The following is a 57055-nucleotide window of genomic DNA, read 5'->3' as shown; positions in this document are numbered from 1 at the left end:
ACCGGGGCCGGGTGCGGGGTTGGAGGCACGGGGAGTTCTTCGACGGCCCCTACGTCGCCGCCTACGGCAACGGTGGGGGAAAACCGTCCGTTGCGGAGTTGCAGGCCGCGATGGGCATCACGTGGACCGACGTCCGCGAGGAACTGACCGAGGCCATCCCGCCCGCCTACAGCCAGTGGATCGGCCGAGCGTTCCTGACGCAGGCTCGGCTGGGGGTGGCGGCATGAACAACCACCTTCTCCACGCCGCTCTTGCCGCCGCCGAGCGCGGCTGGCCCGTCTTCCCGCTCCGTCCCGGCGACAAGCGGCCGGCCGGACACGCTGAAGCGAACTGCCCCGGCACCGGCAGGTGCGCCGGCGGGCACCTGGTGCCCGAGCAGCGGGCGACCACGGATCCGGACCTGATCCGGGCCGCCTGGAGCATGCGGCCGTACAACGTCGGGATCGCGACCGGCCCGGCCGGGTTGCTCGTGGTGGACCTCGACACAGTCAAGGCGAAGGACGTGAAGGGGACGCCTGACGGCGCCACTTCCTTGGAGGCGCTCTGCGAGCGCGCCGGGCAGGCCGTCCCGGCGACCTACCGGGTGCGGACTGCGGGCGGTGGGGAGCACCTGTACTTCGCCGCTCAGGACGGTGTCCGGCTGAGGTCGACGGCGAGCAGGCTCGCCCCCAAGGTCGACACCCGGGGGTGGGGCGGATACGTCGTCGCCCCCGGCTCCACCCTCCCGAGCGGCTCGTACGACGTTCTCGACGACGCTCCGGTCGCCGAGCTGCCCGCTTGGCTCTTGGAAGCCCTGACACCCCCGGAGAAACCCGTACGGCCCGTCCGGTTGGCCATGCCGACCAGGGCGAGCCGATACGCGGACGTCGTGCTGGAGCGCGAGACGGCAGCCGTCGCGTCTGCCAAGGAGGGCGGGCGGGAGGCGGAGTTGTTCCGGGCCGCCCGCGCCGTGGGGCGCCTCGTGGCGTGGGGCGACCTCGACCGGCACGTGGTCGAGGAGGCTTTTCAGGCGGCGGGGGAGTCTGCAGGGCTGCGGCCGGCCGAGTGCCGCTCGACCCTGCGCAGCGCTTTGGACTGGTCCATCCGTACCGCCCGGCCCCGGGAGACGGCATGAGCCACCGCCCGGATCCCCGCCTGAAAAGCATCACCCGCACCCCGGACGGTCTCGGCGTCGCCGAACAGCCGCGCCCCTCGCGAGCCGTGGGCGCCTCGAAGGTCGTCGGCCCTTGGGCCGTCCCTTCAATCCCTGACCCGCACCCGACAGGCGGGCCCCGGATCGTCGGGATGCTCCACGTCAGCGCGCCTGGACGTGGCGTGACTCCCACAGCGACCTCCCGGTGTGACTGCGGACGTAACCGCAGCGCCGTCGGACAGCGGCAGGTGCTCGCCCTGATCGACGAACACACCGCCCACCGGGACCTGTGCCCGCTGCTCAACCCCATCGAAGGGAGGGATGCCGCATGAGCGCGCAGCCCATCGACGGAGCCGCCCTGCTCGACGAGGTCGAGCAGTTCCACCGCCGCTTCAACGTCTTCCCCACCGAGGCCGCCTACGTCGCCGTGGTTCTGTGGGACGCCCACGCCCACCTGATCGACTGCTTCGAGACCACGCCCCGGATCGCATTCCTCTCCCCCGAGCCCGGATCTGGCAAGTCGCGAGCTCTGGAGATCGTGGAACTGCTCACGCCCCGGCCGGTCAGCACCGTGTCGGCGTCCGCGAACGCCCTCTACCGTCTGGTCGACTCCGCCGAGGGCCTGCCCACCGTCCTGTTCGACGAGGTGGACACCATCTTCGGCCCGAAGGCCGGCGCGGACGAGGCTCTGCGCGGCTTCCTGAACGCCGGGTACCGACGCATCGGCGGCGCCCTGCGGTGCGTCGGGGACGGCTCCAACCAGAACGCGCAGGTCTTCGGCTCGTACTGCGCCGTGGCCATGGCCGGGCTCGGCTCGCTGCCCGACACCGTCCTGACCCGCTCGGTCATCGTCCGGATGCGCAAGCGCGCCCCGAACGAGAAGGTCGAGCCCTACCGCCAGCGCATCCACGAGAAGCAGGGCCATGCTCTGCGGGACCGCCTCGCCAAGTGGGCCGACACCGTCCGCGACCGCGTCGCGAACGCCTGGCCCGACATGCCAGAGGGGGTCACGGACCGGCCGGCCGACGTGTGGGAGCCGCTGCTCGCCGTCGCCGACGCGGCTGGCGGTGACTGGCGCACTCGGGCCCGCGCCGCGTGTGTCGAGCTGGTCCACGCCGCCCACGACAACGACGAAGCCTCTCTCGGTGTCCGGCTGCTGACCGACCTGCGCGACAAGGTGTTCTGCGGTTCCGACCGGATGCCCACCGCCGTCATCCTCGAAATCCTGCTCCGCATGGACGACGCCCCCTGGGGCGACCTGGACGACAAGCCGCTCAACTCACGCACCCTCGCGAAGCTGCTCGGCCAGTACGTCACCCCGGGGAACAAGCCCATCAAGCCGCGGGGCATTCGTACTCCGTCCGGCTTCCCGAAGGGCTACTACGCCGAAGACCTCACGGACGCGTGGAGCCGCTACTGTCCTCCGCCCCTGGAGGAATCCGCCACGTCCGCCACATCCGCCACACCGCAGGTCAGCAGGGGTGAATCCGTGGCGGATACCGCCACAGCCATCCGCCACATGTCTGCGGAAACCGCCACACCCCTCTTCCCGGTCGCGGGCTGACCACCCTCGCCGTCAGGTGCCGCCACACCGCGCGTGTGGCGGCACCTATCCGCCACAGAACCGCTATCCGCCACACATCCGAGGCTCTGACCTGCGATGTGGCGGCGTGGCGGACGTGGCGGATCCCTCAGAAGGAAGCCGACGCACGTGCCCGCTCTCTTGGAGGCCGCAGTGAGTTCAGCCCTGCCCACCACCCACACTGCGCTCACGGTTCCCGAGGTCATGGAGGCGCTGAGCCTCAGCCGTTTCAAGGTCTACGACCTCATCCGCTCGCGCCAGCTCAGGAGCATCAAGATCGGCCGGTGCCGCCGAGTACCCGCCGAATCACTTCGCACCTTTATCGAGACCCAGTTGGAGGAAGCTGCCTGATGGCACGCAAGAGGAACCCGAACGGCGCCGGCAGCATCTGGCAGCGTAAGGACGGACGTTACGAAGCCCGGGTCTACGTCCCTCAGCCTGACGGCACGCGCAAGAGGAAGACGGTCTACGGAGCCACGTGGGAGGAGTGCGACGCCAAGCGTCAGGAACTCGTCCTGCGCGACCGCCAGGGCATTCCGACGCCCACCCGCTCCGCCAAGCTCTCCGAGTGGCTCCCCTACTGGCTGGAGGAGTTCGTCAAGGACGATCGCAAGAAGACGACGTACGCCAAGTACGAGACTCACGTCCGCCTCTACTTGATCCCGCACATCGGCTCCAAGCGCCTGGAGAACCTGGGTGCGGCAGATGTTCGCCGCATGCTCACGGCCGTGACGGCGCAGGCCTCGCCGGCCACGGCCAAGGAGTCACACCGCGTCTTGCGCAGTGCGCTCAGTGCCGCTTGCCGAGAGGAACTGATCAGCAGGAACGTGGTCAAGCTCGTACCGGCCCCTCGGGTGCAGCCGCGGGAGCTGAAGCCGTGGGACTTGGAGCAGACGACGACGTTCCTGGAGGCAGCGAGGGCGGATCCGCTGTACGCAGCGTTCGTCCTGGCCGTGGCCCTCGGACTGCGCCGAGGAGAGGTTCTGGGATTGCGCTGGTCGGACATCGACCTGGAGCGTCGCACGCTCACCGTGCGGAATCAGATCCAGCGGGTGCAGAACGAGCTGTACGCCGACTCCACGAAGAACCGCCGCACCCGTGTCGTTCCTCTCCCGCTCATGTGCGTGCCGCCGCTGCGCTGGCAGCGTCTGCGGCAAGACGCGCAGCGCATGGCGGCCGGACACGAGTGGCACGCCAGTGACTACGTGTTCACGACTCGCACCGGGCGCACCATCGAGCCGATGAACCTCAGCCGTTCGTTCCAGCGCATCTCGGAGAACGCGGGGCTCCCCCGTATCCGGCTGCATGACGCCCGGCACGGGTGCGCGACGCTCCTGTTCGCCGCAGGCGTGCCGGCGCGGGTCGTGATGGAGATCCTGGGGCACTCTCAGATCGCTGTCACCATGAACATCTACACCCACGTCTCCGACGAGCACCGGAGGGAGGCGATGGGTCACATGGACCGACTGTTGCAACGCCGACGCCGGACGAAGTGAGTTACATCCCGAGCGACTTGAGGTGGCACCACTTGGTGCCACCTCTGCACTTGCCCTCCTTTACGCCGCGACGTCGATCCAAGGATGGCATGCCGCAGAAACCCGAGTCAGATCCTCTTTTGCGTCCATCCACTCGAGCGAGCCGGCGTCATAAACGTCAGGCAACCTACCGAGCCTTTCAATGAGTGCCTCTATTTCCTTCTCTGGAAGCACCGTGGTACCCAACATCCTATACCCGGTGTCGAAACACGTCCGCAAAGCGGCCTCCAGGGAATCTACACACTCCTTAAACTCTTGGATTTTCTTTAACCTTTCACCACCGTCACCAGCAGCGAGGCGCAGCACCTCTTGAGCTCGCACCACGTCCTTCACGTCCGACCAGATTCGTGTGCAAACCTTCCTCCCACGACTAGCCGTCCTATTGGCCGCAATTACAGAGGCGAGGACTAGAGTGGCAGATAGGGCAACCCGGGGCGCGAGTTCGTATCCTTTATTCGGAATTCCTGAAATCATGAGAGCCGCAGCGACTCCGAGCGAAACCATCGCAACTGATTGAAAAAACATTTCAGCTTTTATGTGGAACTTCATTGAGGTCCACGTCTGGGGCGACCTGTTGGCTAGGCGAAACGAGAGGCGCAGCATGGCGAAAGACATGATGACGCCGCCAGCCAGCAAGCGATTGGTCGTCGCTATAACCACCGTGACCGCAACCGTTGCCAGCAGCACAAGGATCAGCACCAGCGCCGGAACCGGGCAAACGGAAACCATACCGGTCACAGCAGATTCGATGCCCCGTTGAGCACTCTTGAAAGATGCCAGGGTGCCAAAGAGTAGAAACACTGAAGAGGCGACTATGAACGTCGTTTCTTCGGATCGAATGACAGTCGAAAAATCCCCCTTGCTGCCACTAATTCCAATGAGTGCGGTGGCAGATCCAAGGGTTGTCGAGAGAGCTACTATTGGTGGTACAACATGAGCTATCCAATGCCAGAACGCCCTTCGCGTTGGAGGCGGTTCCGGTTTTCCGTCATCGGGCGGGCTAACTCGCTCGTCCTCCTCCGAGTTCGAAGCCACTGCGACTCCCGATTTCTGTGGGCAACTTCGCACCTACTTTCAAGCGTGGCATCTCCAACATCCATGCGCCACTCCGCACAACGGTGTCCCCCCTCGCCTTAGGGTGTGGCGCCGAACGACTTGAAGGAACGAGCATGCCGGGGTCGCGTGGGTACGAGGCCGGGGCAGCTGTCAGGCCTTGCAGACACGTCGGACTGCGAAGCAGGATCCGGCGGCGACCACAGCTCTCACGAGTCGATGCGGCAGATCGCCTTACGAGTTAGCCGAACAGCGCACCCCAGCAGGCGGCATGGGGCCGCAGGTCGCACCGGCGCGCCGAGCAGCGACGCAGGTTGGCCGCTGCCGTCAGCCACTACCGTCAAAGGCCCCCGCAGCGGTGAGCTGCGGGGGCCTTTGCACTGGTGGGCGCGGACGGTTTCGAACCGCCGACATCTGCTTTGTAAGAGCAGCGCTCTACCCCTGAGCTACGCACCCGTGGAATGAGGCAACAGCGTACATGGCCCATGGGTGGGTCCCGCAAACCGATGCTCCCGGGGGGTAGCCCCACCCCGGGACGGTGGGCCGCCGGATCGTGGGTCGGTGAGGGGGCGCCGTAGCTTGGGGGGACTGTCAGCGGTTCACCTGGGGGATTGATCGTCATGGGCACTCGTCGTCGGATCCGCACGCTCCTCGCCTTCGGCGGGGTCGCCGTCGTCGCACTTGGGGTCGGGGGGTGCGGGGGTGCGGATGTCGAGGGGGCGCCCGTGGAGAAGAAGGCGTTCGCCTTCTCCGGGGGTGTGCTCACGATCGATGCCGACAATTCCGAGCTGGAGATCGTGCCCGCCGACATCAAGGACGTGCGGATCGCCCGGCAGGTCGACGGGTGGGTGTTCATGGGGGACGGGCCCGATGCCGTCTGGAAGCTGGAGGACGGGCGGCTCACGCTGCGGGTGGAGTGCGACGCCGTGGCGAGCGACTGCGACTCCGTCCACCGGATCCAGGTGCCCCGAGGGGTCGCCGTCACCGTGGAGGACGACAACGGGAAGGTGACGGCCGACGGCTTCGACACCGCCCTGAAGATACGGTCCGACAACGGCGACGTCGTCGTGCGCAACGCCTCCGGCGCCCTCGATCTCACCAGCGGGAACGGCGAGGTCGTCGTGGAGGGCGGCACCACGTCCGGGCAGGTCGTCGCGCGTTCCGACAACGGGGCCGTACGGCTCTCGCTGAGCGCCGTGCCGCGCCGGGTGGAGGCCGTCAGCGACAACGGCGAGATCGACATCGCCCTGCCCAAGGCCTCGTACGACGTCGACGGGCGCAGCGACAACGGCGAGGTCAGGATCGACGTGCCGACCCGGAAGGGCAGCGCCCATGTCGTGACCGCGCGCAGCGACAACGGGGAAGTCGTCGTCCGCAACGCGAACTAAAGGGCCGGTGTGTTCGTCTCTACCTGGTGGGAGAATGAACCGACCGGGCAGCGCGGCGATCACAGCACGGGAGAGGGACGTGGCGGCGACTCACGCAAGGGGCACGTCCATGCTGCGGCTCGCGCTCGCGCTTCCGCTCCTCGGCCTCGCCCTCGTCCCAGCCGCCTTCGCCGGCGGCGGTACGCGACGCTGGTTCGGCGGCCGGGGGGAGAGTCAGCGGGCCGAAGCGCAGGCCGCGAAGGACGATGCCGCCGCCGCCTTCTACGAACTCGACACCGCCCAGCGGGACCTGCGCCTCTCCATCGAGACGATCACGGCCGTCGACGACTCGCCCGGTGCCCGCCGCGCCGTCGACGGCTTCGCGGCCCTGGGGCAGCGGATCGACGAGGTCAGCCACGCCTACATCACCGCCGTCGACGCGCACGATCTCGACCGGGACGAGCTGGACGGGGCCACGGCCAACCGGGCCCGGACCGAGTTGACGCGCGCCAAGGACGAGCTCGTACGGGTCAAGGGGGAGCTGGACCGGTTCGCACAGGGGCTCGGGCCGCTGCTCGACAAGGCCGAGACACAGCTCGCCCGGCTCGCCCCCGCCGTCGAGCGTGCGCGCCAGGCGCTCCGGAGCGCGAGCACCGCTCTCGACACGGTGCGCCAGTCCGGTCTGAGAGCAGATGATCTCGCCGCCCGTCTCGCCGCCCTCGGGCCCGAGCTGACCAGGCTCAACGAAGGGGCCGGCCGTCATGGCGTCGCCGAGACCCTGCAGCGCGCCGACCAGGTCGTGCGGGACGCCGAGGCCGTCCGCGTCGAGGCCGAGCGGCTGCCCGAGCGTGCCGCCGAGATCGACAAGCGCCTGGTCTCCCTCCGCACCCGCGCCGAGGCGCTCACCACCCGGGCCGGGGCGGTCGAACCCGTCCTGTCCGAACTCCGGCGCCGTTTCTCCGCCGCCTGCTGGCAGGACCTCCAGCACGTTCCGGAACAGGCCGCCCACAGCGTCCACCAGGCCGAGGAAAGGCTCCACGAGGCCGCCAAGGCCCGCGCCGAGCAGCGCTGGCCCGACGCCACCAGCCTCCTCACCACCGCACGCTCCCTGCTCAACGCCACCGACGAGGCCGTCTCCGCCGCCGGGGACCGGCTCCGGCGTCTCGACGCCGTCGCCAAGGATCCGCGGCAGGAGACCGACCGCGCGCGGTTCGCGATCCGCGACGCCCAGCGTCTCGCCATGGCGGGCCGCACCACCCCCGACCCGCGTCATGCCCGCCCCCTCGACGACGCGGTGGGGCGGCTCGACCGGGCGATCGCCGCGCTCGACAGCGGGCGCCACCCCGACTACTGGCACTTCCTCGTCGAGCTGGAGGCGATCCGCGCCACCGCCGCCCACGTCGTCGAGGAGATCCGGGAGGAGCGGGGCGGGGGCAAGGCCCGCGCCGGCCGCTAGCCGCCCGCCGCACGCCCGCCGTCGTACGTCGGCGCCGCACGGGCTCGACTCGCGCCGCCCACCGGCCTTGTGCCGCCCGTTAGCCTGGTGGGCATGCCTCGTTACGAATACCGCTGCCGGATCTGCGGCGACACGTTCGAACTCAACCGCCCCATGGCCGAGTCCTCCGCCCCGGCCGCCTGCCCCGAGGGCCACGACGACACCGTCAAGCTGCTCTCGGCCGTCGCGGTCGGCGGTACGGCGGCCCCCACCGCCGCGAGCCGCGGTGGGGGCGCAGGCGGCGGTGGAGGTGGCTGCTGCGGCGGCGGCTGCTGCGGCTGACGCCGCTCAGCCTCAGGCTCAGACCCGGGCAGGTCAGGCCGGGCCGGGCAGCGGCGCCGAGCCGCCGAGCGCGGCCTCCGGCGTCGACACCGGCGTCGGGACCGCGCCCAGAACCGGGACCGTGACGCCGGGCCCGGCCTGGGCCGGTACCGACGCGCGGTGATCCCGTACCGAGCCCAGGAAGCGGCGCAGGATCTCCTCACCCGCCGCCACACCCCGCTCGGCGAGTACGTCCAGGTGCGGAGCCGTCCACTGGGTGTCGGCCAGCTCGCCGTGACCGGGCCGCCAGGCGCGGTCGGCGGCGAGGAGGAGGTCCGCATCGAGGAGCGAGTCCCCCGCCGCCAGAGTCAGGCCGGCGCCGCAGCGGCGGGCCACCTCCCGCATCGCCGCGCTCTTCGTGAGCGGCTTCGGCACGGCGTACACCTTGCGGCCCTGGAGCGAGACCGTCCAGCCGCGGTCCTCCGCCCACTCGCCGAACCGCTTGAGCCACTCCTCCGGCAGCCGCTCGCGCTCGACCACCAGGTACGCGAAGAGATCCTCTGCCACCCGGTGCTTGCGCACCCAGGACAGGTCGGTGGTCGCGGTGAAGTAGGCGCGGATCTCCGCGAGCGGCGCGCACTCGTCGGCGAGCCGGCGGACCACGCTCTCGTGCCAGTCCTGGTCGCTGACGCCGTCGACGAGCAGATGCCCGCCGTTGGCGCAGATCGCGTACTTCGGTTCCCGGCCGGGGAGTTGGATGCGCTGGTACTGCTTGCGCGTACGGGTCGTGGTCGGGACGAAGACGGCCTCGGCGGTCAGCTCCTCCAGGAGCGCGGCCGCGTCCTCGGTCAGGTAGGAGAGCGGCTTGCTCTCGTGCACCTCGACGCTGAGCAGCCGCGGCGCCTGCGCGTCGGGCATGCCGAGCGCGAGCGCGGCGGACGAGTAGATGAGCGTACGGTCGAGGTCGCTCGCGACCATCACGGTGGTGGTGCTCACTGGGAGATCACCGCCTTCCCGTCGGCGCCCGTGGCGCCCCGTGTGTACTGAGGGTGGATCAGTCCGACGCAGGTGTACGGGAGTTCGTCGACCTCCTCGACGGGCACCCCGCGCTGTTCGGCCAGGAGGCGTACGTGGGCGAGGTCGGCGCCCGCGCCCCGCTGCGCGAGGATCTTCCAGGGTACGCGTCGCAGCAGGACCCTGGTGGTCTCGCCGACGCCCGGCTTGACCAGGTTGACGTCGTGGATGCCGTACTCCTCGCTGATCCGCTCGACTGCCGCCCAGCCCTCCCAGGTGGGGGTGCGGTCGGCGGCGAGGAGCTCCTTGACCTCGGTGTCGACGGCCGCGCCCACCTCGTCGAAGCGGGCGGCGACGGCGTCGAGGAAGTCGTTGGACACGTCGGAGCCGGCCAGCTCGCGGTAGAACTTGCCACCGTGGAAGTCGTCGGGGCCGACGAGGTCGGCCCGCAGGACCGTACGCGATATCAGCCCGGACACGGTGGAGTTGAGGCACGCGGACGGGATGAGGAAGTCCTCGCGGGTGCCGTAGGTGCGCACGCACGAGCCGGGGTCGGCGAGGACGGCGATCTCCGCGACGAAGCCGGTGATGCCCTCCTTCGCCTCGAACTCCTCGATCGCGTCGGTGAGTTCGCGGGTGATGGCGCCCTTGCCGGTCCAGCCGTCGACGAAGACGACGTCGGCCGGGTCGTGGTGGGCGGCGAGCCAGCGCAGCGCGTTGGCGTCGATGCCGCGGCCACGCACGATGGAGACGGCGTAGTGGGGCAGGTCGAGTCCGTGGCGGGCCTGCGCCCAGCGGCGCATCAGGACGCCGACGGGCGTGCCGGCGCGGGCGAGGGAGACAAGGACGGGGCGGCGTCCGGCCCGCTCGGCGAGGACGGTCTCGGTGACGGTGCCGACGGCGCGGGCGATGCGGGCGGAGGAGGTGGCCAGGGCCGCGTGGAAGAGCTCCTGGTACTGGGCGCTGGGCTGGTACTCGACCGGCAGGGACTCCGCGTAGTGGGCGCCGCCGCTCTGGATGGCCTCCTCGCGCTCCTCGGTCGGGGCCTCCAGCTCGACGTCCGAGAGGTCCTGGAGCAACCAGCCGACCTCGTCGGGAGCGTACGAGGAGAAGGCGGGGCCGCGGAGGGGCTCGGGCAGCATGGAGCTCCTTTCGGGAGCTTCGGTGGCGGGAGCGGGGAGGTGGTTACGGGGGACGGCGCTCGGGACGGAGTCCACGGCGGGGCTCGGGACTCCCAGGGCGGGGCTCGGGACGGAGTCCACGGCGGGGCTCGGGACATAGCTCGGGACGACGGCCAGGACCACGTGCGGGACGTGTGCCGCGAGCTGGGCGAGCAAGCCGTCGGGGGCATGGAGCTCGGGGGTGTCGGCGGCCGAGTCGACGACGGCGACGACCGCGTCGAAGCCGGCTCCGGCGACGTTGTAGGCGTACCGCTCGCCCGGCCCGTCGGCGGGCGTGTCGTGCGCCGGGAAGACGAGCCGGGTGCGTATGGCGTAGCCGGGGTCGTCGACGGCGAGGACGGGCGAGCGGGTGGTGGTGGAGTACGAGACGTCCAGACCGGCCAGCTCCAGCTCGGTGCCGAGCCGCAGGGGCGCGTACATCAGCTCCTCGAAGCCGAGGACGAGGACGCGGGGTCCCGCGGGGCGCAGCGCCTCGGCGAGCCGCGCCGCCATGTCCGGCAAGGCTGCCTCCAGGCGGGCCCGGTGCTCGGGCGTGAAGCCGTGGCGCCCGCCGTCCGGAACGCCCTCGGGCCAGTCCAGAGGGACGCGTACGGGCTTGTCGCGAGGCGCCCGGGGCGCGGGCACGCCGAGGCCGCCGGAGGCCGTGGCCGGGCCGGTCACGGCGGGACCGCGGGGGACCGCCGCCGGATCGGCTGCGGCCGGACCGCCGGGGGCCGACGGCCGCGTCAGCGCGGGACCCGCCAGGGCCGCCACGCCCGCACCCGCGGCCGGATCATCGGGGGCCGGCAGGCCCGTCAGCGCGGGACCCGCCAGGGCCGCCACGCCGGGGCTCGTCAGGTCGGCCGCCGCGGGGCCCGCCGAGGCGGTTGTCGCTTCCGATTCGTAGCGGGCCACCAGTTCCCGGCCCTTCTGCAGGACGTCGGCCGGCAGGGCGACCGTGCCGGCCGCCATCGTCAGGAGGTCGACCCGGGCGCCGATCTCCGCCGCGAAGGCGGTGAGCCGGGCGCGGTCCTCGGGGGTGCGCATATCGACCAGGGCGACGATCACGTACCGGCTCCGCGGGTAGCGTTCGTGCAGGTCGCGGATGGTGTTGAGGACGGTGTTCCCGGTGGAGAACTCGTCGTCGACCAGGACCAGCGGCCCCTCGCCGGCCAGCAGTCTCGGGTCCTCCGGGAGGAGCAGGTGCGAGGTGGCGTGCGAGTGGGACTCCTCGAAGCCCCCGGCGGGGGCGACGCCCGCCACGGGCCGGCGCGTGGAGTGCAGATAGGGCGCGAGGCCCACTCCGTCCGCGACGCTGTGGCCGAGGCCGGTCGCCGTCTCCGCGTACCCGAGGACGACGGCACGGGCGGCCTCCTCGTCGCCGAGCAGCTCCCGTACCCGTACGCCCAGGTCGTACCCCGCGCCGCGGACCACCGACGGGCGCTGCGGCACGTGCTTGCCCAGCACGTTGGAGACCAGCAGATGCGCCCGCCTCGGATTGCGGCGCAGTGCGAGGCCCAGCAGGCCCGGAAGCCGCTCGTCGCCGTTCAGTTCGACGCCGAGCCGCTCAGCGACCCACGTTCCCGACCACACCACGTTCCGATTCACCTTCCGTCAGCCGGCCAGTCCGGCGGTGAGCAGATCCACGAAGCCGACGTCCTCCTTGGCGACGCCGAAGACCTCTGCGCGCAGCAGGGTCCGCTCGGCCCACGCGCGGTGCGGCTTCACTTCGTTCATCTTGTTCGTGTACGCGGAGCGCAGCACTCCGCCGCCGCCCCGTTCCGGCCGCAGGATGTCCTGGGCGTCGCTGTACTCCTCGTGGCTGACCACGGAGAGGGCGTGCACCGGCACCACATGGGTGGGGTGGATGCAGGTCTTGCCGAGCAGGCCGTTGGCCCGGTCGAGTTCGATCTCGCGCAGCAGCCCGTCGAGGTCGCGCTCGATGAGTGCGGTACGCAGGTCCTCCGCGCGGCCCTCCAGGAAGGGGCTGCGGCGCAGCTGTGGCTTGAACATGCGCTCGCCGAGCCGGAAGTACTCCCAGACCGGCCCGGTGATGGTGAAGCCGGTGCCGTCGGAGCGGCCGAGGACGTTGACGACGTCCGCGATGGCATGGGCGACGAGCTGGACGTCGTAGGCCGTCATGTCGGGTGAGCGTCGCAGGCCGTAGGCGGAGCAGAAGTCGGTGACGCCGAGTCGCAGGGCGAGGACCCGGTCGCGGTACTTGTCCACGGTCGCGGCGATGCCGGCGAGGGTCTCGGCGCGGGTCTCCAGGTGCAGCAGCTCGGGCGACTCGAGAACGGGCATGGCGAAGAGCCGTCGTCCGCAGGCCCTCTCGGCGGCGGTAAGCGCCTCCAGGAAGGCGTGGCCGCGCCGCTCGGTGAACTTCGGCAGGACGAAGCCGGAGAGGAGGTGGACGGTGTCGCCGAGGCGCGCGACCAGATCGGTGATCTGACGGGGCTCCCGGACCCGGATGAAGAGGAGGGGCACATCCAGGGGCGTCTCCGCGCCGACCTCCACGCGCGGGCCGGCGCCCGGGCGGACCTCCACGCCGGCGCCCGCGCCCGCCGCCAGGGCGGCGAACTGGCGGACGAGGTTGGCCTCGGCGGCCTCCACGTCGGCGTCGGCGATGGAGTCCTCCAGGCAGAGCACCATGGAGACGACCCCGCGTGCGGCCTGTTTGCGCACGTCGTCGGCGAGCCGCGGCCGGGTGGCCGGGCTGTAGAGCGTGGCCCCCAGGGCCACGGCGAGCGTGCTCGCCGGCGAGTCGGACGTGAACTCGGCCGGCTCCTGGTGGAACAACCCGGCCCGCGAAGCGGACGGGATGTGCCCGAAATGACGCATGTGACTCCCCCGACTGCCTCTGCGGGCCCTGATGACATGTGGCCGGTAATAGTACGTAGGTGCGGGTGTCCTTAGTTCCCTTGGCGCATGAAATCCAGGTAACTCATCCGTATCTGTCGCATGCCTCGCGCATCGCCCTTCCGGGCGCCTTCCGCGCCGCCACGCGGATCGGTACGGCCCCCGCGTTGTCCAGGGGTCCACGGGGAAGGCAGGATGACGGGCATGACGCACGCGATGCTGAAGGGCTCCAACGTCCCTCTCGACACCGCGGCCGTACGGGCCGTGCTCCGCTGGACCCCGGGCCCCGGGGTCCCCGACGTGGACGCCTCGGCGCTGCTGCTCGGCGTCGACGGGCGCGTGCGCTCCGACGAGGACTTCGTCTTCTACAACCAGCCGCGCCACCCTTCCGGGCTGGTGCGACGGCTGCCGAAGAAGCGGGTGGCGGAGGGTCTCACGGACACGGTCGAGGCCGATCTGGGCGGGCTCGACCCGTCGGTCGACCAGGTGGTGATCGCGGCCTCCTCGGACGGCGACACCTTCCGCTCCGTCTCCGACCTGCGGATCCTGCTGTACGACGCGACGGCGCCGGACCGGGAACCGCTGGCGCTTTTCGACGTCACCGCGGAGACCGGTGAGGAGACGGCGATCATCTGCGGCGAGCTGTACCGGCGCGGGGACGCCTGGAAGTTCCGCGCGGTGGGCCAGGGCTATCCGACCGGGCTCGTCGGCCTCGCCACCGACTTCGGCATCTCGGTGGACGAAGGCACGGACGAGGGCACGGACCAGAACGGGGGCGAGGGCGCCGGCCAGGACGTGGGCGCGCGCCCGGACGCGCGCCGGGCCCCCGAGCTGGATCCGGACGCGACGGTCGTCCACCCCACGCCCGTGGGCGTACCGCCGCAGCCGACCGCTCCCCCGGCGCCCGTACCGGCCTACGGTTACCCGCAGCCGGCCGTATCCGCGCAGCCCGCGTACGGCTACCCGCAGCCGGCCGCGGCCGCCGCGCCCGCACCCGACCCGAACTTCCGGATGCCGCCGATGGGCCCGCAGTTCGTCCGCCCCTGACGACGCCCTTGGCGGGGCCCCCGACCGCGCCCGTAACGGCGCCTCCGTGGCCACGCCTCAGGCCTTCGTCTTGTAGCCGCGCCCCCATTGCAGGCCCCACCCGTACAGCCGGTCCAGTTCGGCCTGGAAGCCGTACACGAACTTCACCTCGCGGCGGACGACGAGCTCGTCCTTGACGTTCTCGACGGTGAGCACCGCGCAGGAGCGGGCCTGCGGGGCGCGCTCGTCGAGCTCGATCTCGATCCTGGGCCCGTTGCTCGGGTAGAGCGTCACCTTGGCGTGGGTGCGGTCGAAGGCCGGCGTCTGGTCGTAGATGTAGACGAAGAAGAGCAGGCGCTTGATCGCTTCCCGGTGGTCGAGATTGACGAAGATCGTCTCTCCGGACGACCCGCCGAACCGGTCGTCACCGCTCAGATTCACGTACGGCGGTGAGTTCAGGGACCCGAAGAAGCCGCCGAGCGGCTGGATCACGCCCTTGCTGCCGTCCGCCAGCTCGTACATGCAGCCGAGGTCGAGGTCGACGTTGACCACGCCCTGGGTGTGCGCCTGGACGACCTCGGGCTTGAAGAGCTTCGAGGGATGGCGCAGCAGGCTCCCGCTCTGCCGGGAGCGGCCCTCGATGTCCGAGGTCCGCATCCGCCAGGAGAGGTTGACCCTCAGGTTGCCGGTGGCCGCGCCCTGTTTGGTGAGCGAGACCGACGGGCGCCGCCGGGTCAGTTCGATCGAATTGCTCGCGGCGCTGCCCGAGTCGAACTGCGCCGTCCTGCCAGGAAAGAGGCCGTCCCAGAAGGCCATGCGTCCCCACCCCCCACTCGACACCACGACATACGCGACCGACATACGCGGCGGGGCGGCCGGGTGCACCGGCCGCCCCGCAGTGAAGCGTTCCTCATTGCCGGGACTGTCACACCCCGGACGACACGTCGTTCTTGGCCGAGGTGTCAGCTTTCCCCTCGGCCGCCGCGAGTGCCTTGTTGCGGCGGAGGGAGGACCAGAAGGAGAGCGCGATCAGGACCACACCGATGGAGCCGGTGATGAGCTCGCTGATCTCGTGCTGGATGGTGATGAGCAGGATGACGGCGAGCGCGCCGATCGCGTAGTGCGCGCCGTGCTCCAGGTAGACGTAGTCGTCCAGGGTGCCTTCACGGACCAGGTAGACCGTGAGCGAACGGACGTACATGGCACCGATGCCGAGGCCGAGCGCCATCCAGAAGATGTGGTTGGTGATGGCGAAGGCGCCGATGACACCGTCGAAGGAGAACGAGGCGTCGAGGACTTCCAGGTACAGGAAGAGGAAGAACGCGGCCTTGCCGGCGAGGCCGACCGCGGAGACCGGCTTGCCCTGGGCCTTGGCCTTCTCCTCCTCCTCGTGCTCGCGCTCCTCCTCTTCCTCCAGCTTGCCCTCGAAGAAGCCGGAGAGACCGCCGACGATCAGGTACGTGATCAGGCCGGCGACACCGGAGAGCAGAACGGTCGCGGACTTGTCCAGGTGGCCGGTGCTGGTGTGTGCGTGGGTCGCGAAGGTCATCGCCGTGACGAGCAGGGCGATGAGCGCGACACAGACCGACAGCATGTCGACCTTGCCGAGCTTGGCCAGCGGGCGCTCGAGCCAGCCGAGCCACTTGATGTCACGGTCCTCGAAGATGAAGTCGAGGAAGATCATCAGCAGGAACATCCCACCGAAGGCGGCGATCGCCGGGTGGGCGTCCGTGACCAGGGCCTCGTACCGCTCGGGATTGTCCAGGGCCAGCTGGACGGCCTCGATGGGACCGACCTTGGCACTGATGGCGACGATCGCGACGGGGAAGACCAGCCGCATGCCGAAGACCGCGATCAGGATGCCGATCGTGAGGAAGATCTTCTGCCAGAAGGCGTTCATCTTCTTCAGGATTCCGGCGTTGACAACCGCGTTGTCGAAGGACAGCGAGATCTCGAGGATCGACAGGATCAGTACGACCCCGAACGCCTCCCACCCCCACTGCCAAGCGGCGAAGGCCAGGCCGAGCGCCGTGATGGCGAACGACCAGCCGAAGGTTTTCAGAACCACTGTCTACCCCATCGTGAAACTACTTGGCTTTACGAAACGTTGACCCCGAAGTCTAGAGCGATGCCCCGCAGCCCCGACGCGTACCCCTGACCGACCGCGCGGAACTTCCATTCGCCGTTGTACCGGTAGAGCTCGCCGAAGATCATCGCGGTCTCGGTCGAGGCGTCCTCGGAGAGGTCGTAGCGGGCCAGCTCCTGACCGTCCGCCTGGTTCACCACGCGGATGAACGCATTGCTGACCTGGCCGAAAGTCTGCCCGCGGTTGTCGGCCTCGTGGATCGAGACCGGAAAGACGATCTTGTCGCAGTGGGCGGGGACCTGGGTGAGGTCCACGATGAGCGACTCGTCGTCGCCGTCACCCTCGCCGGTGAGGTTGTCGCCGGTGTGTTCGACGGAGCCCTCGGGGCTGGTGAGGTTGTTGTAGAAGACGAAGAACTCGTCCCCGAGTACCCGCCCCGACTGGCACAGCAGGGCGCTGGCGTCGAGGTCGAAGGGCGCTCCCGTGGTGGAGCGCGCGTCCCAGCCGAGGCCGACCAGCACCTTGGTGAGATTGGGTGCGGCCTTGGAGAGGGAGACATTGCCTCCCTTGGCGAGCGTGACGCCCATGATGTGGTTCCTCCCCGGTGAGTACCGCTGATGCTGCCCTGCAGATACCACTGACCCTGCTGATGCTGCCGGTCCTGCTGGTGCTGCCGGCCCTGCCGATGCGGCTGGTGCTGCTGATGAGGCACGTCCGGCGCCGCACGGAGAGTGCGGCGCCGGACGGATCGGTGTCGTGCGGTGCGGTGGACGACTCAGACGTTGACGCCGAAGTCCGCCGCGATGCCGCGCAGGCCCGAGGCGTACCCCTGGCCGACAGCGCGGAACTTCCACTCGTCTCCGTTGCGGTACAGCTCGCCGAAGACCATGGCGGTCTCGGTCGAGGCGTCCTCGGAGAGGTCGTAACGGGCGATCTCGGCCCCGCCGGCCTGGTTCACGACGCGGATGAACGCGTTGCGGACCTGGCCGAAGGACTGCTGGCGGTTCTCGGCGTCGTAGATCGACACCGGGAAGACGATCTTGGCGACATCGGCGGGCACCGTGGCCAGGCTGACCTTGACCTGCTCGTCGTCACCCTCGCCCTCGCCGGTCAGGTTGTCACCGGTGTGCTCGACCGAGCCGTCGGCGCTCTTCAGGTTGTTGAAGAACACGAAGTCCTGGTCGTTGCGGACCTTGCCCTCCGCGCTGACCAGAATGGCGCTGGCGTCGAGGTCGAAGTCCGTCCCGGTGGTGGTGCGGACGTCCCAGCCCAGACCGACGGTGACGGCGGTCAGGCCAGGGGCCTCCTTGGTCAGCGAGACGTTGCCGCCCTTGCTGAGGCTGACTCCCACGAGTCCCTCCATGTGGTTTCCAGGGGCAGCGCCCCCGTCGTGCGTTGGCATCGGATCAACGACTGGATCCTAGTGACGGGTTCCCGGCCAGGACAGACGATTCGCCCCGATGTCTGGAGGGCGTGTCCGGAACGTGCCTGGAGGGGGTGTCCAGAAGGGGGCGCCTCCAGAGGGTCTAGAGGGTGTCGAGCGCCTTGAGGTAGTCGTTCAGGTCGCGGGCGTCCGGCAGGGCGTTGACGACGCTCCAGCGGACGACGCCCTCCTTGTCGATGATGAAGGTGCCACGGACGGCGCAGCCCTTCTCCTCGTCGAAGACGCCGTAGGCGCGCGAGGCCTCGCCGTGCTTCCAGAAGTCGGAGAGCAGCGGGTACTCCAGGCCCTCCTGCTCGGCGAAGACGCGCAGGGTGTGGATGGAGTCGTTGGAGACGGCCAGCAGCTGGGTGTCGTCGTTGACGAACTTCGGGAGGTTGTCGCGCAGCTCGCACAGCTCACCGGTGCAGACGCCGGTGAACGCGAAGGGGTAGAAGAGCAGCACGACGTTCTTCTCCCCCTGGTAGTCGGAGAGCCTCACGGTGCGGCCGTGGTTGTCCTTGAGCTCGAACTCCGGGGCCTTGGTGCCGACCTCGATCGCCATGCGTACGCGTCCCTTCCGCTGGACCCTGTGAACCGTGTGGACCTGATGGACCTCGTTGACCTTCACTCGCCGGCCCTCGTTGGACCGAACAGGTGAAGGGCCAGCTTAGGACGCGGCCCACCGGGTCCACGCACAGAGCCCCCGCCGACCGAGGTCGACGGGGGCTCCTGCTGCTTGGGAGATCAGCGCTTGGGTGCGACGAGCCGGGTACCCGACCAGTCCTTTGCCACGCTGATGCTCTTGGTCTGGGAGAAGCCGGCGGTCTGCGCGGCATCGCTGATGTCGCTCGGCTCGACGTAGCCGTCACGGCCCGTCTTGGGCGTCAGCAGCCAAAGGTTTCCGCCGTTGTCCAGCAGGCCGATGGCATCGACCAGGGAGTCCGTCAGATCTCCGTCCTCGTCGCGGAACCAGACCACCACGGCGTCGGCGACGTCGTCGTATTCCTCGTCCACGAGATCCGACCCGATGATGGACTCGATGCCTTCGCGGAGATCGAAGTCGACGTCGTCGTCGTAACCGATCTCCTGGACCACCTGTCCGGGCTCGAACCCCAGCCTCGCTGCCGGGTTGGTCCGCTCCTCCGCGTGGTCCGCGGTCGCGCTCACGGCTTGCCTCCTGATCATGTATCGGAAAATGCTTCGGCCACGCGCGTACGCGCGGCGCTGGCCGTAGTCCACACGTGCTGGGCGGATCGCGCAAGTACTGGGCCGTCGAGACCGCCGAAACGGTGACGTTTGGGGCCGTCTCGCCGCAACTTCCGAACCACATCCGCTCCGCTCCGTGAGGAGAGGCACACGCTTCGTACCGCTTTGTGGTCTTCCGCGGTTTCAGTCTGCCGAACGTGCGGCCGGAACGCATGCGCGGGTTGGGCGTAAGGTTGCGATTTGACCCAACCAGGCACCCAGTGGGGATTACCCCTCGGTAGAGATGACGTTTGACACCGATGGGGTACACGATGGACGTCCCGGCCTCCTGTGGGCTCCATCGAAGCTCCACCGAACAGCGAAGGAACAGCGTGGCTTCCGGATCCGATCGCAATCCGATCATCATTGGCGGCCTTCCCAGCCAGGTCCCGGACTTCGATCCGGAGGAGACCCAGGAATGGCTCGACTCGCTCGACGCCGCCGTCGACGAGCGAGGCCGTGAGCGGGCCCGCTACCTCATGCTCCGCCTGATCGAGCGGGCCCGCGAGAAGCGTGTGGCCGTACCCGAGATGCGCAGCACGGACTACGTCAACACCATCGCGACCAAGGACGAGCCGTTCTTCCCCGGCAACGAGGAGATCGAGCGCAAGGTCCTCAACGCGACCCGCTGGAACGCCGCCGTGATGGTCTCGCGCGCGCAGCGCCCGGGTATCGGGGTCGGCGGTCACATCGCCACGTTCGCCTCCTCCGCCTCGCTGTACGACGTCGGCTTCAACCACTTCTTCCGCGGCAAGGACGAGGGCGACGGCGGCGACCAGATCTTCTTCCAGGGCCACGCCTCCCCCGGCATCTACGCCCGCGCCTATCTGCTGGACCGGCTGAACGAGACGCAGCTCGACGCCTTCCGCCAGGAGAAGTCGAAGTTCCCGAACGGGCTGTCCTCGTACCCCCATCCGCGGCTGATGCCGGACTTCTGGGAGTTCCCGACCGTCTCGATGGGCCTCGGCCCGCTCGGCGCGATCTACCAGGCCCGGATGAACCGCTACATGGAGGCGCGCGGCATCGCCGACACCTCCAAGTCGCACGTCTGGGCGTTCCTGGGCGACGGCGAGATGGACGAGCCGGAGTCGCTCGGCCAGCTGTCCATCGCCGCCCGTGAGGGCCTGGACAACCTGACCTTCGTCGTCAACTGCAACCTGCAGCGGCTCGACGGTCCGGTACGCGGCAACGGCAAGATCATCCAGGAGCTGGAGTCGCAGTTCCGGGGCGCCGGCTGGAACGTCATCAAGCTGGTCTGGGACCGCTCCTGGGACCCGCTGCTCGCGCAGGACCGCGACGGCATCCTGGTCAACAAGCTGAACACGACGCCGGACGGGCAGTTCCAGACGTACGCGACGGAGACCGGCGCCTACATCCGCGAGCACTTCTTCGGGGACGACCACCGGCTGCGCGCGATGGTCGAGAACATGACCGACGAGCAGATCCTCCACCTGGGCCGCGGCGGTCACGACCACAAGAAGGTCTACGCGGCCTTCGCGGCGGCCAAGGCCCACAAGGGCCAGCCGACCGTGGTGCTCGCGCAGACCGTCAAGGGCTGGACCCTCGGCCCGAACTTCGAGGGCCGCAACGCGACCCACCAGATGAAGAAGCTGACGGTCGACGACCTCAAGCGCTTCCGCGACCGGCTGCACATCCCGATCACGGACAAGCAGCTGGACGAGGGCTATCCGCCGTACTACCACCCGGGTCGCGACTCGGAGGAGATCCAGTACATGCACGACCGCCGCAAGGCGCTCGGCGGGTACGTGCCGACCCGCGTCGTGCGGGCGAAGCCGCTGGCCCTCCCGGAGGAGAAGACCTACGCGGCGGCCAAGAAGGGTTCTGGCCAGCAGTCGATCGCCACGACGATGGCGTTCGTCCGCATCCTCAAGGACCTCATGCGGGACAAGGAGATCGGCAAGCGCTTCGTGCTGATCGCCCCCGACGAGTACCGCACCTTCGGCATGGACGCGTTCTTCCCGAGCGCCAAGATCTACAACCCGCTGGGCCAGCAGTACGAAGCCGTGGACCGCGAGCTGCTGCTCGCGTACAAGGAGTCCCCGACCGGTCAGATGCTGCACGACGGCATCTCGGAGGCTGGCTGCACCGCCTCGCTGATCGCCGCGGGTTCCGCGTACGCCACGCACGGCGAGCCGCTCATCCCGGTCTACGTCTTCTACTCGATGTTCGGTTTCCAGCGGACCGGTGACCAGTTCTGGCAGATGGCCGACCAGCTCTCGCGCGGCTTCGTGCTCGGCGCCACCGCCGGCCGTACGACGCTGACCGGTGAAGGCCTCCAGCACGCGGACGGCCACTCGCAGCTGCTCGCCGCGACGAACCCCGCCTGTGTCTCCTACGACCCGGCGTTCGGCTTCGAGATCGCGCACATCGTCCAGGACGGCCTGAGGAGGATGTACGGCCCCGACGCCGAGGACGTCTTCTACTACCTGACCGTCTACAACGAGCCGATCCAGCACCCGGCGGAGCCCGCGGACGTGGACGTCGAGGGCATCCTCAAGGGCATCTACCGCTTCAAGTCCGGCGAGGCGGGCGCGATCCCGGCGCAGATCATGGCGTCGGGCGTGGCGGTGCCGTGGGCGGTCGAAGCGCAGCGGATCCTCGCCGAGGAGTGGAACGTACGCGCCGACGTCTGGTCGGCGACCTCCTGGAACGAGCTGCGCCGCGAGGCCGTCGAGGTCGACCGGCACAACCTGCTCCACCCGGACGAGGAGCAGCGCGTACCGTACGTGACGCGGAAGCTCTCCGGCGGGGAGGGGCCGTTCGTGGCGGTGTCCGACTGGATGCGTTCGGTCCCGGACCAGATCTCCCGCTGGGTGCCGGGCGCCTACACCTCGCTGGGCGCGGACGGCTTCGGCTTCGCGGACACGCGCGGTGCGGCCCGCCGCTACTTCCACATCGACGCGCAGTCGATCGTCCTGGCGGTCCTGACGGAGCTGGCTCGTGAAGGCAAGGTCGACCGGTCGGCCCTCAAGCAGGCCGTGGACCGCTACCAGCTGCTCGACGTGACGGCGGCGGACCCCGGCGCCGCGGGCGGCGACGCGTAGAGGCCCGTCCGGCGATCGGGCATTCGGACCTCCGGCATTCGTGCTGGTGAGGGGCGGTGGGACCGGCGGTTCCACCGCCCTTCGGCGTTGCCTACGATGCCTGTCATGAAGGAACGCACCGCGCAGCTGCGCTGGGAAGCGAGCACCCGGACACCGCTGCTGGGGCTCGCCGTCGTGTTCGGCATCGCCTACGCCGTGCCGATCGTCGCGCCCGACGCGGACGCCTGGGTGCACCGGCTGTGCACCCACGTCGAGTGGCTCGTGTGGGGCGCGTTCGCCCTCGACTACGCCGTCCGGCTGGTGCTCGCGCCCGCCAAATGGCTGTTCGTGCGCAGCCATCCGCTGGACCTGCTGGCGGTGCTGCTGCCGCTGGTCCAGCCGCTGCGGCTGCTCCGGGTGGTGTCCACTCTCCTCCTCGTGGGCCGGCGGGCCCGGATGGCCCCACAGATCACACTCACCACCTATGTGGCGGGCGCGGTGGTCGGGCTGATGATGTTCGGCTCGCTGGCCGTGCTGCACGTGGAGCGGAACGCGCCGGACGGGAACATCAGGACGCTCGGGGACGCCGTGTGGTGGTCGTTCACCACGATGACGACCGTGGGGTACGGCGACCACGCCCCGACCACGGGGCTCGGCCGCGTCCTCGCGGTGGGACTGATGCTCTCGGGGATCGCGCTGCTCGGTGTGGTCACCGCCAACATCGCCGCCTGGTTCATCTCCCGCTTCGACCGGGACGACGCGGTGGAACGCCGGCAGACGGAGCTCCTCGAGGCGCTGACGCGCGAGGTGAAGGAGCTCCGCGCGGAGGTGGCCCGGCTCTCGCCGCCCTCCGCGGCCGCGCCGGAGCAGGGCGGCTCCGCTATCGCTCCCAGATCTTGAAGGCTCTGACCTGGTACGGCGTCTGGGGCGTCCAGGTCCCCCGGCCCGGGTAGGTCTCGAACTCCCCGGTCTCCGCGCACTCGGCCGACTGGTAGGCGGTCACCGGCCGCCCGGTCCGGTTGGCCAGGGCCTGAGCCGTGGTGCCGGCGGGAAGCGCGACGCAGCTGTCGACGTCCGTGTCGGCGAGTTCGTACCGCTGCGCCTTGCCCTTGAAGTCGGACTTCGGCCAGAGGCAGAGCTGCCCGGGCGCGCAGGCCCCGAGCGTGGGCGCCGGAGCCCCCGCGCCCGCGGTCGCGGTGCCGGCGGTCGCGGGCCGTGCGTGCAGCAGTGTCGCCGGAAGGGCGGTGAGCAGGGTGGCCGCCAGGGCGGCCGGGAGAACGGTCTTCGTACGCATGTCGGTGAACCCCCGTGTTCGTCACTCTCTGTAATCAGAACTCTGAGGGAGTGGTGACCTCGTTGGGAAGAGGCTCCGAGTCGGTTCACCCGGATAGGTGACAGCCCCGCCGGACGGGTCCGGCGGGGCTGTCGGCAACGCTGTGTTGACGGGTCAGACGCGGCTGACGCGTCGACCTCAGATGTGGGCTCCGCCCGCACCGGCCTCCGCGTTCTCGCCGCGCTTGGTGAACACGGCGACCCCGGCCGCGACGGCGGCCACGACACCGGCGACGGTGAAGGCGAGCCCCATGCCGTCCAGGAAGGTGTCGTGGATGACCCCGCCGATCCGGTCGAGCATGTCCGGGGTCATACCGGGCGCCTGGGCCAGCTCCTGCGGGACCATGCCGAACTCGGCGGCCTGCTCCAGACCGGGAGCGGGCTCACCCGGAACTCCGGCGGCCGTCCAGTTCTCCGCGAAGTCGCTGGAGACCTTGGAGGACATGACCGCACCGAGCACGGCCGTGCCGAGCGCGCCGCCGACCTGCATCGCGGCCTGCTGCAGACCGCCCGCCACGCCGGAGAGCTCCAGCGGGGCGTTGCCGACGATGACCTCGGTGGCGCCGACCATGACCGGGGCGAGCCCCAGGCCGAGGAGGGCGAACCAGAGGGACATGGCGAAGGTGCCGGTCCCCTCGGAGAGGCTGATCATGCCGAACATCGCGGCCGCGGTGCACACCATGCCGCCGACCAGCGGGATGCGCGGGCCGAACTTGGTGATGAGCGCGCCGGCCAGCGGCGAGGAGACGATCATCATCGCGGTCAGCGGCAGCAGGTGCAGTCCGGCGTCGATCGGGCCGAGACCCTGGACGCCCTGGAGGTAGAAGGTCACGAAGAACAGGCCGCCCATGAAGGCGAAGGCCATGAGGACCATCAGGACCACACCGGCCGAGAGCGGCACGGAGCGGAACATGGCCATCGGGATGAGCGGCTCCTTGACCTTGGTCTCCCAGTAGGCGAAGACGCCGAAGAGCAGCATCGCGCCGAGCAGGCAGCCCCAGGTGTTGCCGCTCGCCCAGCCCCAGTCGGCACCCGCCTGGATGATCCCCCAGATGAGCGATCCCATCGCGCCGGAGAGCAGCAGGATGCCGAGCACGTCGAAGGAGCGCGGGGCGTTCTCGGCGCGGTGGTCCTTGAGGATCACCAGACCGAAGACGAGCGCGATCACACCGACCGGCACGTTGATGAAGAAGACGGACTGCCAGCTGACGTGCTCGACGAGGAAGCCGCCGAGGATCGGGCCGCCGGCCGTGGAGGCGCCGATGACCATGCCCCAGATACCGATGGCCATGTTCAGCTTCTCGGCGGGGAAGGTGGCGCGCAGCAGGCCGAGCGCCGCGGGCATCAACAGGGCGCCGAAGAGGCCCTGCAGCACGCGGAAGCCGATCACGAAGGCGATCGAGTCGGACAGGCCGATGGCGCCGGAGGCCGCGGCGAAGCCCGCGATGCCTATCAGGAAGGTCTGGCGGTGGCCGAAGCGGTCACCGAGCTTGCCGGCCGTGATCAGGGCGACCGCGAGGGCCAGGAGATAACCGTTGGTGATCCACTGCAGCTGATCGAGGGTCGCGCCGAGGTCGTGCTGGATCGCCGGGTTGGCGATGGCGACGATCGTGCCGTCGAGCGCGACCATCATCACGCCGACAGCCACGGCGAACAGAGTCAACCAGGGGTGGCCGCGCAGTCCCTTCGCCGGGGCCGGGCTGGGATTCTGGGCACCCCCGTCACCCTGCGGGGCCTTTTCCATGGTGGTCTGACTAGTCATGCGAAAGAGGCTAGTGTCAGCGACTGACAATTGACAAAGCGTTTCACACGCCGGTAACTGTCACGTAGCTCACAGGTACCCTGAAGGCCACGAAGCGTGAGAAAGAGGCGAAAAGAGGGCCATGAGGTGACGGTTTCCGGACTGCGGGAACGGAAGAAGCAGCGCACCCGGGACGCGCTGCTGCGGGTGGCCCTCGAACTCTTCACGACACAGGGGTACGAGCGGACGACCGTCGACGAGATCGCCGACGCGGTCGAGGTCTCCCAGCGCACCTTCTTCCGGTACTTCTCCTCCAAGGAGGAGGCCGCTTTCGCCGTCCAGCAGATGGTGGAGGAGCGCTTCGTCCGCGCGCTGGCGGAGCGCCCCGCCGAGGAGGGTCCGCTCGACGCGATGCGCAACGCCGTTCTCGCCTCCTGGGACACCATCGGCGAGGCGATCATGGAGGTCGTGCCCGTCGAGCAGTATCTGCGGACCTTCCAGATGATCGAGTCGACGCCGGCGCTGCTCGCCGTCCATCTGCGCCGCTCGACCGAGATGGAGGAGGCCCTCGCCCGGCTGATCGCCGAGCGCGAGGGCCTGGACGTGGACGAGGACCCGCGCCCCCGGATCGCGGTGGCGGCGTTCAGCGGGGTGATGCGGGTGACCGGTCAGCTCTGGGGCCGGGGCACCGACCCGACGCTGGAGGCGATCCGCGAACTGACCGAGCGCTACCTGGACCACCTGGCCCCGGCCCTCGAACCGGACTGGCGGAACTGACGGCTCCGTAAGCACACAGGTGCGTTCCGCAGGCGCGCACGTGCGAAGGCCACCGGTCACGACGCAAGTGCACGCGTGAGGCGTACGCCCGCGCGTACGGAGCGTCACCACGCTCCGCCGTCCGATGTGATCCACCTCACCCGGCCGCACGAAGGCCCGCTCGCGTCTCCTAGGGTGGCGCGCAGTGACTTCCTTCGACTCCTCCCCCACCCTCTCCGCCTGGCGCATACTGCTCGCGCTGGCCGTGGCGTTCGTCCTCCTCGCCACCACCGGCTGGACGACGATCCGGCAACAGCGCGGGCCAGGGGAGCCCCGCCAGACCGCGCTCGCCTCCTGGGCGCACGGCAGGATCGGCGACCGGGCGCTCCCCGACCCGGCGTCCCCCGCCCGTACGATCGCCGCGTTCTTCGCCTCCATCGGCCCGAAACGGGGCGCTTCACTCGCCGACGCGCACCCGCTCGTCGTCGGCAATCTCGACGGCGCCCCGGTCACCCTCCGCTACCGCGCCAACCGGCTCGCCCTCGCCCGCGCCCTCGCCGCCGAGCGAGGCAGGGTCGAGGACCCCCGACTGAGCGCCACCGGCCGGCACGAGGCACTGCGCCGGGTGCACCGCTTCACGTCGCTGATGCGGACCGGCCGGCAGATCCTCGCCTTCGACCCCAGCGGTCCGGGGCGGACGGCCGAGGTGCTCGGCGATCTGGACCGGGCCCGGCGGGTCTCGGTGATCGTGCCCGGCGTCGACACCAACCTGCTCACCTTCCAGAAGACCCACCGGAAGTACTCGGCCCCCGCCGGAATGGCCGAATCGCTCTACGCCGCCGAGCGCAGGGCCGCACCCGGCTCCCCCACCGCCGTCATCGCCTGGGCCGACTACACCGCCCCCGTCGGGGTGGGCATCGACGCCGCCATGGGGCGTCTGGCCTCCGCGGGGGCGGTACGGCTCGTCGACATGACCACCGCGCTGCCGGGCACCTCGCGCGTCAGCCTCTTCTGCCACAGCTACGGCTCGGTGCTGTGCGGGGTCGCCGCGCCCCGCCTGTCCGCCCGGGTGACGGACGTGGCCGTGGCCGGGAGCCCCGGCATGCGGGTGGAGAGCGCGGCCGAACTGTCGACCCGGGCCCGGGTGTGGGCGATGCGGGACGCCGACGACTGGATCCAGGACGTGCCGAACCTGGCGGTCGGCGGGGTCGGGCACGGGGCGGACCCGGTGACGCCGGAATTCGGCGCGCGGCTCCTCTCCGCCGCCGGGGCCACCGGCCATACCGGCTATTTCGAGCCGGGCACCGACAGCCTCGACAACTTCGCCGCGATAGGCGTTGGTTCGTACCACAGCCTCACGTGCGCGAGCGCCGACAGGGCTTGCCGCAGGGGAATCTCCGGCGCGGAGGGCCTCTGACGCGCGTAGAGCCCGGCATTCCGGACCCCCGCGCAGGGGCGACGCGGGGGCGCTCGCCGCATACGATGAGGCACATGGGTGATGTGCTGGCCGGAATTCATGCCACCTGGGAGTTCGAGAGCGACGCCGTCGTCATCCGCTTCGAACGAGGGATCCGCACACCGAAGCTGTTCCAGACGCTGCGCGAACGCCGCGTCCCGCACGAGGCGTTGGCGTCGGTGACGCTCGCGCCGGGCAAGCGGGGCACCGTCGTGCTGCACGCGGTGCCGCGACCGGGCGCCGATCCCCTGATGGAAGCGGCCGCGGGGCAGCTGAAGGAAGGGTGCGACCCGTACCGACTGGTGCTTCCGGCCGAGCGGGAGACGCTGGCGGAGTACTACGGGGACGAACTGCGGCCCCTGCTCACGGCGGGCGCGGAGCCGGCGGACGCCTTCCTGGTGGCCGCGCCGGAAGGACCGCAGTCCTTCAAGGCGTACGACGGGAAGGCGAGCTTCGACGGGAGGTCGGAGGTCACGTTCCACTGGTCCTGGTCCGGTGCGTCATCGGAGAAGTGGAAGGCGGGCGACCAGACCTTCCCGGTACGCGATCTCAGCGGGGTCGAGTGGCGCTCGCCGGACGTCTTCGACGGTTACCTGCGCCTGCTGCCCCGTTCCGGCGAGCCGCGCCCGGCCCAGGTGGACCGCGACCCGGCGGCCGTCGTCTTCGGTCTGGGCTACGGCCCGGTCCACCAGTCGCTGCCGTTCGCCGCGTCGGTCCTCGCCGCGATCCGCGGGGCGGCCCGGACGGCGGGGGCGCTGGAGACGGAACGGCGTGATCCGGTCGGCGTGGCGGAGCGGATCCGGTATCTGGGGGAGCTGCACCGGGCGGGTCTGGTGACGGACGAGGAGTTCACGGTGAAGAAGGCGGAGCTGCTGGCGGAGCTGTGATCCGGGGCGCGGGGGCGCGCCGGTCTCATACCTCGGTATCGGTCGGCGTCCGGCTCTCCGGTATGACGCCCTGCGCCGGGGAGGCTGCCTAACCTGAGCGGGCCATGAGTACCGACACCTCCGCCACCGCCCCTGACCCCGCCCCCCGAGCCCCCTCGCGCGCCGCGCGCTTCCTCGCCCCCGCGCGGGAGATGACGCAGGCGTTCGGGGCTGCCCTCGCGACGCCGACGCGGCCGGGCGCCCCCCTGCTCGCCTCGGCCCAGAAGCGGTGGCTGCGGCTGCTGCCGTACGGCGTCGCCTTCGCCTTCGTCGCCTCGCTGCTGCCCGTCACCATCACGGTTCTCGTCAACGACTACCAGGTCAACGGCGCCCTCGCGGGTGCCCTCGCCACCGCCCAGACCGCGCCGCTGCTGCTCGCGGTGACCCGCCCCCTCCAGGCCTGGTGGATCATCGGGACCGCCGATGTCGCCGGTGCGCTGGTCACGCTCGCCGCCGACGGCCTCGACGGGCGTTCCTGGCCGTGGACGCCGATGGTCGTGGTCGGCTACCTCGCCCTGATGCTCGCCCTGGGGCTGCGCGAGTCGCGACGGGCGCTGCTCGGGGTGTGGCTGGTGACCGGCGCCGTCGGCTTCGCTTTCGAGCTGGTCTCACAGCAGCACAGCGACGGCGTGCACGTCCTGGTCTTCGTCCTGAGCGGGGTCGTCCTGCTCATCACGGCGACGCTCCGGGAGCGCGGCGACGCCGAGCGCCGCACCGCCGAGGAACGGGCGCGTACGACCCTCCTCGAGGAGCGGGCCCGGATCGCGCGCGAGCTGCACGACGTGGTCGCGCACCACATGTCGGTGATCACCGTGCAGGCCGACTCGGCGCCGTACCGGATTCCCGGCCTTCCGGAGGCGGCCCGCGAGGAGTTCACCTCGATCGCCGCGAGCGCGCGAGAGTCCCTCGCCGAGATGCGGCGGCTGCTGGTGGTGCTGCGCAGCGAGGGCGCGGAGGGCGAACGGGCGCCGCAGCCGGGCCTCGACCGGGTGCAGCAGCTGATCGAGGCGACGGTACGGGCGGGGGTGCCGGCCCGGTTGTCGTTCTCGGCCGAACTGGCCGCCCGGCTCGGTGACGTACCGCAGGCGGTGGACCTGTCGGCGTACCGGATCGTGCAGGAGGCGCTGGCGAACGTGGTGCGGCACGCGCCGGGCGCGGAGACCCGGGTGTCGGTGACCTCGGACGACGACTGGCTGACCGTCCTCGTCGTCAACGGGCCGGTACCGGCTCGCACTTCGCCCCTGGAAGGCGGTACGGGGACCGGGCACGGGCTGGTCGGCATGCGGGAACGCGTACGGTTGACCGGCGGCACGCTGGACACCGGTCCGCTGCCGGACGGCGGCTTCCGGGTGGCCGCGCGCCTCCCGCTGACCTCGAAGGGCACCTTGTGACCATTCGCGTGATCATCGTCGACGACCAGGCCATGGTGCGGGCGGGTTTCGCCGCGCTGCTGTCGGCACAGGCCGACATCGACGTGGTGGGCGAGGCGCCGGACGGGAAGCAGGGCGTGGAGGTGGCCCGGGCGACCCATCCGGACGTGGTGCTGATGGACGTGCGGATGCCCGAGATGGACGGTCTCGCGGCGGCGCGGGAGATCCTGTCGCCGCCGGTGGGGGTCGTCCACCGTCCGAGGGTGCTGATGCTGACCACCTTCGACGTGGACGACTACGTGTACGAGGCGCTGCGTGCGGGGGCGTCGGGCTTTCTGCTGAAGGACGCGCCGCCGGCGGACCTGATCGCGGCGGTACGGGTGGTCGCGGCCGGCGAGGCGCTGCTGGCGCCGTCGGTGACACGTCGGCTGATCGCCGACTTCGCGGCGTCGCGGCCGGCGCCGCGGGCGGACCGGGCGGCGCTGCGGCTGAACGGTCTGACGCCACGCGAGACGGAAGTGCTCGAGCTGATCGCTCGGGGGCTGTCGAACCAGGAGATCGCGGACCGGCTGGTGCTCGCCGAGCAGACGGTGAAGACGCACATCGGGCGGGTGCTTGCCAAGCTCGATCTGCGGGACCGGGCACAGGCGGTGATCTTCGCGTACGAGTCGGGACTTGTGACGCCGGGCGACGCCCGCCGCTGAAAGGGGCGGGACCGCCGCGCTCCGCGCCGCATCCAGGCAGCCCCCGGGGGAAAGCCCCACCCCGGCCCGGGGGCCCGTCCCTCCTCCCGCCCCTACTCCGGTATGAGCGGGGAGTTGGCTCCTCGGTGTGACGTGCCGCCGCCCCTCTTCTTCCTACCTTCCTCTCGTCAGGACGAGACACCAGAGGGAAGAGGGAGGGCCGCCATATGCGCCGCTACACAAGGACGTTGGTCGCCGCCGCGCTCACCACCACCGTGGTCGCGGGGACGGCGGGCTGGGCGTCCGGGAGCGCCCAGCAGGCCGTGAGCGGGGCGCCGGTCGGGGCCGAGGCGTGGCGGGCGGACGGGCTGCCCGACCCGGAGGGCATGACCGCCGACGAAGTGGCCGCGTTCTTCGGGAACGTGAGCCCGGCCCGGCAACGGGAGCTCGTCCGCGCGCACCCCTCCGTCGTCGGCAACCTGGACGGCGCGCCCCTCCAGCTCCGGTTCGAGGCCAACGCCAAGGCCGCGGGGCCGCGGTACGCCGGGCAGCGGGTCCTCGCGTTCGACCCGCGCGGCCGGGGCCAGATCGCCCTCGTCCGTGGGGACTTGGCGCGCGCCCGGCACATCGCCGTCATCGTGCCCGGTTCCGACATAGACGCCGGCAACAGCAAGCCGCTCACCGACATGGCGGACGCCCTGCGCCACGCGGCCGGCGACACCACCGCCGTCATCGCCTGGGCCGGCTACACCACCCCCGTAGGCGTCGGTCTCGACGCCGCCACCGGTGATCTCGCCGAGGTCGGGGCCGAGCGGCTGACCCGGCTGACCGACGGACTCGCGGCCGTCGGCGCCCCCGCCCCCTCCCTCTTCTGCCACAGCTACGGCTCCGTCGTCTGCGGCCTCGCCGCGCACGACCTCAAGGCGAAGGACATCGTCGTCTTCGGCTCCCCCGGCATGCGCGCCGGGAGCGTCGCCGAGCTGAACACCTCCGCACGGGTCTGGGCCGCCAAGGACCCCTCCGACTGGATCGACCGGGTCCCGAACGTCGAGTTCGCGGGGCTCGGGCACGGCGAGGACCCCACCGGGGCCGGCTTCGGGGCCCGCCGGGTGCCCGCCGACGACGCCCGGGGCCACAACGGCTACTTCGGCGCCGGCACCCGGTCCCTGCGTACCTTCGCCGCCATCGCCCGAGGTGACGTCCGATGAGCGCGATGACGACGAGCACGAGGCCGTTGAGCACGATGACGACGGGCACGAGGCCGTTGAGCACGATGACGACGGGCACGGTGACGAAGGCCGTCGCGACGATCGAGGCGCGCACGCCCGCCCACCGCGACCGGGCCGTCGACGGCTTGCGCGCCCTCGCCCTGCTCGCCGTGCCGACCGGGCACTGGCTCCTCGGCGGGTTCACGCTCTCCTCCGACGGCGCCCTCCACAACGCCAGCCCGCTCTCGGCCTTCCCCGGATTCGCCCCGGTCAGCTGGCTCCTGCAGATGCTGGGGATCTTCTTTCTGGTCGGCGGTCACGCCTCCGTCCTGTCGTACCGGAAGCGGAAGGGTTCCAGCGGCGCGTGGCTCAAGGGGAGGCTCGCCAGGCTCGGCCGGCCTGTGCTGGGGGTCACCGCCGTGTGGGCCGTGCTGCTGCCCCTGCTCCACTACGGCTTCGGGGTGCCGGGAGACACCCTGCGAACGGCGTCCACCCTCGTCGTCCAGCCGCTCTGGTTCGTCGGCGTGTACACGGTCGTGACCGCCCTGACCCCGCTCTGCGTCCACGCCGCCCGCCGGGCGGGCGTGTGGGCCGCGGCCCCGCTGCTCGGTTCGGTCGCCGTCGTCGACTTCCTGCGCTACGGACCGTATGCCGAGGCCATGCCCTCCTGGCTGAGCGTCCTCAACGTCCTTCCCGGCTGGCTCTTCGCCTACCAGCTCGGTGTCTCCTGGGGCGAGGGCCGGGTCACCAGGCGGCACGCCTGGGGACTGCTGCTCGGCGGCGCGGCGCTCTTCGCCGCCCTGTTGCTCGCCTTCGGCTATCCCGCGTCGATGGTCGGCGTGCCCGGCGAGGCGCGCACCAACTCCCACCCGCCGTCGCTGCTCGTGCTCGCCCTCGCCGCCACCCAGAGCGGCCTGGCGATCCTGCTGCGCGACCGGCTCGGCAGGCTGCTGAAGCGGCCCGCGCTCTGGGCGCCGGTCGTGGTCGTCAACCTGTCCGCGATGACGATCCTGTGCTGGCACCAGACGGCGATGCTCGCCGCCGCGATCCCGGCTTCGTACGCGGGTGAGGTCCCGGGTCTCGTCGGGGCCCCCGACACGGTCGGCTGGATCCTCGCCCGCCTCGCCTGGATGCCGCTCTTCGCCGGGCTGCTGGTGCTGACCGGGCGGTACGCGCGCGGGTTCGAGTCCCCGTGGACGCGCACCGGCCCGGCTCCCCGCGCGGCGGCGGGGCTGCTCGCGGCGGGTTTCGCGGTCTTCGCGCTCGGCCTGGCGTGAGCAGCCCTCTCCAACCGGGTCTCAGCCCTCCCGAGCCGCCGAGGTGGAGCTCATGTCCGGATAGCGGTCGCCCGTCACCTCCGCGGCGATCGGCTCCAGCTCCGCCAGTTCCGCCTCGGTCAGCGTGATCCGGGTGGCCGCCGCGTTCTCCTCCAGACGGCTCCGCTTCCGGGTGCCCGGGATCGGGACGACCGTCAGACCGTGCACATCGGACCGCTGCTGCACCCAGGCCAGAGCGATCTGCGCCGGCGTCGCCCCGCGGGTCGCCGCGATCTTGTGGACGGGGGCGAGCAGGGCCGCGTTCCGCTCCGCGTTCTCACCGGTGAAGCGCGGCTGGTACCGGCGGAAGTCGCTGCCCGAGAGGTCCTTCGAGGCGTCCGCGAACGCGCCGGTGAGGAAGCCCCGGCCCAGCGGCGAGTACGGCACGAACGTCACGCCGAGCTCGGCCGCCGCGCCGACCGCGCTGCGCTCCACGTCGCGGGAGAAGAGCGACCACTCCGACTGCAGGGCCGCGATCGGGTGCACGGCGTGCGCCTCGCGCAGCTCCGCGCCGGTCACCTCGCTCAGCCCGAGCTGCTTGACCTTGCCCTCCCGTACGAGCTCGGCCATCGCGCCGACGGACTCGGCGAGCGGGACCGCCGGGTCGCGCCGGTGCATGTAGTAGAGGTCGATGGTCTCGACGCCGAGCCGGCGCAGGCTGGCCTCGACCGCGCTCCGGATGTACGCGGGGTCGTTGCGGATCCCACGGTAGTGCGGGTCGTCGGGCCGCCGCTCGATGGCGAACTTGGTGGCCAGGGTGATCTCGTCGCGGTGGGCGGCGACGAACGGGGCGAGGAACTCCTCGTTGGCGCCCTGGCCGTAGATGTCCGCCGTGTCGATCAGGGTGACGCCGGCCTCCAGGGCGGCGTCGAGGGTGTCGCGGGCCGCCGCCTCGTCCGTGTCGCCGTAGAACTCGCTGATGCCCATGGCGCCGAAACCCTGGACGCCGATCTCCGGCCCGTCCGTGCCCAGACGTACCGTCGCGATCCTGCTCATCGGGTCGTACCTCCGCATTGCTCTTCGTAGTGGCTGATCTTGATGTCGAGCACCGCGAGGGTGTCCTGCAGCTCGGCGATCCTGGACTGGACGTCCCGCCGCGTGGTCTCCAGAAGTTCACGGCGCTCGGCTGACGTGTGCTCGCCCTCCCGCACCAGCTCCGCGTACCGCACCATCGCGGCCACCGGCATCCCGGTCAGCCGCAGCTTGCCGACGAAGGCCAGCCAGTGCAGGTCCCGTTCGGTGAAGCGGCGCTGCCCCGTGTGCGACCGGTCCACGTGCGGCATCAGCCCGATCCGCTCGTACCAGCGCAGGGTGTGCGCCGTGAGGCCGGTCAGGGCGGCCACCTCGCTGATCGTGTAGCGGTCCTTCCCCTCGGGGCGGGTCGTGCTCTCGATCACGCTCATGACCCCACGCTAGAACCTTCGAGTGCACTCGAAGCAAGTAGGCTCGGCTGCATGCAGAGCCTGGCGATGATCGAGAACTGGCCCGTCCCCACCGCGGCAGCCGCCGTCGTGCGCGCGGACGGCACCCCGGCCGGGTCGCACGGCCCCACCGCGCGACGGTTCCCGCTGGCCTCGGTCACCAAGCCGCTGGCGGCGTACGCCGTCCTCGTGGCGTACGAGGAGGGGGCGATCGACCTCGACGAGCCCGCCGGGCCCGAGGGCGCGACCGTCCGCCACCTGCTGGCCCACACCTCGGGTCTCGCCTTCGACGAACCGCGCGTGACGGCCGCGCCCGGCATCCGCCGGATCTACTCCAACACCGGGTTCGAGGTGCTGGGCGACCATGTCGCCAAGGCGACCGACATCCCCTTCGCCGACTATCTGCGCCAGGCGGTCCTGGAGCCGCTGGGAATGGCGTCGACGACGCTGGAGGGCTCGCCCGCCAAGGACGCCGTCTCGACCGTCGACGACCTGGCGCGGTTCGCGGCGGAGGTGCAGGCGCCCCGGCTGCTCGACGCGCGCACGGTGCTCGACGCGATGACGGTGACGTACCCCGGTCTGACCGGCATCCTGCCCGGCTACGGACACCAGCGGCCCAATGACTGGGGGCTCGGCTTCGAGATCCGGGACGGCAAGTCGCCGCACTGGACGGGGGCCTCGTCCTCACCGCGTACGTTCGGGCACTTCGGGCAGTCCGGCACCTTCCTGTGGATCGACCCGGACGCCCGCGCCGCGTGCGTGGCCCTGACCGACCGGCCCTTCGGGGCCTGGGCGGTGGAGGCCTGGCCGCTGTTCACGGACGCGGTGCTGGCGGAGCTGCGTACGGCGGGCTCCGACACCTGCTGAGGCCCTCTACTCACAGCGGGCCGCCGGGAGCTGGCCGTCGGGGCCGCCCAGGACGACCTCCGGTGGAGCGGTGGGGTTCTCGGCGTACGCGACCGTGCAGACGACCTGCTGAACGGCGGTCCCTTCCAGTTCTCGGACGGGCATCGAGGTCCTGATCCAGGCCCTGCCGCCCTTGGTGCCCTGCTCGACGATCGTGAGCGGGGACCGTCCGGTGCCGGGCAGCCGGGAGTCGAGGCCGGCGTCCCGCTCGGCGTCGGTCGGCCCGATGGACAGGACGACGAGCGCCTTGCCGGCCTTCGTACGGGTCTTTTCCAGGCCCGCCTCGGAGCCCGAGCCGCCCGGGGCCTCCGTTTCGTCGGTTGTTCCCGCTGTCTCCGTGCCACTCCCGCTGCTGGGCCCGGTGTCCCAGTGCACCAGGGGGTCGCTCGTCGACCGGGCAACCGGCAGCACCCTCCCCTCCCTGTCGACGAGGAAGAGCAGCATCCGCTCCGAGCCCGGCGGGATGACGGTGACGGTCGCGCCGCCGCCCGCCTCGACCACGTCGGTCTGCTGGATGCCGCAGCCGGTGGCGGTCAGCAGCAGCACGGCCGGGGCGAGGACGCCGCGCAGCCGTCTCATGCTCCCTCCTCCGGTCCCGCCGTCACCGGCATCTCGACGACGAACACGGCGCCGCCTCCGGGATCGTTCATGGCGCGGACCGTGCCGCCGTGCAGTCGTACGTTCTCCAGGGTGATCGCGAGTCCGAGGCCGCTGCCGGCCGAGCGGGTACGGGCCTGATCGGCCTTGTAGAAGCGGTCGAAAACGTGCGGCAGCGCCTCGGGCTGGATACCCGGGCCCCGGTCGGCGACCTCGGTGACGAGCCAGGTGCTCGCGTCGTCCGCGCGGAACTCGGTGGAGAGCCGGACGGTGACCGGCGGGCGGCCGTGACGCAGGGCGTTGCCGACGAGGTTGGCGATCACCACGTCGAAGCGGCGCGGATCGAGCCGGGCGCGGATGCCGTCGGGCAGGTCGGTGACGATCTGCGCCGGCTCCGTCCACCGCCTGCTCAGCAGCGTTCGGCGGATGGTCTCGGCCACGTCCACCTCGTCGGTGTGGAGCACGGCGGCGCGCGCGTCGAACCGGGAGATCTCCATCAAGTCCTCGACGAGCACGGCGAGTTTGCCGGTCTCGGCGCTGATCAGACGGACGGCGGCGGCCGTGTCGGGGTCGAGTCCGGCCGCGTCCTCGTCGAGGACCTCGGTGACGGCGAGCATGCCCGCCAGCGGGGTGCGCAGTTCGTGGGAGACGTCAGAGGCGAAGCGGCGGGCGCGGGCCTCGGCCTGGCGCAGCTCGACGACGGAGCGTTCGAGCTCGGCGGCGGACTCGTTGAAGGTCTGGGCCAGTTCGGCGAGTTCGTCGCCTCCCTTCACCTGGATCCGGGTGTCGAGCCTGCCTTCCCCCATCCTGCGCGCGGCCCGCCGCAGGTCACGTACGGGGCGCAGCACGCTGCGGGCGGCGAGCAGGGCGGGGATCAGCGCCACGGCGAGGGCGGGCAGGACGCCGTCGCGGGCGGCGGTGACCATGGCCCGGATGCTGACCTCCTCCACGTCCAGCTCCATCACGGCGTAGAGGACGAGGCCGGTGGGGCGGGTCCCGCCGCTCTGCTCGCCCGGCGTGAAGACGATCGGCAGGGCGACGGTGAGCCACGGCTTGCCGGCGCTGACGACCCGCTGGAAGCTGCCGTGCGGTGCGCCGAGGGCGGACCGGCGCAGGGCAGGGGTGATCACGGTGGAGGTGGGGCTGGTGGTGGAGGAGACACGGAGGGTGCCGTACTCGGCGAAGACCCTCCAGGGGCGGGGCTTCCCCTGGCGGGCGATCCGGCGGACCGCGTCCTGGAGCACCGTGCGGTCGACGGGAAGCCCGACCTGGACGGTCTGGACCTGCTCCCGGAAGTGGGAGACGGCGATGTCCTGGGTCTGTTCGAGGATGGCGTTGCGGGCGGCCCGGTAGGTGAGCGCGGCGGTGGTGCCGCAGCCGACGGCGGCGACGAGGAGGAAGGCGAGGACGAGGCGGGTGCGGAGGCCGAAGGCGCGGGGGCGGCGGCGGGGGCGTGCCCCGGGTGTTGCGGCGGGGGTCTCGTTCTCTGCCTCCCCGGGTATCGGCTCCCCGCTCGCGCGGGCCCTCACAGCGGTCCGAAGCGGTAGCCGAAACCGCGCAGCGTCTGTATGTAGCGGGGCTCGCCCGGGGTGTCCTCGATCTTGTTCCGCAGGCGGCTGACGCAGGCGTCGACGAGACGGGCGTCGCCGTGGAAACTGTGCTCCCAGACGTGTTCGAGGAGCTGTTGGCGGCTGAAGACCTGCTCGGGGGCGGCCGTGAGGTGCAGGAGGAGTTTCAGCTCGGACGGCGCGAGGGCCAGGCGCTCGCCGTTCTTGGCGACGGCGAGGCCGGCCCGGTCGATGGCCAGTTCCCCGTGGAACTCCACCGCCGGGCGCCCGCCCGCCGGCGCCTCGATGCGGCGCAGCACGGCGCGGATGCGGGCCTCGATGACCTCGGTGCGGGCGGGCTTGACGATGTAGTCGTCGGCGCCGGCCTCCAGGCCGATGACGACGTCGAAGTCGTCGCCGCGGGCGGTGAGCATGATGATCGGCAGCTGGCTGGTCTCGCGGACCCGGCGGCAGACCTGGACGCCGTTCATGCCCGGCAGCATGAGGTCGAGGAGGAGCAGCTCGGGGCGGAACTCGCCGAGCGCGGCGAGGCCCGCCTCCCCGGTCGCGGCGGTCCGCACCTCGTGTCCGCGGCGCCGGAGCCCTAGCTCGACGCCTTCCCGGACGGAGGGGTCGTCTTCGATCAGGAGCACGCGTGGCATCTGTGGAGTATCCCTAGGTCGGGTGAAGTGTCCCAAGGCCGGAAGGGGCGGAAGGGGCGGGCCACGCGGGGAGACCCCGCACGGCCCGTCCGTCAGCCGCCCCGCCGTACGAGGCGGCGGGCGCGGGTCGTTCCGGCCCCGATCAGCGCCTGGACCTCCGTGAGGCGCAGCGCGCGGGCCAGCAGGGCGAAGACGGCGACGATCGCGAGTGCGCCCGCCAGGCCGGACGGCACCGGGCCCGCCGGAGTGGTCAGGTCCGCGGCGAGGAGTCCGAAGCCGGCGGCGGGTAGGGCGACGGCGAGCAGGCGTACGAGTGCGCCGGCGGTGCCGCCGGTACCGCCCGCGTTCTTCAGTCGTCGCCCCAGGACGTACGCCGTCAGGCCCCAGCCCGCCCACAGGGCCAGCGAGTAGCCGGCGGCCATTCCCGCGACCGCCCACTCTGGCGGCAGTACCCGGTGGGCGACGACGGCGAGCAGCGCGTTGAGGCCCGCGATGACCAGGTTCAGGAAGAAGGGGGTGCGCGTGTCGCGGAGCGCGTAGAAGGCACGGGTGCAGACGTACTGGCCGGAGAGGGCGACGAGGCCCGGTGCGAGGGCCATCAGGATCCAGGCCATGGAGCGGACGGCGGAGGCTTCGGTGCGCCCGTACTGGAAGACCGTGCCGATCAACGGCACCGCCAGGGCGAAGAGGGCGCAGGCGGCGGGGACGATCGCCGCCGCGCTGGTGCGCTGGGCGTAGGCCACGTCGCGGCGCACCCCCGCGAGGTCGCCCTCGGCCGCCGCGCCGCTCATGCGGGGGAGCAGGGCGGTGACGAGGGCGACGGTGATGATGCCGTGCGGGACGGTCCACAGCTGGTAGGCGTTGTTGTACGCGCTGAGCCCGGCGCCCTCGGCGAGCTGGCCGGCCGTCGTCGCGACCTTGGTGGTGACCCAGTACGCGGCCTGGTTGGTGAGGACGAGGAGGACCAGCCAGCCGGCCGAGCGCAGGGGGGCGGTGAGGCCGCTGCCGCGCCAGTCGAAGCGGGGGCGCCAGCGGAAGCCGGCCACCCGCAGGGAGGGCAGGAGGGCGAGGGCCTGGAGGGCGATGCCCGCCGTGGTGCCCCAGCCGAGGAGCGCGGTCTCGCCGGGGGTGAGCTCGCCACCGTCGGACACGGCCAGGAACAGGGCGAAGACGGCGACCACGACGACGTTGTTGAGGACCGGCGTCCACATCATCGCCCCGAACCTGCCCCGTGCGTTGAGCACTTGACCGAGCAGGGTGAACAGGCCGAGGAAGAGGATCTGCGGCAGGCAGGAGCGGGCGAAGGCGACGGTCATCGTGCGCTGCGACCCGGTGTAGTCGGTGTACGCGTCGACGATCGCGGGCGCCGCGAGGACGGCGACGGCGGTCAGGACGGTGAGGGCGAGCAGGCAGACCGTGAGGAGGCGGTCGGTGTAGGCCCGGCCGCCGTCCTCGTGTTCCCTGGCCGCCTTCACCAGCTCGGGCACGAAGACGGCGTTGAGCGCGCCGCCGAGCAGCAGCATGTAGACGATGGTGGGGACGGAGTTGCCGAGCGCGTACCCGTCGGCGACGAAACCGGTGCCGATGGCCGCCGCGACGATCGCGGACCGTACGAAGCCGGTGGCGCGCGAGACCAGCGAACCGGCGGCCATCAGCGCGCCGCTGCGCAGGACGGACGCGGTCCTGGCGGGTGACTCGGTGAGCGTCGCCGTCACCGGCGGGCCAGATACGCCTGGAAGGCGCGGTGCAGCGTGTGGTTGGTCGTGCCCTGCAACGGAATCTCCCACTCCCCCAGTGTTTCGACGACCTGCCCGCCGGTGCCGAGCTTCCAGCGCAGCAGCCCGTGGGCGCGGTCGTCAGGATCGAGCGTGGAGGGTACCCCGCGCAGGTCGTAGACGTCGGCCCCCGCAGCGTGCGCGTCGAGCATCATGCGCCACTGCAGGGCGTTGGAGGGGCGGACCTCGCGGCGGTGGTCGGCGGAGGCGCCGGTCTGGTACCAGACCCGCCGGCCGACCGTGACCATGGTGTGGGCGGCCAGGATCTCGCCCTCGTGACGGGCCAGGTAGAGCTTCATCCGGCCGGGGTGCTCGGCGTTCAGGACGGCGTACTGGCGCTCGTAGTACGCGAGGGACCGGCCGAGCCGGAAGCCGTCGCGCTCCTCGGTGACGCGAAGGAGCCGGTAGAACTCGGGCAGGTCGGCTGCCGAGCCGACGGTGATCTCGACGCCGGACTTCCGGGCCTTGCGGACGTTGCGGCGCCACTCCTGGTTGAGTCCGGTCCACAGGTCGTCGGGGGCACGGCCGGTGAGCGGGACCTGGTAGACGAAGCGGGGCTGGGCGTCGGCGCCGTCCTCCGACTCACCGCCGCACCGGCGCCAGCCGCGGGCCCTCAGCCGTTCGGCGACGGCGGTGCCGAGCGGGTCGACCTCGCCGGCCAGGACGTCGGCCAGCCGCCGGCCGGGACCGGTGCTCGCCTTGAGCGTGGCGGCGTCCCAGCGGCGGAACGCGGGGCCGGGCCCGATGCGTACGGCGAACGCGCCGGAGGCCCGCAGGTGTTTGAGGAGGGGGTCGAGCCAGCCGTCGAGGTCGGGGTCGGCCCAGTCGGCGACCGGCCCCTCGGGGAGGTACGCGAAGTACTTGCGGGTGCCGGGGAAGGGGCGGAGCAGGACCAGGGCGGCGCCGGTGAGGGCGCCGCCCTCCGGCCCCCAGCCGATGAGTTGATGGCTCCATCCGTCCTTCACCCGCGCCCAGGCGGGGAGTTGGAGGAAGCTCGGCCCGTCCGGTCCGGTGGAGCGGGCGGCGAGGAAGGCACGGTACGCCTCGGGGGTGACGGGTCCCAGCCGCAGCGCACGGGCGGGCGCGGCCGTCACGAGCAGCGCTGACACAACGGAAGCCTCCTTGTTCCGCCCCGTTCGGTGGTGGGGCGCACAGCAGGCTCACAGCCGGTCGTGACCGCTCCGCGCGGGGAATGTGACCGGACGATGACCGTTCCTCTCCAGCCGTTGTCACATGGCCGCCGGACCGGGAACGGGCCCTCGACGGCGGCCTAGAGTCCGGGACATCCCACTCTTTCTCCCTCTCCTGCTGCGGAGGTCTGTTCCGTGCTGCGGACACGCATACCCCTCTTCCTTCTGGCGGCCGTCTCCCTCACCGCCTGCTCGGCCGGAACGGTGGCCGAGGCCCCGGCCCGGTCGGCCGCCTCCGCCGAGGACCGCCCGGCGCGGGTGACCGTGGCTCCCCCGACGGCCGGCCGGCCGGTGACCGTGACGGCGACGGGCGGCACCTTGTCGGTGGTGAAGGTGGCCGACGCGGACGGCGCTGTGCTCGGGGGCCGTACCGCCGCCGGCGGGGCCTCGTGGGTCTCGGACCGCAAGGCCGCGCCCGGCACCTCGTACACGGTGGAGGTCACCGCACGCTCCGCCGGCGGGCGGGAGACGACCTCCCGGTCGGGCTTCTCGCTCCCCGAGGCGGACCGGGTCAACAAGCTGACGCTGGCGCCCGGCAAGAACACGACGGTGGGCATCGCCCAGCCCCTGTCGATCGTCTTCGACCGGCCCGTCACCCACAAGGCGGACGTGGAGAGGCGGTTGAAGGTCACCACCTCCAACGGCACCGAGGGCTCGTGGGGCTGGCTGAAGGACTGGTCGGGCAAGGACCGGGCGGACTGGCGGCCGCGCGCGTACTGGAAGCCGGGCACGAAGGTCACCCTCGACGCGACGCTCGACGGGACGGACTCGGGCGGCGGCTGGTTCGTGCGCGACTACCGCACCGGATTCACCGTCGACTCCACGGCTCGGGTCGTCAAGGTCGACCTGGACCGCAAGCGGCTCGACGTCGTGCGCAACGGCCGCCTGATCACCACCGTCCCCGTCTCCGGCGGCACCCCGGGCGGCGACAAGCGGTCGTGGCGGGGGACGGCGGTCCTGATGTCGAAGGAGGGGACGATCAACATGAACTCGGAGACGGTCGGGCTCGGCGACGCCTACGACAAGATGGTCGACCACTCCATGCGGCTGACGTGGTCGGGGATGTACGCGCACGCGGCGCCGTGGAACGCGAAGTACTTCGGCAGGGTGAACATGAGCTCCGGCTGCATCGGCATGAGCGACGCGCACGCCGCCTCTCTCTACGCCTCGGTCCGCGCCGGCGACCCCTTCGAGATCACCGGCGCCGACACCAAGGGCGCGGTGGCCCCGGGCAACGGCTACGGGGCGTGGAACGTGAGCTGGGAGCAGTGGCGGGCGAAGAGCGCGCTGGCGCGGACGCGCTGACGCGTGCGTGATTCGGGGAGCGGGAACGCCCCCGTCCCGCGCCGGCACCGACGGCCGGGCGCGTCCGCCCGCGCCCGGCGGGCGGAGGGCGGAGGGCGGAGGGCGGAGGGCGGAGGGCGGAGGGCGGAGGGCGGAGGGCGGAGAACGCTCCGGGCCGCGGGCCGGCACGGACGGCTGGGCGCGGCACGGCGGTCAAAGACCTGCGGCCACCTCGTCCTCGGTGCGACAGCGGCGCACCCCTAGCGAGTCGTAGAGCCGGCCGTCGCAACGGCCCGCCCCCGGTCCGGAGGCCGGAGGCGTCCGCCCGCGCCCGGCGGGGGGGGACCACGGAGGACGGACCGGCCTCGGCCTGGCGGCGTCAGGCCGGCGCGCGCATCTCCCAGAGGAGGACCTCGGCGTCGGACGTCGCCAGGAGCGCGAGGTTCTCGGCGTCGGTGACGCGGGCCGCGTCGCCGGGGCCGAGCTCCTCGCCGTCCAGGCGGACCGTGCCCCGCACCACGTGCGCGTAGACGAAGCCGGCGTCCGGGACGGCGGTGCGCTCGCCGGGCTCCAGGCGCCGCACGTGCAGCATCGCCGCGGCCTCCGGCAGGGCGTACGGAGTGGAGTCGGCGATGCCGCGGACGATCTCGTAGGAGGGCTCGCCGCCCGCCTCCAGGGGGGCCAGCCACATCTGGACGAAGACCAGCGGCACGTCGCCGTCGTTGCGCTCCTCGTGCCGCACGCCCGCGGCGGAGCTGAGCCGCTGGACGTCCCCGGGGCGGACGACGGTGGTGTGACCGGCCGTGTCGCGGTGGGTCAGTTCGCCCTCGACGACCCAGGTGACGATCTCGGTGTGACTGTGCGGGTGCTCGGCGAACCCGGCGCCGGGAGCGAGCCGCTCCTCGTTGCAGGCGAGGACGGCGCCGAAGCGGAGGTTGTCGGGGTCGTAGTGGCGCCCGAAGGAGAACGCGTGCCGGGTCTCGATCCCTGCGTCGGGGTCGCCCCCCTGGTAACGCTCCCCGGCCCGCTGAATGCTCATCACCGGCTCACCGTAACCGCCGCGGCCCTTGCCCCGGCCGGGGAAACGCCCCCGACCCAGCACTCCGCGGTCCCGATAAGGCAGTCTTGTCCCCGTGCCAGAACCCACGAACGCAGCTCATCCACACTCCGCGACCCTGAAGCGCCTCGAACAGTCCTCCGGGCGGCTCGCCGCCAACGCCATTGCCCGCATGGACGAGACGCTGCCGTGGTACCGGGCGATGCCGCCCGAGAACCGGTCGTGGATCGGTCTGGTCGCCCAGGCGGGCATCGCCGCGTTCACCGAGTGGTTCCGGCACCCCGAGACGCCGCAGGCGATCTCCACCGACGTCTTCGGCACCGCACCCCGCGAGCTGACCCGCGCCATCACGCTGCGTCAGACCGTGGAGATGGTCCGCACCACCATCGAGGTGATGGAGACCGCGATCGAGGAGGTCGCGGCGCCCGGGGACGAGTCCATCCTGCGTGAGGCCCTCCTCGTCTACGCCCGCGAGATCGCCTTCGCGACCGCCCAGGTCTACGCCCAGGCGGCCGAGGCCCGCGGCGCCTGGGACGCCCGCCTGGAATCCCTCGTCGTGAACGCGGTCCTCTCCGGCGAGGCGGACGAGGGTGCCGTGTCCCGGGCCGCGGCCCTCGGCTGGAACTCCCCCGAGCACGTCTGCGTCGTCCTCGGCACCGCCCCCGACGGGGACAGCGAACTGACCGTCGAGGCGATCCGCCGGGCAGCCCGGCACGCCAAGCTCCAGGTCCTCACCGGCGTCCTCGGCGACCGGCTCGTCGTCATCGCCGGCGGCAACGACAACCCGCTGCAGGTCGCTAAGGCCCTGATCGGGCCGTACGCCGCGGGGCCGGTCGTCGCGGGCCCGATCGTCCCCGATCTGCTCGCCGCCACGAGGTCCGCCCAGGCCGCGGCGGCCGGCCTCAAGGCGTGTATGGCCTGGCAGGACGCGCCGCGGCCGGTTCTGGCGGACGATCTGCTGCCGGAGCGCGCCATCGCGTCCGACCCTTCGGCCCGCGAGCAGCTGGTGGAGGAGATCTACAGACCGCTGGAGGAAGCGGGGTCGGCGCTCCTCGAAACCCTGAGTGTCTATCTGGAGCAGGCGAGCAGCCTGGAGGGGGCTGCCCGGATGCTGTTCGTCCACCCCAACACCGTGCGCTACCGGCTCCGACGTGTGACCGATGTCACCGGCTGGTCACCCTCCGATGTCCGTTCTGCGTTCACCCTGCGGATCGCGCTCATCCTCGGACGCTTGGCCGACGCAGATCAGCAGTCCTAGACTTTTGTCGAACACCGACAATTCCCCCGACGGTTCTTCGTCCTTGTCCCCACGGGCGCTCGGAGCCGTCCCCAAGAGAGAGTGTGAGGGTGCTCGTACTCGTCGCTCCCGGCCAAGGCGCTCAGACGCCCGGCTTCCTGACCCCCTGGCTCGAACTTCCCGGCGCCGCCGACCGCGTGGCCGCCTGGTCCGAGGCCATCGGGCTCGACCTCGCCCACTACGGCACGAAGGCCGACGCGGACGAGATCCGCGACACCGCCGTGGCGCAGCCGCTCCTCGTGGCCGCCGGACTGCTGTCCGCCGCCGCGCTCGGTGAGGTCGCCCCCGGCGCCGTCGCGGGTCACAGCGTCGGTGAGATCACCGCCGCCGCGTTCGCCGGCGTCCTCGACGACACCGCCGCGCTGCGTCTCGTACGTACGCGTGGTCTGGCGATGGCCGAGGCCGCCGCCGTCACCGAGACCGGCATGTCCGCGCTGCTCGGCGGCGACCCCGAGGTGACCGTCCCGCACCTCGAGAAGCTCGGCCTGACCCCGGCCAACGTGAACGGCGCCGGCCAGATCGTGGCCGCCGGCACGCTGGAGCAGCTGGCCGCCCTGGAGGCGGACAAGCCCGAGGGCGTCCGCCGGGTCGTCCCGCTCAAGGTGGCCGGCGCTTTCCATACGCACCACATGGCTCCCGCCGTGGCGAAGCTGGAGGCGGCGGCGAAGGAGCTGACCGTCGCCGACCCGACCGTGAGCTACGTCTCCAACAAGGACGGGCGGACCGTCGCCACCGGCTCCGAGGTCGTCTCACGCCTCGTCGGCCAGGTCGCCAACCCGGTCCGCTGGGACCTGTGCATGGAGACCTTCGAGGCGCTGGGCGCGACCGCGCTGATCGAGGTGTGCCCGGGCGGCACCCTGACCGGTCTCGCGAAGCGCGCTCTGCCGGGCGTCCGCACCGTCGCTCTGAAGACCCCCGACGACCTCGACGCGGCCCGCACGCTGATCGCCGACGTTTCAGCAGCCCGATAGGAGCCGAGAGAAGCATGTCGAAGATCAAGCCCAGCAAGGGCGCCCCGTACGCGCGGATCATGGGTGTCGGCGGCTACCGCCCCACCCGTGTCGTGCCGAACGAGGTGATCCTCGAGAAGATCGACTCGTCCGACGAGTGGATCCGCTCGCGCTCCGGTATCGCCACCCGCCACTGGGCCTCCCCCGAGGAAACCGTGACCGCGATGTCGGTCGAGGCCTCGGGCAAGGCCCTCGCCGACGCCGGGATCGCCCCGGAGCAGATCGGCGCCGTGATCGTCTCCACGGTCTCGCACTTCAAGCAGACTCCGGCCGTCGCCACCGAGATCGCCGACAAGATCGGCTCCGGCAAGCCGGCCGCGTTCGACATCTCCGCCGGCTGCGCGGGCTTCGGCTACGGCCTGACGCTCGCCAAGGGCATGATCGTCGAGGGTTCGGCAGAGTACGTACTTGTCATCGGCGTCGAGCGGCTGAGCGACCTGACGGACCTTGAGGACCGGGCGACGGCCTTCCTGTTCGGCGACGGCGCCGGCGCGGTCGTCGTCGGTCCCTCCGACGAGCCGCACATCGGCCCCTCGGTCTGGGGTTCGGAGGGCGACAAGTCCGAGACGATCAAGCAGACCGTGCCGTGGAACGAGTTCCATGTGGGCGATGTCTCGAAGCTGCCCCTCAACGACCAGGGCGAGATCAAGTTCCCGGCCATCACGCAGGAGGGTCAGGCGGTCTTCCGCTGGGCCGTCTTCGAGATGGCGAAGGTCGCCCAGCAGGCGCTGGACGCCGCCGGCATCTCGGCGGACGACCTGGACGTCTTCATTCCGCACCAGGCGAACATGCGGATCATCGACTCGATGGTGAAGACTCTGAAGCTGCCGGAGCACGTCACGGTCGCCCGTGACGTCGAGACCACCGGCAACACCTCGGCCGCCTCGATTCCGCTCGCGATGGAGCGGCTCCTGGCGACCGGGAAGGCGAAGAGCGGCGACACCGCGCTCGTCATCGGCTTCGGGGCGGGTCTCGTCTACGCCGCGACGGTCGTTACTCTCCCCTAGGCACACCGGATCTTCCGGAAGCCCCCTACCGAAGCAATCACAGAAGGAGCGCCAACATGGCCTTCACCCAGGAAGAGATCGTCGAAGGTCTCGCCGAGATCGTCAACGAGATCGCCGGCATCCCGGCCGAGGACGTCCAGCTGGACAAGTCCTTCACCGACGACCTGGACGTCGACTCGCTGTCCATGGTCGAGGTCGTTGTGGCCGCCGAAGAGCGCTTCGACGTCAAGATCCCGGACGAGGACGTCAAGAACCTCAAGACGGTCGGCGACGCGACCGACTACATCCTGAAGCACCAGGACTGATCCGGTCCTTGGCTGTTCGGTCTGCCACCCGGCGGTGGCGCCGTAATTCGACCATCACACACGTGGAGAAAGAATTCCTGTGAGCTCGACCAATCGCACCGTGGTCGTCACCGGTATCGGCGCAACCACACCGCTGGGTGGCGACTCCGCATCGACCTGGGAAGGTCTGATCGCGGGACGCTCCGGCGTCAAGCCCCTCGAGGGCGAACGATTCGCCGACCTGCCCGTCCAGATCGCCGCGCCCGCCGCGGTGGACCCGGGCGAGGTACTGCCCCGGCCGCTCGCCCGCAAGCTGGACCGCTCGGCGCAGTTCGCGCTGATCGCGGCCCGCGAGGCGTGGGCGGACGCGGGCTACGAGGCCCCGGCCGGCGAGGACGCGAAGATCGCGCCCGAGCGGCTCGGCGCCGTCATCGCCTCCGGCATCGGCGGCGTGACGACTCTGCTCGACCAGTACGACGTGCTGAAGGAGAAGGGCGTCCGCCGCGTCTCCCCGCACACCGTTCCGATGCTGATGCCGAACGGTCCCTCCGCCAACGTGGGTCTGGAGGTGAACGCCCAGGCGGGCGTGCACACGCCGGTCTCCGCGTGTGCGTCGGGCGCCGAGGCGATCGGCTACGCGGTCGAGATGATCCGTACCGGCCGGGCCGACGTGGTCGTGGCCGGCGGCACGGAGGCGGCGATCCACCCGCTGCCGATCGCGGCCTTCGCCAACATGATGGCGATGTCCAAGAACAACGACGAGCCGACGAAGGCCTCGCGTCCCTACGACACGGCTCGTGACGGCTTCGTGCTCGGCGAGGGCGCGGGTGTCGTGATCCTCGAGTCCGAGGAGCACGCGAAGGCGCGCGGCGCCCGGGTCTACTGCGAGGTGCTCGGCCAGGGCCTGTCGGCCGACAGCCACCACATCGCGCAGCCCGAGCCGACCGGCCGGGGCATCGCGACGGCGCTGCAGAACCTGCTCGACTCGACGGACCTCAAGCCGTCCGAGGTCGTCCACCTGAACGCGCACGCCACGTCGACGCCGCAGGGCGACGTCGCCGAGATCAAGGCGCTGCGCAAGGTCCTGGGCGACGACCTGGACCATGTCGCGGTCTCCGCGACGAAGTCGATGACGGGTCACCTGCTGGGTGGCGCGGGTGGCATCGAGACCGTGGCGACGGTCCTGGCGCTGCACCACCGGCTGGCCCCGCCGACGATCAACGTCGACGACCTGGACCCGGAGGTCGACGCGAACATCGTCCGCGACGAGCCCCGCGAACTCCCCCAGGGCACGATCGCCGCGATCAACAACTCGTTCGGCTTCGGCGGCCACAACGTGGTGCTGGCCTTCCGCACGATCTGACCCCACGTCACCCGTGAGGCCCACCCCCGGATGGGGGGTGGGCCTCCGGCGTGTTCTGGGGGCGGCGGTGCGAGGCGGGGGGCGGACGGGTGCCGGGGCTGATCAGACGACCTGGTGGAGCCAGCGGACCGGGGCGCCCTCGCCCGCGTACCGGAAGGGCTCCAGTTCGTCGTCCCAGGGCTTCCCGAGCAGCTTGGCGATCTCCCCCTCCAGGTCCGTCTCGCCGCGCACGGAGCGGGCCAGCGCGGCCCGCAGCCGGTCCTCGGGGATCAGGATGTCGCCGTGCATACCGGTGACGGCGTGGAAGATGCCCAGCTCGGGGGTGGCGCTGTAGCGCTCGCCCTCGGCCGTCGGGCAGGGTTCCGCGGTGACCTCGAAACGGAGCATCTGCCATCCGCGCAGCGCGGAGGCGAGCTTGGAGGCGGTGCCGGTCTCGCCCTGCCAGGAGAACTCGGCTCTCCAGGTGCCGGGGGACGCCGGCTGGCGAATCCAGTCGAGCTGGACTCTCGCACCGAGGACACCCGCGACCGCCCATTCGACGTGCGGGCACAGCGCGCGCGGTGCGGAATGAACGTACAGAACTCCACGTGTCGTCACCGGGACCTCCAGTGTGGGACGAGGTTCGCCTTTCCCAGCGGCCTCAGTAAACAGCATCGGGAGAAAAACTTCGCAAACCCCCGAAAAGGGGACAGCATGTGACGTGATGTAATTTACCGGAGCCGGTTGGCAAAGGTGCCTCTGGTTCGACGGGGGAAAAGCTACCGTGCCGCACCGCCCTTGGGGTGACGTACGGTCGGTCCGGGGGCGGGTGGACACCAAGCTTTCACTCGCCAGGACGCCGAACGGTTACCGGAGGAGGGATCGGAGAATGCGCGGCCGACATCGTCTCCGTACCACTGTCGCCTCCGTGGCGGCGGCGGTGCTCTGCGTGGGCGCGCCGGCCGGCTGCGCCGCGCCGGCGCCGGAGGCCGTCGCGCCGACCGTCCGGGCCACGCCGCGCCCCGCGCCGCTCTGGGATCGCTCCCCCGCCTCCGTGGCCGCCGTCGGCGACTCGATCACCCGTGCCTTCGACGCCTGTGAGGTGCTGGCGGACTGCCCGGAGGTCTCCTGGGCGACCGGCACGGACGCCACCGTCAACAGTCTCGCGCTGCGGCTCCTCGGCCCGGAGCGCGTCACGCGGCAGAGCTGGAATCTCGCGCGGACCGGGGCGCGGATGGCCGACCTGCCGGGTCAGATGGAACGGGCCGCCGCGGTGAAGCCGGAGCTGGTCACGGTGATGATGGGCGCGAACGACGCCTGCCGGAGCAGTGCGGCGCTGATGACCCCGGTCGAGGAGTTCCGCGCCACCTTCGCGTCGGCCATGGCCCGGCTGCGGGCGAAGGCGCCCAAGGCGCAGGTGTACGTGTCGAGCGTGCCGGACCTGCAGCGGCTGTGGTCGCAGGGGCGGGTGAGTCCCATGGGCCTGGAGGTCTGGAAGCTGGGGATCTGCCCCTCCATGCTGGCCGACGCGCAGGACCTGAGCGTGACGGCCGAGCGGCGCCGGACGCTGGTGCGGGACCGGGTGGTCGCGTACAACGCGGCCCTGAAGGAGGTCTGCGCGAAGGACCCGCGCTGCCGGTACGACGGCGGGGCGGTGTTCGGCTTCCGGTTCGACGGCGGGCAGCTCAGTCCGTGGGACTGGTTCCACCCCAGCAGGGACGGGCAGGCGCGGCTCGCGGAGATCGCGCACCGGCAGGTGACGGCGCCCGAGCCGCCCGCGTAGGGTTCCGGATCATGAGGATCACGGGTGAGCCCTTCGGTTCGGTCGACGGTACGGACGTACGGCGCTGGACGCTCGAGCGGGGCGGGGTGCGGGTGCGGCTGTTGACGTACGGCGGCATCGTGCAGTCGGTCGCGACGCCGGACCGGGACGGCGTGCCCGGTGAGACGGTCCTCGGCTTCCCGGACCTGGGCGGCTACCTGAAGCGCCCGGAGCCCTACTTCGGTGCCCTGGTGGGGCGTTACGCGAACCGGATCGCCGGCGGCGTGTTCACCCTCGACGGCCGTACGCACCGGCTCGCCCGCAACGGCGGCCCGCACAGCCTGCACGGCGGGGAGCGTGGCTTCGACAAGCGGGTGTGGGACGCGGAGGAGGTCGAGGGCGGGGTACGGCTGTCCCGGGTGAGTCCGGAGGGCGAGGAGGGCTTCCCCGGCCGGCTGGAGGTCTCGGCCACGTACACCCTCGACGAGGACGGCGCGCTGCGGATCGCCTACCGGGCGCTGACCGACGCCCCCACGGTGGTGGCGCTGACCAACCACGCGTACTGGGACCTGGGCGGCGAACACGAACTCCGCGTCACGGCCGGGTACTTCACCCCCAAGGACGGGACGGGGATCCCGACCGGCGAGATCGCCCCGGTCGGCGGCACCCAGCTCGACTTCCGTACGCTCCGGCCCGCCGGGGTGGGGATCGACGACAACTTCGTGCTCGACGCGGGCGCGCCGGACGCCGCCGAGCTGTACTCGCCCGTCACCGGGCGGGTGGTGACGGTGGAGACGAGCGAGCCGGGACTCCAGGTGTACGCGGACGCGATGTTCTCCGGGATCGCGCTGGAGACCCAGCACTTCCCGGACTCGCCGAACCGGCCGGAGTTTCCCTCGACGGTGCTGCGTCCGGGCGAGCGGTACGCCTCGGAGACGGTCTACCGCTTCGGGACGCGCTGAGCCGAGACCACCTGAAAGGCCCGAAGCCCCGAGGCGGTTGTCAGGTTCCGCCCCGGGGTGCTCATGGCGGGCTTCAGAGCTCCAGGACGGCCGTCAGCCGGGTGTCGTCGAGCGCGTGCGCGGCCCTGACCTCGTACGTTCCGGGGACGAAGGACCAGCTGTTCCGCTCCTCGTCCCAGATCTCGAAGGTGCGGCGGGGCAGCGGGATCTCGACCTCGACGCTCTCACCGGGGCCCGCCTCGACGCTCGCGAAGCCGGCCAGCCAGCGCGCCGGCCGCTCGACCGGGTCCGAAGCCGGCGCCAGGTAGATCTGGACGACCTCGCGGCCGGTGCGAGCACCGGTGTTGGTGAGCCGGACCGCGGCACGCTGGGACGTCGCTTCCAGGGAGTCGTACGACCAGGTGGTGTAGCCGAGGCCGTGGCCGAAGGCGTACGCGGGGGCGACGCCGGCCTTGTCCCATGCGCGGTAGCCGATGAACACGCCTTCGGTGTACTGGAGTTCGCCGTCCGTCGGGATGACCTCGGTGACAGGTGCGTCGGCGAGGGCGACGGGCCAGGTGGTGGGCAGTCGCCCGCCCGGCTCCTCGGCGCCGGTCAGGACGTCGGCGAGCGCGGCGCCGCCCTCCTGACCGGGGAACCAGCTGAGCAGAATCGCGGCGACGTCCTCGCGCCAGGGCATCTCGACCGGGGAGCCGGCGTTGACGACGACGACGGTGTTCGGATTGGCGGCGGCCACGGCCCGTACCAGCTCGTCCTGGCGGCCGGGGAGCGCGAGGTCCTTGCGGTCGAAGCCCTCGGACTCGACGCGCTCGGTGGTGGCGACGACCACGACGGCGGTGTCGGCGGCCCGGGCCGCCTCGACGGCCTCGGCGATCAGTTCGTCCGGGTCACGGCGCGGACCGAGGTGGACGAGGGAGAACATGACGGCCGGCAACGGGGCCGCGAACGCCTCGTCCAGCCGGTGCAGGAGGGACACCTCGACGGTCTCGCCCGCGGTGAGCGCGACCTTGGCCCGCTCGACGGGGGCGCCGAAGAACGCTTCGAAGGGGTCGGTCTCCGGGCCCATCGACTGCACACCGTCGTAGACGGTCTCCCCTGCGACGGTGAGGGTGAAGGCGCCGAGGCCGCGGGTGCCGAAGGAGTGCTCGCCGCTCTCGCGCGGGGTGAACGTGCCGAGGACCTCGATGGAGGCGAGGGTCTCGTGGGTGGCGCCGGCCGGGAGGTCGTCGCCGATCCACTGGATCTGGCCGCCCGGCAGGGTGCCCTCGCCGAGCACGGCGCCCTCGGCGTCGCGGCAGACCGCGCGGAGGGTGAACCCCTGCCCCGCGGGCGCGAGTTCGTCACTCGGGTCGGCGCCGACGGAGAAGGTCAGGGCTCCGCCGGGGAGGGCGGCGGTGAGGCCGTCGAGCGGGGAGACGGTGTGGGCGGGGAAGACCTGGGCGGAGCCGCCGCCGAGGACGCGGGCGTCGCGGGCGGCCGCGCCGATCAGGGCGACGGTCCGGCCGGCCGCGAGCGGCAGGACCGGGCTCTCGCCGCGCACCTCGTTGCGGACGAGGACGAAGCCCCGGTGGGCGATCTCGCGGGCGAGGGCGTCGCCGTCGACCGGTGCGGGGGGCTCGGCGACGACCGGTGGGGCGCCGTCGAGGGCGCCGACGCGGGCGGCGAGCCGCAGCACGTTCCGTACCGCCGCGTCGACGGCGCTCTCCTCGACCTCGCCGGCGCGGACGGCGGCGGCGAGCGCCTCGCCGTAGACGGTCTGCGGACCGGGCATGGCGACGTCGAGGCCGCCCTCGATGTCACCGGTGGTGGAACGGGCGGCCATCCAGTCGGAGACGTTGAAGCCGTCGAAGCCCCACTCGCCGCGCAGGACGTCGTGGACGAGCCGGCGGTGCTCGGTCATGGTCACGCCGTTGACCTGGTTGTAGGCGGTCATGACGCCCCAGGGGCGGGCGTCGGTGACGATGGCCTCGAAGGGAGCGAGGTAGAGCTCGCGCAGGGGGCGCGCGGCGACCTTGTTGTCGACGGTGAAGCGGTCGGTCTCGGCGTCGTTGGCGACGAAGTGCTTGACGGTGGTGCCGACGCCGCCGTCCTGGACGCCTCGCACGTAGCCGGTGCCGATGGCACCGGTGAGGTACGGGTCCTCGCTGTAGGCCTCGAAGTGGCGGCCGCCGAGCGGCGAGCGGTGCAGGTTGACGGTGGGAGCGAGGAGGACGTGGACCCCCTTGCGGCGGGCCTCCTGGGCGAGGAGTCGGCCTGCGCGGCGGGCGAGGGCGGGGTCCCAGGCGGCGGCGAGCGCGGTCGGTGAGGGCAGGGCGATCGAGGGGTCGTCGGCGGTCCAGCGGACGCCCCGGACACCGATCGGGCCGTCGGACATGACCAGGGACTTCAGTCCGATCTCGGGCAGGGCCGGGAGCGACCACATGTCCTGGCCCGCGAGCAGCCGGGCCTTGCTGTCCAGGTCGAGCTTGGAGAGCGCCGCTTCGGCGGCCTGCTCTCGGGCGGTCTCCGCGCTGGTCTCTGCCACGGCCGTACCTCCTCGTTGAAGTGCTGGAGCGGCCATGGTGGCCCGGTTACCTGTTGAGCGGTAGGTTACGTTATTTATTCGTTATCCAGCGATGCCGTACGGTCCTGTGCACAGGACTTTCGGACAGGACTTCGCGGCAGGGCGGGGAAGGGGGCCACGGCGATGGGGCGGGCCAGGAGCGAGGAGCGGCGTGCGGACATCCTGCGCGCGGCCCTCGAGGTGATCGCCGAGCGCGGCTACCGCGGCGCGTCGCTCGGGGCCGTCGCGGAGCGGGTCGGCCTGACACAGCAGGGCCTGCTGCACTACTTCCCGACGAAGGAGACGCTGCTCGTCGCCGTCCTGGAGGAGCGCGACCGGTGGGACACCAGCGGGGGGCGCGGCCGGGAGGGCTGGCGACTGGACCTGATCGACTCCCTCGTCGAGTACAACGCGATGCGGCCGGGGATCGTGCAGACCTTCTCGGCGCTCCTCGGTGAGAGCGTGACCGACGGCCACCCGGCACGGGAGTTCTTCACCGAGCGGTACGCGCAGGTCCGCGCGGAGATGGCGAAGGTGCTGCGTCTTGAGTTCGGCGAGCGCCTGCCGGGCGGACTGACCCCGGAGCGGGCGGCGCCGCTGCTGACCGCGGTGATGGACGGGCTGCAGTACCAGTGGCTCCTCGACCCGGAGGCGGTCGACATGCCGGCGGCGTTCCGGGATTTCGTCGCGTTGCTCACGGGCAGGGTGACGGCGGAGGACCACAGCGACAAATGAGGGCGCTGTAGCGGGAGTCGCGGGTGGGACGGGATACTCCCGGCACCCGACGGAAGGACCCTCGTGTCACGGATACGCCCCGCTTCACTGGGACTTGCTTTGGCGGCCACCACCGCCCTCACCCTCGGTTCGCCCCCGGCCTCGGCCATGGACACGAGCGCGGGTCGGGGTGCGGGGGCGAGCCCCGCCACTCTCGCGACCGTGGAGGAGGCGCGACTCGACCGGGCCGCACCCCAGGAGATCCTGCGGCGCGGCGGATTCGACGGCACGGCACCGGAGTTCGCTCGCGCGCTGCGCGCCACCGGCTCCTACCCGGAGGCTGAGCGCGCGGTCGCGCGGCTGGGCGCCCGGTTGTGGCAGCGGGCGGTCGACCGGGCGCAGGGCCGGGGCCCGGCGCGGGGCGACCTCAGCCGGGACGACGACCGGCCGCTGTACTGGGCACGGCTCGCGATGACCCGTGAACTGCGCTTCTGGCAGCCGGTGTTCGCGCTCGACGACGCCGCCCGGGCCCGGCTGCTCGACCGCCTGGAGCGCTCCTCGCGCGGCCAGGACTCCATCCACCTCCCGGCGGGCAAGGGCGTCAAGCGGGTCCTCGTCACCGGCTTCGACCCGTTCACGCTCGACCGGGACGTACGGATCAGCAATCCGTCCGGCGCCACCGCGCTGGCTCTCGACGGCACCTGGATCCGCACGGCCGACGGCGGCCTCGCCCGCGTCGAGACGGCCGTCTTCCCCGTCCGCTGGCAGGACTTCGCCGACGGTACGGTCGAGCGGACCCTGCGCGACCAGCTGCCGAAGGCGGACCTCTTCACGACGGTCAGCCAGGGGCGGGTCGGCCGCTTCGACATCGAGCGCCACAACGGTGCCTGGCGGGGCGGCTTCCCCGACAACGAGAACGTCTCGCGTACGGAGACGGTGCCCGTGTCGGACCCGGCGACGCAGCCCCAGTGGACGGCGACCACCCTCCCGTACGGCGCCATCGTGGCGGCCGGCACCGGCCGCTTCCCGGTGTACGACAACACGGCGGTGACCGAGATCCCGGCCGGCGCGGCGACGCCCGTGAACCGGCCGGACGGGCCGACGCCCGGCTCCGCGGCCCGGGCGGGCGGCGGCGGGAACTACCTCTCCAACGAGATCGCGTACCGCGCCACGCTGCTGCGCGACCGGCTAGGTCTGACCGGCCTGCCCGGCGGCCATGTCCACACGCCGGTGCTGCAGTTCGGCGTGGGGAACACGGATCCGGCGACGGGCACGGTCACCGATCCCGAGTTCGTCCGCAACCGGCTGGACATCGTCGCGCAGGTGCGGTCGATCATCGAAGTGGCCGCCGCCTCCGCCTGAGGGAGTTCCCCCGGGGCCGGGACGGTGGAGATGATGGCCGCATGATCGTCGCAGCAGCACAGTTCACTCCGGCTCCGGGGGACATCGACGCCAACGTCCGCACCATGGCGGAGTTGATCCGGTCCGCGGGCGTCGAGGGCGCACGGCTGGTCGTCTTCCCCGAACTGTCCCTCACCGGGTACGAACCGACTCGAGTCCGGACCGACCCGGGCCTCCACCTCGCCGAGGACGACGCCCGGCTCGGCCCGCTCCGCGACGTCTGCCGCGCGGTCTCGGCGGCGGCCGTCGTCAACGGGCCGGTGCTCACCACGTCCGGCAGGCCGGGGATCACCTCGCTGGTCATCGGCCCGGACGGGATGCTCCTCACCCGCTACGACAAGGCGAACCTGTACGGGATCGAGCACGACGTCTTCGCGCCCGGCACGACGGACGGCCGCTTCGAGCTGGACGGGGTCCGGTTCGCCCTCGCCACCTGCTACGACAACCGCTTCCCGGAGCCGGCCGAGCGGGCAGCCGCCGAGGGCTGCGCGGTCTATCTGGCGAGTTCGGTGCTCGATGTCGCCAACGACTCGTTCGAGAAGGTCTATCCGGTACGCGCCCGGGACAACGCGCTGCACGTGGTGCTCGCCAACGTCCTCGGGAGCAACGAGGCCGGCACCTGCGAGGGGCGCAGCGGCGCCTGGGGGCCGGACGGCGAGCGGATCGCCGACGCGGGTCCGGCGGACCCGGGCTTCGCCCTCGCCGACGTGGGCCGCTAGGCCGTGTCCGGAAAGTCCCGCCTGGCCCGCGACGCCCGGCAGGAACCACAAGACACCCCCAGCCCCCGGGGCCCCGCCGGCCGCCGCCGTCGGGGCCCCGGACCCGTCAGTCGTACGAGAGGTCGGAGGCCGTGTAACGGCAGGTCACGCCGTCGGGGCCGGTGCCGATCTGGGTCGGCTCCTTGCCCGTGTTGTTCCCGGTGAACCGGGTGCACGGCTTGATCTTCTTCTTGGTGTCGCCGTGGACACGGACCTCGCGCAAGGAGGCGGTGTCGCCGTAGTTGGCGTTGACACCGACGATCGACGTGCCGGGTGCGGTGATGTCCACGTCGTTGATGATGATCGTGCGCTTGTACTGCTTCTTGCAGTTGCCGCAGGACCGGACCAGCTTGCCGAACTCCGACACCTGGAACTTGGTCACGACCAGCTTGCCCGCGCCGTTGAACTGGAAGACCTTGTCCGAGGCCTTCCGCGCGCCGCCGCCGTACACCGAGTACACCGCGGAC

Annotated in this window: 53 protein-coding genes and 1 tRNA gene (1 of these 54 cut by a window edge); 30 read left to right on the top strand and 24 right to left on the bottom strand. The window is 71.3% G+C overall.

Annotated features, from left to right (window positions below; translation table 11 throughout):
• The 5 genes from IE136_RS00270 to IE136_RS00250 form a co-directional block, all read left to right on the top strand.
• On the top strand, window positions 1-227 hold the 3' end of the coding sequence (locus tag IE136_RS00270) for a DNA cytosine methyltransferase (protein ID WP_189599086.1). 499 nt of this gene lie to the left of the window's left edge; only the last 227 of its 726 coding nucleotides appear in the window; its start codon lies off the left edge, out of view; it ends in the stop codon at window positions 225-227.
• Window positions 224-1114, top strand: a complete 891-nt coding sequence (locus IE136_RS00265; RefSeq protein ID WP_189599085.1) for a bifunctional DNA primase/polymerase — start codon at window positions 224-226, stop codon at window positions 1112-1114. Before IE136_RS00270 ends, IE136_RS00265 begins: the two co-directional genes overlap by 4 nt.
• A 346-nt stretch (window positions 1115-1460) precedes the next feature.
• Window positions 1461-2696, top strand: coding sequence for a DUF3631 domain-containing protein (locus IE136_RS00260; RefSeq protein ID WP_189599084.1), 1236 nt, complete (start codon window positions 1461-1463; stop codon window positions 2694-2696).
• A gap of 171 nt (window positions 2697-2867) precedes the next feature.
• On the top strand, window positions 2868-3065 hold the full coding sequence (locus tag IE136_RS00255; RefSeq protein WP_189599083.1) for a helix-turn-helix domain-containing protein: 198 nt from the start codon (window positions 2868-2870) through the stop codon (window positions 3063-3065).
• Complete coding sequence (locus IE136_RS00250; RefSeq protein WP_189599082.1) at window positions 3065-4210, top strand: tyrosine-type recombinase/integrase; 1146 nt, start codon at window positions 3065-3067, stop codon at window positions 4208-4210. The genes IE136_RS00255 and IE136_RS00250 overlap by 1 nt, the downstream gene beginning before the upstream one ends.
• Window positions 4211-4270: 60 nt before the next feature.
• Here IE136_RS00250 and IE136_RS00245 read toward each other — a convergent pair whose 3' ends face one another.
• On the bottom strand, window positions 4271-5284 hold the full coding sequence (locus IE136_RS00245; RefSeq protein ID WP_189599081.1) for a hypothetical protein: 1014 nt from the start codon (window positions 5282-5284) through the stop codon (window positions 4271-4273).
• Between the two features lie 399 nt (window positions 5285-5683).
• Window positions 5684-5758 (bottom strand) — tRNA-Val (locus IE136_RS00240).
• Between the two features lie 164 nt (window positions 5759-5922).
• Here IE136_RS00240 and IE136_RS00235 point away from each other — a divergent pair.
• The 3 genes from IE136_RS00235 to IE136_RS00225 all read left to right on the top strand — a co-directional run bounded on the left by IE136_RS00235 (window position 5923) and on the right by IE136_RS00225 (window position 8446).
• Entirely contained in the window at window positions 5923-6690 is a 768-nt protein-coding gene (locus IE136_RS00235; protein WP_158986929.1) for a DUF4097 family beta strand repeat-containing protein, read from the top strand.
• 109 nt (window positions 6691-6799) lie between these two features.
• Window positions 6800-8125, top strand: coding sequence for a hypothetical protein (locus IE136_RS00230; RefSeq protein WP_189599080.1), 1326 nt, complete (start codon window positions 6800-6802; stop codon window positions 8123-8125).
• A 93-nt stretch (window positions 8126-8218) separates the two neighbouring features.
• Window positions 8219-8446, top strand: coding sequence for an FmdB family zinc ribbon protein (locus IE136_RS00225; RefSeq protein WP_158986934.1), 228 nt, complete (start codon window positions 8219-8221; stop codon window positions 8444-8446).
• A gap of 33 nt (window positions 8447-8479) precedes the next feature.
• On the opposite strand, the gene IE136_RS00220 is transcribed toward IE136_RS00225, so the two are convergent.
• The 3 genes from IE136_RS00220 to IE136_RS00210 are packed head-to-tail and all read right to left on the bottom strand — an operon-like array spanning window position 8480 to window position 13440.
• On the bottom strand, window positions 8480-9403 hold the full coding sequence (locus tag IE136_RS00220) for an HAD family hydrolase (protein ID WP_229818608.1): 924 nt from the start codon (window positions 9401-9403) through the stop codon (window positions 8480-8482).
• A 14-nt stretch (window positions 9404-9417) separates the two neighbouring features.
• On the bottom strand, window positions 9418-12195 hold the full coding sequence (locus tag IE136_RS00215) for a phosphoribosyltransferase (RefSeq protein ID WP_189599079.1): 2778 nt from the start codon (window positions 12193-12195) through the stop codon (window positions 9418-9420).
• An 18-nt stretch (window positions 12196-12213) separates the two neighbouring features.
• Complete coding sequence (locus IE136_RS00210; protein ID WP_189599078.1) at window positions 12214-13440, bottom strand: HpcH/HpaI aldolase/citrate lyase family protein; 1227 nt, start codon at window positions 13438-13440, stop codon at window positions 12214-12216.
• A gap of 213 nt (window positions 13441-13653) precedes the next feature.
• On the opposite strand from IE136_RS00210, the gene IE136_RS00205 reads away from it, so the two are divergent.
• Window positions 13654-14505, top strand: a complete 852-nt coding sequence (locus tag IE136_RS00205) for a TerD family protein (protein WP_189599077.1) — start codon at window positions 13654-13656, stop codon at window positions 14503-14505.
• A gap of 57 nt (window positions 14506-14562) precedes the next feature.
• Here the strand turns inward: IE136_RS00205 and IE136_RS00200 are convergent, their stop codons facing one another.
• The 6 genes from IE136_RS00200 to IE136_RS00175 all read right to left on the bottom strand — a co-directional run bounded on the left by IE136_RS00200 (window position 14563) and on the right by IE136_RS00175 (window position 19160).
• Complete coding sequence (locus tag IE136_RS00200; protein WP_158986942.1) at window positions 14563-15300, bottom strand: TerD family protein; 738 nt, start codon at window positions 15298-15300, stop codon at window positions 14563-14565.
• A 109-nt stretch (window positions 15301-15409) separates the two neighbouring features.
• Complete coding sequence (locus IE136_RS00195) at window positions 15410-16552, bottom strand: DUF475 domain-containing protein (RefSeq protein WP_158986944.1); 1143 nt, start codon at window positions 16550-16552, stop codon at window positions 15410-15412.
• A 29-nt stretch (window positions 16553-16581) separates the two neighbouring features.
• A complete protein-coding gene (locus tag IE136_RS00190) occupies window positions 16582-17157 on the bottom strand; it encodes a TerD family protein (RefSeq protein WP_158986946.1) in 576 nt (191 codons plus the stop codon).
• A 188-nt stretch (window positions 17158-17345) separates the two neighbouring features.
• A complete protein-coding gene (locus tag IE136_RS00185) occupies window positions 17346-17921 on the bottom strand; it encodes a TerD family protein (protein WP_158986948.1) in 576 nt (191 codons plus the stop codon).
• A gap of 175 nt (window positions 17922-18096) precedes the next feature.
• Window positions 18097-18555 carry a peroxiredoxin gene (locus IE136_RS00180; protein ID WP_158986950.1) on the bottom strand — a complete coding sequence of 153 codons (459 nt, stop codon included), beginning with the start codon at window positions 18553-18555 and terminating at the stop codon, window positions 18097-18099.
• A 182-nt stretch (window positions 18556-18737) separates the two neighbouring features.
• Window positions 18738-19160, bottom strand: a complete 423-nt coding sequence (locus IE136_RS00175) for a DUF3052 domain-containing protein (RefSeq protein ID WP_158986952.1) — start codon at window positions 19158-19160, stop codon at window positions 18738-18740.
• Between the two features lie 410 nt (window positions 19161-19570).
• Here IE136_RS00175 and aceE point away from each other — a divergent pair, with 410 nt between their 5' ends.
• Both aceE and IE136_RS00165 read left to right on the top strand, forming a co-directional pair.
• Window positions 19571-22303 carry a pyruvate dehydrogenase (acetyl-transferring), homodimeric type gene (gene aceE, locus IE136_RS00170; protein WP_189599076.1) on the top strand — a complete coding sequence of 911 codons (2733 nt, stop codon included), beginning with the start codon at window positions 19571-19573 and terminating at the stop codon, window positions 22301-22303.
• Between the two features lie 105 nt (window positions 22304-22408).
• A complete protein-coding gene (locus IE136_RS00165; protein WP_158986956.1) occupies window positions 22409-23182 on the top strand; it encodes a potassium channel family protein in 774 nt (257 codons plus the stop codon).
• Here the strand turns inward: IE136_RS00165 and IE136_RS00160 are convergent.
• Together IE136_RS00160 and IE136_RS00155 are read right to left on the bottom strand one after the other, a co-directional pair.
• Complete coding sequence (locus IE136_RS00160) at window positions 23163-23576, bottom strand: peptidase inhibitor family I36 protein (RefSeq protein ID WP_189599075.1); 414 nt, start codon at window positions 23574-23576, stop codon at window positions 23163-23165. The genes IE136_RS00165 and IE136_RS00160 overlap by 20 nt on opposite strands.
• Window positions 23577-23753: 177 nt before the next feature.
• Window positions 23754-25358, bottom strand: coding sequence for an MFS transporter (locus tag IE136_RS00155; RefSeq protein ID WP_373308985.1), 1605 nt, complete (start codon window positions 25356-25358; stop codon window positions 23754-23756).
• A 144-nt stretch (window positions 25359-25502) separates the two neighbouring features.
• Here IE136_RS00155 and IE136_RS00150 point away from each other — a divergent pair, with 144 nt between their 5' ends.
• From IE136_RS00150 to IE136_RS00120, 7 genes are all read left to right on the top strand, one after another.
• The gene (locus IE136_RS00150) at window positions 25503-26132 is read left to right on the top strand and encodes a TetR/AcrR family transcriptional regulator (protein ID WP_158986962.1); all 630 of its coding nucleotides are present in this window, start codon (window positions 25503-25505) and stop codon (window positions 26130-26132) included.
• Window positions 26133-26316: 184 nt separating this feature from the next.
• Window positions 26317-27528, top strand: a complete 1212-nt coding sequence (locus IE136_RS00145; protein ID WP_189599073.1) for an alpha/beta hydrolase — start codon at window positions 26317-26319, stop codon at window positions 27526-27528.
• Between the two features lie 65 nt (window positions 27529-27593).
• Window positions 27594-28454 (top strand): DUF4429 domain-containing protein, encoded by an 861-nt coding sequence (locus IE136_RS00140; RefSeq protein WP_189599072.1) that lies wholly within the window; start codon window positions 27594-27596, stop codon window positions 28452-28454.
• 191 nt (window positions 28455-28645) lie between these two features.
• A complete protein-coding gene (locus IE136_RS00135; RefSeq protein WP_229818607.1) occupies window positions 28646-29884 on the top strand; it encodes a sensor histidine kinase in 1239 nt (412 codons plus the stop codon).
• On the top strand, window positions 29881-30567 hold the full coding sequence (locus tag IE136_RS00130) for a response regulator (RefSeq protein ID WP_189599070.1): 687 nt from the start codon (window positions 29881-29883) through the stop codon (window positions 30565-30567). Before IE136_RS00135 ends, IE136_RS00130 begins: the two co-directional genes overlap by 4 nt.
• Window positions 30568-30773: 206 nt before the next feature.
• A complete protein-coding gene (locus tag IE136_RS00125; RefSeq protein WP_158986971.1) occupies window positions 30774-31754 on the top strand; it encodes an alpha/beta hydrolase in 981 nt (326 codons plus the stop codon).
• A gap of 65 nt (window positions 31755-31819) precedes the next feature.
• On the top strand, window positions 31820-33031 hold the full coding sequence (locus IE136_RS00120; RefSeq protein ID WP_189599320.1) for an acyltransferase family protein: 1212 nt from the start codon (window positions 31820-31822) through the stop codon (window positions 33029-33031).
• Between the two features lie 21 nt (window positions 33032-33052).
• Here IE136_RS00120 and IE136_RS00115 read toward each other — a convergent pair whose 3' ends face one another.
• Both IE136_RS00115 and IE136_RS00110 read right to left on the bottom strand, forming a co-directional pair.
• Entirely contained in the window at window positions 33053-34066 is a 1014-nt protein-coding gene (locus IE136_RS00115) for an aldo/keto reductase (protein ID WP_158986973.1), read from the bottom strand.
• Window positions 34063-34473: a MerR family transcriptional regulator gene (locus tag IE136_RS00110; RefSeq protein ID WP_158986975.1), complete on the bottom strand. Its 411-nt coding sequence runs from the start codon at window positions 34471-34473 to the stop codon at window positions 34063-34065. Before IE136_RS00110 ends, IE136_RS00115 begins: the two co-directional genes overlap by 4 nt.
• Before the next feature lie 51 nt (window positions 34474-34524).
• On the opposite strand from IE136_RS00110, the gene IE136_RS00105 reads away from it, so the two are divergent.
• Entirely contained in the window at window positions 34525-35358 is an 834-nt protein-coding gene (locus IE136_RS00105) for a serine hydrolase domain-containing protein (RefSeq protein ID WP_189599069.1), read from the top strand.
• A 6-nt stretch (window positions 35359-35364) separates the two neighbouring features.
• Here the strand turns inward: IE136_RS00105 and IE136_RS00100 are convergent, their stop codons facing one another.
• From IE136_RS00100 to IE136_RS00080, 5 genes are all read right to left on the bottom strand, one after another.
• Window positions 35365-35976: a hypothetical protein gene (locus IE136_RS00100; protein ID WP_189599068.1), complete on the bottom strand. Its 612-nt coding sequence runs from the start codon at window positions 35974-35976 to the stop codon at window positions 35365-35367.
• The gene (locus tag IE136_RS00095; protein WP_158986981.1) at window positions 35973-37523 is read right to left on the bottom strand and encodes an ATP-binding protein; all 1551 of its coding nucleotides are present in this window, start codon (window positions 37521-37523) and stop codon (window positions 35973-35975) included. The genes IE136_RS00100 and IE136_RS00095 overlap by 4 nt, the downstream gene beginning before the upstream one ends.
• Complete coding sequence (locus tag IE136_RS00090) at window positions 37520-38203, bottom strand: response regulator (protein ID WP_158986983.1); 684 nt, start codon at window positions 38201-38203, stop codon at window positions 37520-37522. The genes IE136_RS00095 and IE136_RS00090 overlap by 4 nt, the downstream gene beginning before the upstream one ends.
• Before the next feature lie 92 nt (window positions 38204-38295).
• Complete coding sequence (murJ, locus tag IE136_RS00085) at window positions 38296-39918, bottom strand: murein biosynthesis integral membrane protein MurJ (protein ID WP_189599067.1); 1623 nt, start codon at window positions 39916-39918, stop codon at window positions 38296-38298.
• Window positions 39915-41087, bottom strand: a complete 1173-nt coding sequence (locus IE136_RS00080; RefSeq protein ID WP_189599066.1) for a lipid II:glycine glycyltransferase FemX — start codon at window positions 41085-41087, stop codon at window positions 39915-39917. Before IE136_RS00080 ends, murJ begins: the two co-directional genes overlap by 4 nt.
• A 216-nt stretch (window positions 41088-41303) precedes the next feature.
• On the opposite strand from IE136_RS00080, the gene IE136_RS00075 reads away from it, so the two are divergent.
• Window positions 41304-42473: a L,D-transpeptidase gene (locus IE136_RS00075; RefSeq protein WP_158986987.1), complete on the top strand. Its 1170-nt coding sequence runs from the start codon at window positions 41304-41306 to the stop codon at window positions 42471-42473.
• Between the two features lie 358 nt (window positions 42474-42831).
• On the opposite strand, the gene IE136_RS00070 is transcribed toward IE136_RS00075, so the two are convergent.
• Window positions 42832-43491 (bottom strand): pirin family protein, encoded by a 660-nt coding sequence (locus tag IE136_RS00070; protein WP_158986989.1) that lies wholly within the window; start codon window positions 43489-43491, stop codon window positions 42832-42834.
• Between the two features lie 94 nt (window positions 43492-43585).
• Between IE136_RS00070 and IE136_RS00065 the strand changes: the two genes are divergently transcribed.
• From IE136_RS00065 to fabF, 5 genes are all read left to right on the top strand, one after another.
• Window positions 43586-44767: a PucR family transcriptional regulator gene (locus IE136_RS00065; protein WP_158986991.1), complete on the top strand. Its 1182-nt coding sequence runs from the start codon at window positions 43586-43588 to the stop codon at window positions 44765-44767.
• Window positions 44768-44856: 89 nt separating this feature from the next.
• The gene (locus tag IE136_RS00060; RefSeq protein WP_158986993.1) at window positions 44857-45777 is read left to right on the top strand and encodes an ACP S-malonyltransferase; all 921 of its coding nucleotides are present in this window, start codon (window positions 44857-44859) and stop codon (window positions 45775-45777) included.
• A 14-nt stretch (window positions 45778-45791) separates the two neighbouring features.
• A complete protein-coding gene (locus IE136_RS00055; protein WP_158986995.1) occupies window positions 45792-46823 on the top strand; it encodes a ketoacyl-ACP synthase III in 1032 nt (343 codons plus the stop codon).
• A gap of 56 nt (window positions 46824-46879) precedes the next feature.
• Window positions 46880-47128 (top strand): acyl carrier protein, encoded by a 249-nt coding sequence (locus tag IE136_RS00050; protein WP_158986997.1) that lies wholly within the window; start codon window positions 46880-46882, stop codon window positions 47126-47128.
• A gap of 79 nt (window positions 47129-47207) precedes the next feature.
• Complete coding sequence (fabF, locus tag IE136_RS00045; RefSeq protein WP_158986999.1) at window positions 47208-48470, top strand: beta-ketoacyl-ACP synthase II; 1263 nt, start codon at window positions 47208-47210, stop codon at window positions 48468-48470.
• A 102-nt stretch (window positions 48471-48572) separates the two neighbouring features.
• On the opposite strand, the gene IE136_RS00040 is transcribed toward fabF, so the two are convergent.
• Window positions 48573-49067 carry a DUF3145 domain-containing protein gene (locus IE136_RS00040; protein WP_158987001.1) on the bottom strand — a complete coding sequence of 165 codons (495 nt, stop codon included), beginning with the start codon at window positions 49065-49067 and terminating at the stop codon, window positions 48573-48575.
• Between the two features lie 271 nt (window positions 49068-49338).
• On the opposite strand from IE136_RS00040, the gene IE136_RS00035 reads away from it, so the two are divergent.
• Both IE136_RS00035 and IE136_RS00030 read left to right on the top strand, forming a co-directional pair.
• Window positions 49339-50232, top strand: a complete 894-nt coding sequence (locus IE136_RS00035) for an SGNH/GDSL hydrolase family protein (RefSeq protein WP_158987003.1) — start codon at window positions 49339-49341, stop codon at window positions 50230-50232.
• An 11-nt stretch (window positions 50233-50243) separates the two neighbouring features.
• A complete protein-coding gene (locus IE136_RS00030; protein WP_189599065.1) occupies window positions 50244-51173 on the top strand; it encodes an aldose epimerase family protein in 930 nt (309 codons plus the stop codon).
• A gap of 73 nt (window positions 51174-51246) precedes the next feature.
• Here IE136_RS00030 and IE136_RS00025 read toward each other — a convergent pair whose 3' ends face one another.
• Window positions 51247-53733 (bottom strand): beta-glucosidase family protein, encoded by a 2487-nt coding sequence (locus tag IE136_RS00025; protein ID WP_189599064.1) that lies wholly within the window; start codon window positions 53731-53733, stop codon window positions 51247-51249.
• A gap of 126 nt (window positions 53734-53859) precedes the next feature.
• On the opposite strand from IE136_RS00025, the gene IE136_RS00020 reads away from it, so the two are divergent.
• The 3 genes from IE136_RS00020 (at window position 53860) to IE136_RS00010 (ending at window position 56549) form a co-directional block, all read left to right on the top strand.
• Complete coding sequence (locus IE136_RS00020) at window positions 53860-54450, top strand: TetR/AcrR family transcriptional regulator (protein WP_189599063.1); 591 nt, start codon at window positions 53860-53862, stop codon at window positions 54448-54450.
• Between the two features lie 147 nt (window positions 54451-54597).
• The gene (locus IE136_RS00015; protein ID WP_229818605.1) at window positions 54598-55791 is read left to right on the top strand and encodes a PA0049 family protein; all 1194 of its coding nucleotides are present in this window, start codon (window positions 54598-54600) and stop codon (window positions 55789-55791) included.
• Window positions 55792-55832: 41 nt separating this feature from the next.
• A complete protein-coding gene (locus IE136_RS00010; protein WP_189599062.1) occupies window positions 55833-56549 on the top strand; it encodes a carbon-nitrogen hydrolase family protein in 717 nt (238 codons plus the stop codon).
• Between the two features lie 106 nt (window positions 56550-56655).
• On the opposite strand, the gene IE136_RS00005 is transcribed toward IE136_RS00010, so the two are convergent.
• Window positions 56656-57055 (bottom strand): pectate lyase (locus IE136_RS00005; protein ID WP_189599061.1); only part of this gene is annotated, 400 nt, incomplete at its 5' end.

The sequence above is a fragment of the Streptomyces lateritius genome (assembly GCF_014649715.1).
In the GTDB taxonomy this organism is placed as follows: domain Bacteria; phylum Actinomycetota; class Actinomycetes; order Streptomycetales; family Streptomycetaceae; genus Streptomyces; species Streptomyces lateritius.
The sequence above is the reverse complement of the archived record's forward strand: the minus strand, read 5'-3'. Positions and strand labels throughout refer to the sequence as shown.

Coding starts and splice junctions, on each gene's coding strand:
- IE136_RS00265 (WP_189599085.1), top strand. CDS start 224: ATGAACAACCACCTTCTCCACGCCGCTCTTGCCGCCGCCGAGCGCGGC.
- IE136_RS00260 (WP_189599084.1), top strand. CDS start 1,461: ATGAGCGCGCAGCCCATCGACGGAGCCGCCCTGCTCGACGAGGTCGAG.
- IE136_RS00250 (WP_189599082.1), top strand. CDS start 3,065: ATGGCACGCAAGAGGAACCCGAACGGCGCCGGCAGCATCTGGCAGCGT.
- IE136_RS00235 (WP_158986929.1), top strand. CDS start 5,923: ATGGGCACTCGTCGTCGGATCCGCACGCTCCTCGCCTTCGGCGGGGTC.
- IE136_RS00230 (WP_189599080.1), top strand. CDS start 6,800: ATGCTGCGGCTCGCGCTCGCGCTTCCGCTCCTCGGCCTCGCCCTCGTC.
- IE136_RS00225 (WP_158986934.1), top strand. CDS start 8,219: ATGCCTCGTTACGAATACCGCTGCCGGATCTGCGGCGACACGTTCGAA.
- IE136_RS00220 (WP_229818608.1), bottom strand. CDS start 9,403: ATGGTCGCGAGCGACCTCGACCGTACGCTCATCTACTCGTCCGCCGCG.
- IE136_RS00210 (WP_189599078.1), bottom strand. CDS start 13,440: ATGCGTCATTTCGGGCACATCCCGTCCGCTTCGCGGGCCGGGTTGTTC.
- IE136_RS00205 (WP_189599077.1), top strand. CDS start 13,654: ATGACGGGCATGACGCACGCGATGCTGAAGGGCTCCAACGTCCCTCTC.
- IE136_RS00200 (WP_158986942.1), bottom strand. CDS start 15,300: ATGGCCTTCTGGGACGGCCTCTTTCCTGGCAGGACGGCGCAGTTCGAC.
- IE136_RS00190 (WP_158986946.1), bottom strand. CDS start 17,157: ATGGGCGTCACGCTCGCCAAGGGAGGCAATGTCTCCCTCTCCAAGGCC.
- IE136_RS00180 (WP_158986950.1), bottom strand. CDS start 18,555: ATGGCGATCGAGGTCGGCACCAAGGCCCCGGAGTTCGAGCTCAAGGAC.
- IE136_RS00165 (WP_158986956.1), top strand. CDS start 22,409: ATGAAGGAACGCACCGCGCAGCTGCGCTGGGAAGCGAGCACCCGGACA.
- IE136_RS00160 (WP_189599075.1), bottom strand. CDS start 23,576: ATGCGTACGAAGACCGTTCTCCCGGCCGCCCTGGCGGCCACCCTGCTC.
- IE136_RS00155 (WP_373308985.1), bottom strand. CDS start 25,358: ATGGAAAAGGCCCCGCAGGGTGACGGGGGTGCCCAGAATCCCAGCCCG.
- IE136_RS00140 (WP_189599072.1), top strand. CDS start 27,594: ATGAGGCACATGGGTGATGTGCTGGCCGGAATTCATGCCACCTGGGAG.
- IE136_RS00135 (WP_229818607.1), top strand. CDS start 28,646: ATGACGCAGGCGTTCGGGGCTGCCCTCGCGACGCCGACGCGGCCGGGC.
- IE136_RS00125 (WP_158986971.1), top strand. CDS start 30,774: ATGCGCCGCTACACAAGGACGTTGGTCGCCGCCGCGCTCACCACCACC.
- IE136_RS00120 (WP_189599320.1), top strand. CDS start 31,820: ATGACGACGGGCACGGTGACGAAGGCCGTCGCGACGATCGAGGCGCGC.
- IE136_RS00115 (WP_158986973.1), bottom strand. CDS start 34,066: ATGAGCAGGATCGCGACGGTACGTCTGGGCACGGACGGGCCGGAGATC.
- IE136_RS00110 (WP_158986975.1), bottom strand. CDS start 34,473: ATGAGCGTGATCGAGAGCACGACCCGCCCCGAGGGGAAGGACCGCTAC.
- IE136_RS00105 (WP_189599069.1), top strand. CDS start 34,525: ATGCAGAGCCTGGCGATGATCGAGAACTGGCCCGTCCCCACCGCGGCA.
- IE136_RS00100 (WP_189599068.1), bottom strand. CDS start 35,976: ATGAGACGGCTGCGCGGCGTCCTCGCCCCGGCCGTGCTGCTGCTGACC.
- IE136_RS00090 (WP_158986983.1), bottom strand. CDS start 38,203: ATGCCACGCGTGCTCCTGATCGAAGACGACCCCTCCGTCCGGGAAGGC.
- IE136_RS00070 (WP_158986989.1), bottom strand. CDS start 43,491: ATGAGCATTCAGCGGGCCGGGGAGCGTTACCAGGGGGGCGACCCCGAC.
- IE136_RS00055 (WP_158986995.1), top strand. CDS start 45,792: ATGTCGAAGATCAAGCCCAGCAAGGGCGCCCCGTACGCGCGGATCATG.
- IE136_RS00050 (WP_158986997.1), top strand. CDS start 46,880: ATGGCCTTCACCCAGGAAGAGATCGTCGAAGGTCTCGCCGAGATCGTC.
- IE136_RS00035 (WP_158987003.1), top strand. CDS start 49,339: ATGCGCGGCCGACATCGTCTCCGTACCACTGTCGCCTCCGTGGCGGCG.
- IE136_RS00030 (WP_189599065.1), top strand. CDS start 50,244: ATGAGGATCACGGGTGAGCCCTTCGGTTCGGTCGACGGTACGGACGTA.
- IE136_RS00025 (WP_189599064.1), bottom strand. CDS start 53,733: ATGGCCGCTCCAGCACTTCAACGAGGAGGTACGGCCGTGGCAGAGACC.
- IE136_RS00020 (WP_189599063.1), top strand. CDS start 53,860: ATGGGGCGGGCCAGGAGCGAGGAGCGGCGTGCGGACATCCTGCGCGCG.
- IE136_RS00015 (WP_229818605.1), top strand. CDS start 54,598: ATGGACACGAGCGCGGGTCGGGGTGCGGGGGCGAGCCCCGCCACTCTC.
- IE136_RS00010 (WP_189599062.1), top strand. CDS start 55,833: ATGATCGTCGCAGCAGCACAGTTCACTCCGGCTCCGGGGGACATCGAC.